Source organism: Microbacterium sp. BR1, from assembly GCF_002812725.1.
GTDB lineage: Bacteria > Actinomycetota > Actinomycetes > Actinomycetales > Microbacteriaceae > Microbacterium.
The window spans coordinates 1-56,471 of record NZ_NMUN01000008.1; the positions used below are offsets into that span (position 1 = coordinate 1).

60 protein-coding genes and 1 pseudogene (1 of these 61 running past the window's edge) are annotated in these 56,471 nt (G+C 69.1%); 28 read left to right on the forward strand and 33 right to left on the reverse strand.

The genetic code is table 11. The features are described from left to right. Positions 1-161 precede the first annotated feature (161 nt). From CGU35_RS12720 to CGU35_RS12735, 4 genes are all read left to right on the forward strand, one after another. Complete coding sequence (locus CGU35_RS12720; RefSeq protein WP_100811965.1) at positions 162-2,069, forward strand: hypothetical protein; 1,908 nt, start codon at positions 162-164, stop codon at positions 2,067-2,069. A gap of 27 nt (positions 2,070-2,096) precedes the next feature. Next, positions 2,097-2,483: a hypothetical protein gene (locus CGU35_RS12725; RefSeq protein ID WP_100811966.1), complete on the forward strand. Its 387-nt coding sequence runs from the start codon at positions 2,097-2,099 to the stop codon at positions 2,481-2,483. Between the two features lie 2 nt (positions 2,484-2,485). Continuing rightward, positions 2,486-3,292, forward strand: a complete 807-nt coding sequence (locus CGU35_RS12730; RefSeq protein ID WP_100811967.1) for a hypothetical protein — start codon at positions 2,486-2,488, stop codon at positions 3,290-3,292. A 122-nt stretch (positions 3,293-3,414) separates the two neighbouring features. Next, entirely contained in the window at positions 3,415-3,954 is a 540-nt protein-coding gene (locus CGU35_RS12735; RefSeq protein ID WP_100811968.1) for a hypothetical protein, read from the forward strand. Between the two features lie 520 nt (positions 3,955-4,474). On the opposite strand, the gene CGU35_RS18825 is transcribed toward CGU35_RS12735, so the two are convergent. After that, a complete protein-coding gene (locus tag CGU35_RS18825; protein ID WP_442923055.1) occupies positions 4,475-4,993 on the reverse strand; it encodes a DUF6941 family protein in 519 nt (172 codons plus the stop codon). After that, positions 4,906-5,193, reverse strand: a complete 288-nt coding sequence (locus CGU35_RS12745) for a hypothetical protein (protein ID WP_146047981.1) — start codon at positions 5,191-5,193, stop codon at positions 4,906-4,908. Before CGU35_RS12745 ends, CGU35_RS18825 begins: the two co-directional genes overlap by 88 nt. Before the next feature lie 488 nt (positions 5,194-5,681). Here CGU35_RS12745 and CGU35_RS12750 point away from each other — a divergent pair, with 488 nt between their 5' ends. The 5 genes from CGU35_RS12750 (at position 5,682) to CGU35_RS12770 (ending at position 8,153) form a co-directional block, all read left to right on the forward strand. Next, positions 5,682-5,990, forward strand: coding sequence for a hypothetical protein (locus CGU35_RS12750; protein WP_232711300.1), 309 nt, complete (start codon positions 5,682-5,684; stop codon positions 5,988-5,990). Between the two features lie 5 nt (positions 5,991-5,995). Further along, entirely contained in the window at positions 5,996-6,343 is a 348-nt protein-coding gene (locus tag CGU35_RS12755; RefSeq protein WP_100811971.1) for a hypothetical protein, read from the forward strand. 39 nt (positions 6,344-6,382) lie between these two features. Further along, entirely contained in the window at positions 6,383-6,925 is a 543-nt protein-coding gene (locus tag CGU35_RS18400; protein WP_198519588.1) for a helix-turn-helix domain-containing protein, read from the forward strand. A 159-nt stretch (positions 6,926-7,084) separates the two neighbouring features. Beyond that, a complete protein-coding gene (locus tag CGU35_RS12765; protein WP_100811972.1) occupies positions 7,085-7,654 on the forward strand; it encodes a mismatch-specific DNA-glycosylase in 570 nt (189 codons plus the stop codon). Positions 7,655-7,769: 115 nt separating this feature from the next. After that, the gene (locus tag CGU35_RS12770; protein WP_100811973.1) at positions 7,770-8,153 is read left to right on the forward strand and encodes a hypothetical protein; all 384 of its coding nucleotides are present in this window, start codon (positions 7,770-7,772) and stop codon (positions 8,151-8,153) included. A gap of 27 nt (positions 8,154-8,180) precedes the next feature. Here the strand turns inward: CGU35_RS12770 and CGU35_RS12775 are convergent, their stop codons facing one another. The 6 genes from CGU35_RS12775 to CGU35_RS12800 all read right to left on the reverse strand — a co-directional run bounded on the left by CGU35_RS12775 (position 8,181) and on the right by CGU35_RS12800 (position 14,206). After that, positions 8,181-9,179: an alpha/beta hydrolase gene (locus tag CGU35_RS12775; RefSeq protein ID WP_100811974.1), complete on the reverse strand. Its 999-nt coding sequence runs from the start codon at positions 9,177-9,179 to the stop codon at positions 8,181-8,183. A 4-nt stretch (positions 9,180-9,183) separates the two neighbouring features. Further along, positions 9,184-10,386 carry a multidrug effflux MFS transporter gene (locus CGU35_RS12780; protein WP_100811975.1) on the reverse strand — a complete coding sequence of 401 codons (1,203 nt, stop codon included), beginning with the start codon at positions 10,384-10,386 and terminating at the stop codon, positions 9,184-9,186. After that, the gene (locus CGU35_RS12785) at positions 10,383-11,756 is read right to left on the reverse strand and encodes an FAD-dependent oxidoreductase (RefSeq protein WP_100811976.1); all 1,374 of its coding nucleotides are present in this window, start codon (positions 11,754-11,756) and stop codon (positions 10,383-10,385) included. The genes CGU35_RS12780 and CGU35_RS12785 overlap by 4 nt, the downstream gene beginning before the upstream one ends. Before the next feature lie 49 nt (positions 11,757-11,805). Beyond that, positions 11,806-12,867, reverse strand: a complete 1,062-nt coding sequence (locus CGU35_RS12790; protein WP_100811977.1) for a polyprenyl synthetase family protein — start codon at positions 12,865-12,867, stop codon at positions 11,806-11,808. A gap of 9 nt (positions 12,868-12,876) precedes the next feature. Then, a complete protein-coding gene (locus CGU35_RS12795; protein ID WP_100812164.1) occupies positions 12,877-13,539 on the reverse strand; it encodes a class I SAM-dependent methyltransferase in 663 nt (220 codons plus the stop codon). 73 nt (positions 13,540-13,612) lie between these two features. Further along, positions 13,613-14,206, reverse strand: a complete 594-nt coding sequence (locus CGU35_RS12800; RefSeq protein WP_232711301.1) for a DUF402 domain-containing protein — start codon at positions 14,204-14,206, stop codon at positions 13,613-13,615. 22 nt (positions 14,207-14,228) lie between these two features. On the opposite strand from CGU35_RS12800, the gene CGU35_RS12805 reads away from it, so the two are divergent. Then, entirely contained in the window at positions 14,229-15,497 is a 1,269-nt protein-coding gene (locus CGU35_RS12805; protein WP_232711302.1) for an isochorismate synthase, read from the forward strand. Here the strand turns inward: CGU35_RS12805 and menD are convergent, their stop codons facing one another. Beyond that, on the reverse strand, positions 15,498-17,255 hold the full coding sequence (gene menD / locus CGU35_RS12810; protein WP_100812166.1) for a 2-succinyl-5-enolpyruvyl-6-hydroxy-3-cyclohexene-1-carboxylic-acid synthase: 1,758 nt from the start codon (positions 17,253-17,255) through the stop codon (positions 15,498-15,500). 49 nt (positions 17,256-17,304) lie between these two features. Beyond that, positions 17,305-17,730, reverse strand: a complete 426-nt coding sequence (locus tag CGU35_RS12815) for a PLD nuclease N-terminal domain-containing protein (RefSeq protein WP_100811979.1) — start codon at positions 17,728-17,730, stop codon at positions 17,305-17,307. 34 nt (positions 17,731-17,764) lie between these two features. On the opposite strand from CGU35_RS12815, the gene CGU35_RS12820 reads away from it, so the two are divergent. Further along, positions 17,765-18,061 (forward strand): DUF4229 domain-containing protein, encoded by a 297-nt coding sequence (locus tag CGU35_RS12820; RefSeq protein ID WP_100811980.1) that lies wholly within the window; start codon positions 17,765-17,767, stop codon positions 18,059-18,061. Here CGU35_RS12820 and CGU35_RS12825 read toward each other — a convergent pair. From CGU35_RS12825 to CGU35_RS12855, 7 genes are read right to left on the reverse strand one after another with little or no spacing between them, the layout of a single operon-like run. Further along, complete coding sequence (locus CGU35_RS12825) at positions 18,017-18,982, reverse strand: 1,4-dihydroxy-2-naphthoate polyprenyltransferase (protein WP_100811981.1); 966 nt, start codon at positions 18,980-18,982, stop codon at positions 18,017-18,019. The two genes, CGU35_RS12820 and CGU35_RS12825, sit on opposite strands and share 45 nt — an antisense overlap. Before the next feature lie 23 nt (positions 18,983-19,005). After that, entirely contained in the window at positions 19,006-19,917 is a 912-nt protein-coding gene (gene coaA / locus CGU35_RS12830) for a type I pantothenate kinase (protein ID WP_100812167.1), read from the reverse strand. Between the two features lie 35 nt (positions 19,918-19,952). Next, positions 19,953-21,209: a bifunctional phosphopantothenoylcysteine decarboxylase/phosphopantothenate--cysteine ligase CoaBC gene (gene coaBC, locus CGU35_RS12835; RefSeq protein ID WP_100811982.1), complete on the reverse strand. Its 1,257-nt coding sequence runs from the start codon at positions 21,207-21,209 to the stop codon at positions 19,953-19,955. Continuing rightward, positions 21,206-22,336 carry a P1 family peptidase gene (locus CGU35_RS12840; protein WP_232711303.1) on the reverse strand — a complete coding sequence of 377 codons (1,131 nt, stop codon included), beginning with the start codon at positions 22,334-22,336 and terminating at the stop codon, positions 21,206-21,208. The genes coaBC and CGU35_RS12840 overlap by 4 nt, the downstream gene beginning before the upstream one ends. Before the next feature lie 38 nt (positions 22,337-22,374). Then, complete coding sequence (locus CGU35_RS12845) at positions 22,375-23,013, reverse strand: LysE family translocator (RefSeq protein ID WP_100811983.1); 639 nt, start codon at positions 23,011-23,013, stop codon at positions 22,375-22,377. 9 nt (positions 23,014-23,022) lie between these two features. Further along, complete coding sequence (locus CGU35_RS12850; protein WP_374935747.1) at positions 23,023-24,102, reverse strand: AMP-binding protein; 1,080 nt, start codon at positions 24,100-24,102, stop codon at positions 23,023-23,025. Between the two features lie 5 nt (positions 24,103-24,107). Next, positions 24,108-25,007, reverse strand: a complete 900-nt coding sequence (locus CGU35_RS12855) for a 1,4-dihydroxy-2-naphthoyl-CoA synthase (RefSeq protein ID WP_181003313.1) — start codon at positions 25,005-25,007, stop codon at positions 24,108-24,110. 39 nt (positions 25,008-25,046) lie between these two features. Here CGU35_RS12855 and CGU35_RS12860 point away from each other — a divergent pair, with 39 nt between their 5' ends. After that, positions 25,047-26,048, forward strand: coding sequence for an o-succinylbenzoate synthase (locus CGU35_RS12860; protein WP_100811984.1), 1,002 nt, complete (start codon positions 25,047-25,049; stop codon positions 26,046-26,048). Here the strand turns inward: CGU35_RS12860 and CGU35_RS12865 are convergent. Beyond that, complete coding sequence (locus CGU35_RS12865; RefSeq protein ID WP_100811985.1) at positions 26,026-26,667, reverse strand: TetR/AcrR family transcriptional regulator; 642 nt, start codon at positions 26,665-26,667, stop codon at positions 26,026-26,028. The two genes, CGU35_RS12860 and CGU35_RS12865, sit on opposite strands and share 23 nt — an antisense overlap. 126 nt (positions 26,668-26,793) lie before the next feature. Here CGU35_RS12865 and CGU35_RS12870 point away from each other — a divergent pair, with 126 nt between their 5' ends. Then, positions 26,794-29,580: an efflux RND transporter permease subunit gene (locus CGU35_RS12870; protein ID WP_100811986.1), complete on the forward strand. Its 2,787-nt coding sequence runs from the start codon at positions 26,794-26,796 to the stop codon at positions 29,578-29,580. Further along, positions 29,577-31,550 carry a YhgE/Pip domain-containing protein gene (locus tag CGU35_RS12875; RefSeq protein ID WP_100811987.1) on the forward strand — a complete coding sequence of 658 codons (1,974 nt, stop codon included), beginning with the start codon at positions 29,577-29,579 and terminating at the stop codon, positions 31,548-31,550. Before CGU35_RS12870 ends, CGU35_RS12875 begins: the two co-directional genes overlap by 4 nt. Before the next feature lie 19 nt (positions 31,551-31,569). Here the strand turns inward: CGU35_RS12875 and ccsB are convergent, their stop codons facing one another. Genes ccsB through CGU35_RS12905 form a run of 6 tightly spaced genes read right to left on the reverse strand, consistent with a single transcriptional unit; the run spans position 31,570 to position 37,033 of the window. Next, positions 31,570-32,631, reverse strand: coding sequence for a c-type cytochrome biogenesis protein CcsB (ccsB, locus tag CGU35_RS12880; RefSeq protein WP_100811988.1), 1,062 nt, complete (start codon positions 32,629-32,631; stop codon positions 31,570-31,572). A 9-nt stretch (positions 32,632-32,640) separates the two neighbouring features. Continuing rightward, on the reverse strand, positions 32,641-34,338 hold the full coding sequence (gene resB / locus CGU35_RS12885; protein ID WP_100811989.1) for a cytochrome c biogenesis protein ResB: 1,698 nt from the start codon (positions 34,336-34,338) through the stop codon (positions 32,641-32,643). Next, positions 34,319-35,074, reverse strand: a complete 756-nt coding sequence (locus tag CGU35_RS12890; RefSeq protein ID WP_100811990.1) for a cytochrome c biogenesis CcdA family protein — start codon at positions 35,072-35,074, stop codon at positions 34,319-34,321. Before CGU35_RS12890 ends, resB begins: the two co-directional genes overlap by 20 nt. A gap of 13 nt (positions 35,075-35,087) precedes the next feature. Continuing rightward, the gene (locus tag CGU35_RS12895; RefSeq protein WP_100811991.1) at positions 35,088-35,690 is read right to left on the reverse strand and encodes a TlpA family protein disulfide reductase; all 603 of its coding nucleotides are present in this window, start codon (positions 35,688-35,690) and stop codon (positions 35,088-35,090) included. Continuing rightward, entirely contained in the window at positions 35,687-36,316 is a 630-nt protein-coding gene (locus CGU35_RS12900) for a histidine phosphatase family protein (RefSeq protein WP_100811992.1), read from the reverse strand. Before CGU35_RS12900 ends, CGU35_RS12895 begins: the two co-directional genes overlap by 4 nt. A gap of 9 nt (positions 36,317-36,325) precedes the next feature. Beyond that, positions 36,326-37,033: a DedA family protein gene (locus tag CGU35_RS12905; RefSeq protein ID WP_100811993.1), complete on the reverse strand. Its 708-nt coding sequence runs from the start codon at positions 37,031-37,033 to the stop codon at positions 36,326-36,328. A 223-nt stretch (positions 37,034-37,256) separates the two neighbouring features. On the opposite strand from CGU35_RS12905, the gene CGU35_RS12910 reads away from it, so the two are divergent. The 8 genes and pseudogenes from CGU35_RS12910 to CGU35_RS12945 all read left to right on the forward strand — a co-directional run bounded on the left by CGU35_RS12910 (position 37,257) and on the right by CGU35_RS12945 (position 45,025). After that, positions 37,257-38,669, forward strand: coding sequence for an HNH endonuclease signature motif containing protein (locus tag CGU35_RS12910; RefSeq protein ID WP_100811994.1), 1,413 nt, complete (start codon positions 37,257-37,259; stop codon positions 38,667-38,669). Between the two features lie 7 nt (positions 38,670-38,676). Beyond that, positions 38,677-38,918, forward strand: a pseudogene (locus tag CGU35_RS18830) (M23 family peptidase); the annotation flags it as partial. Positions 38,919-39,030: 112 nt separating this feature from the next. Next, entirely contained in the window at positions 39,031-40,374 is a 1,344-nt protein-coding gene (aspS, locus tag CGU35_RS12920) for an aspartate--tRNA(Asn) ligase (protein ID WP_100811995.1), read from the forward strand. 16 nt (positions 40,375-40,390) lie between these two features. Beyond that, positions 40,391-40,888 (forward strand): GNAT family N-acetyltransferase, encoded by a 498-nt coding sequence (locus tag CGU35_RS12925; RefSeq protein ID WP_198519589.1) that lies wholly within the window; start codon positions 40,391-40,393, stop codon positions 40,886-40,888. A gap of 144 nt (positions 40,889-41,032) precedes the next feature. Next, positions 41,033-42,181: an ABC transporter substrate-binding protein gene (locus CGU35_RS12930; RefSeq protein ID WP_100811996.1), complete on the forward strand. Its 1,149-nt coding sequence runs from the start codon at positions 41,033-41,035 to the stop codon at positions 42,179-42,181. Next, positions 42,178-43,116: an ABC transporter permease gene (locus tag CGU35_RS12935; protein WP_442923058.1), complete on the forward strand. Its 939-nt coding sequence runs from the start codon at positions 42,178-42,180 to the stop codon at positions 43,114-43,116. The genes CGU35_RS12930 and CGU35_RS12935 overlap by 4 nt, the downstream gene beginning before the upstream one ends. An 8-nt stretch (positions 43,117-43,124) precedes the next feature. Then, entirely contained in the window at positions 43,125-43,925 is an 801-nt protein-coding gene (locus CGU35_RS12940; protein WP_100812174.1) for an ABC transporter permease subunit, read from the forward strand. Further along, on the forward strand, positions 43,919-45,025 hold the full coding sequence (locus tag CGU35_RS12945) for an ABC transporter ATP-binding protein (protein ID WP_100812173.1): 1,107 nt from the start codon (positions 43,919-43,921) through the stop codon (positions 45,023-45,025). Before CGU35_RS12940 ends, CGU35_RS12945 begins: the two co-directional genes overlap by 7 nt. Before the next feature lie 13 nt (positions 45,026-45,038). On the opposite strand, the gene CGU35_RS12950 is transcribed toward CGU35_RS12945, so the two are convergent. From CGU35_RS12950 to CGU35_RS12970, 5 genes are all read right to left on the reverse strand, one after another. Continuing rightward, positions 45,039-45,347, reverse strand: a complete 309-nt coding sequence (locus CGU35_RS12950) for a glutaredoxin family protein (protein ID WP_100811997.1) — start codon at positions 45,345-45,347, stop codon at positions 45,039-45,041. Between the two features lie 89 nt (positions 45,348-45,436). After that, positions 45,437-45,730, reverse strand: coding sequence for a rhodanese-like domain-containing protein (locus CGU35_RS12955; protein ID WP_100811998.1), 294 nt, complete (start codon positions 45,728-45,730; stop codon positions 45,437-45,439). A gap of 115 nt (positions 45,731-45,845) precedes the next feature. Beyond that, positions 45,846-45,944 (reverse strand): 30S ribosomal protein bS22, encoded by a 99-nt coding sequence (locus tag CGU35_RS12960; RefSeq protein ID WP_003792170.1) that lies wholly within the window; start codon positions 45,942-45,944, stop codon positions 45,846-45,848. A gap of 98 nt (positions 45,945-46,042) precedes the next feature. After that, the gene (locus CGU35_RS12965) at positions 46,043-46,252 is read right to left on the reverse strand and encodes a helix-turn-helix domain-containing protein (protein ID WP_100811999.1); all 210 of its coding nucleotides are present in this window, start codon (positions 46,250-46,252) and stop codon (positions 46,043-46,045) included. A 130-nt stretch (positions 46,253-46,382) separates the two neighbouring features. After that, the gene (locus tag CGU35_RS12970; protein WP_100812000.1) at positions 46,383-46,793 is read right to left on the reverse strand and encodes an ArsR/SmtB family transcription factor; all 411 of its coding nucleotides are present in this window, start codon (positions 46,791-46,793) and stop codon (positions 46,383-46,385) included. An 85-nt stretch (positions 46,794-46,878) separates the two neighbouring features. Between CGU35_RS12970 and CGU35_RS12975 the strand changes: the two genes are divergently transcribed. Further along, positions 46,879-48,300 carry a TrkH family potassium uptake protein gene (locus CGU35_RS12975; RefSeq protein WP_232711305.1) on the forward strand — a complete coding sequence of 474 codons (1,422 nt, stop codon included), beginning with the start codon at positions 46,879-46,881 and terminating at the stop codon, positions 48,298-48,300. Further along, entirely contained in the window at positions 48,293-48,964 is a 672-nt protein-coding gene (locus tag CGU35_RS12980; RefSeq protein WP_100812001.1) for a potassium channel family protein, read from the forward strand. The genes CGU35_RS12975 and CGU35_RS12980 overlap by 8 nt, the downstream gene beginning before the upstream one ends. A gap of 8 nt (positions 48,965-48,972) precedes the next feature. Here CGU35_RS12980 and proC read toward each other — a convergent pair whose 3' ends face one another. Next, complete coding sequence (gene proC, locus CGU35_RS12985) at positions 48,973-49,830, reverse strand: pyrroline-5-carboxylate reductase (RefSeq protein WP_100812002.1); 858 nt, start codon at positions 49,828-49,830, stop codon at positions 48,973-48,975. A gap of 80 nt (positions 49,831-49,910) precedes the next feature. Between proC and CGU35_RS12990 the strand changes: the two genes are divergently transcribed. Next, positions 49,911-51,023: an alpha/beta hydrolase gene (locus CGU35_RS12990; RefSeq protein WP_100812003.1), complete on the forward strand. Its 1,113-nt coding sequence runs from the start codon at positions 49,911-49,913 to the stop codon at positions 51,021-51,023. Between the two features lie 13 nt (positions 51,024-51,036). Next, complete coding sequence (locus CGU35_RS12995) at positions 51,037-52,017, forward strand: cation diffusion facilitator family transporter (RefSeq protein WP_100812004.1); 981 nt, start codon at positions 51,037-51,039, stop codon at positions 52,015-52,017. Here CGU35_RS12995 and CGU35_RS13000 read toward each other — a convergent pair. Then, positions 51,921-52,367, reverse strand: a complete 447-nt coding sequence (locus CGU35_RS13000; protein WP_100812176.1) for a nucleoside deaminase — start codon at positions 52,365-52,367, stop codon at positions 51,921-51,923. The two genes, CGU35_RS12995 and CGU35_RS13000, sit on opposite strands and share 97 nt — an antisense overlap. Before the next feature lie 92 nt (positions 52,368-52,459). On the opposite strand from CGU35_RS13000, the gene upp reads away from it, so the two are divergent. Then, entirely contained in the window at positions 52,460-53,092 is a 633-nt protein-coding gene (gene upp / locus CGU35_RS13005) for a uracil phosphoribosyltransferase (RefSeq protein WP_100812005.1), read from the forward strand. Between the two features lie 11 nt (positions 53,093-53,103). On the opposite strand, the gene CGU35_RS13010 is transcribed toward upp, so the two are convergent. Further along, positions 53,104-53,481 (reverse strand): hypothetical protein, encoded by a 378-nt coding sequence (locus CGU35_RS13010; protein WP_100812006.1) that lies wholly within the window; start codon positions 53,479-53,481, stop codon positions 53,104-53,106. A gap of 81 nt (positions 53,482-53,562) precedes the next feature. On the opposite strand from CGU35_RS13010, the gene CGU35_RS13015 reads away from it, so the two are divergent. Further along, a complete protein-coding gene (locus CGU35_RS13015; protein ID WP_100812007.1) occupies positions 53,563-54,075 on the forward strand; it encodes a gluconokinase in 513 nt (170 codons plus the stop codon). Here CGU35_RS13015 and CGU35_RS13020 read toward each other — a convergent pair. Then, on the reverse strand, positions 54,023-56,471 hold the 3' portion of the coding sequence (locus CGU35_RS13020; protein ID WP_100812008.1) for a TM0106 family RecB-like putative nuclease. 1,067 nt of this gene lie beyond the right edge of the window; only the last 2,449 of its 3,516 coding nucleotides appear in the window; its start codon lies beyond the right edge, outside the window — the gene reads right to left on this strand; the stop codon is at positions 54,023-54,025. The two genes, CGU35_RS13015 and CGU35_RS13020, sit on opposite strands and share 53 nt — an antisense overlap.

Below are 56,471 nucleotides of genomic sequence, written 5' to 3' on the forward strand. Positions count from 1 at the left end.
ACGGCAAACGGCAAAACAATGCTTTTTTTCAAAATGGCTGGCAATTCGCCGAGCAGCTGCGCACTCGCCTCGGCAAACCTCAGCGAACAGGAAACGGCTCGCGGCCCTTGGTCGGATCTTCGGCAACGAGTCGCTCAACGCGGCCACCCTGTTGTACGAAGGTGGCGCTGAGCAAAGTCAATAAGTGGACTGAGGCAGTCGACGACACAGGTTACGCCGCTCAGCAGGCCGCGATCCGTCAGGACAACCTGGCCGGTGATGTCGAGAAGCTCGGTGGTGCGTTCGATACCGCGTTCATCAAGACCGGGTCCGGCGCGAACGAAGTGCTCCGCACAATGGTGCAGGCAGCGACCGCGCTCGTCGACATATACGGGGAACTCCCCGAGCCGGTGCAGACGACCGCGCTCGTCATCGGGGTCGCGACGACCGCCGTACTCCTCTTCGGTGGTGCCGCCGTCGGTCTTCGCGCGAAGTATCTCGAGTTGAAGACTGCACTCGACACGACAAATGGCAGCTTCAACCGAACCGCGATCCTCGGGGGCGCAGCGGGTCTCGCACTGACCGGTGTCATCACCGTCATCGCATTGCTCGCACAGCAGCAAGCCGAAGCGCGCGCGAAGGCCCAGGCGTACGCTGACACGCTCGAAGACGGCAACAACAAGATCACCGAGTCAACCCGAGACCTCGCCAAGGCTAACCTCGCAACCGACCGGACGCTCCTCTGGGCGAACTTCGGTTCCGCCTTCGACAACGCGCAGAAGCTCGGCATCAGCCTCGACCTGGTCACGGACGCCGCGACCGGCAACGTCTCCGCGATGAAGGAGCTCAGGTCTGTGCTCGACGTCGCCACGGGCGGCGGGCAGGACGCGCAACGGATGGCCGATGAGCTCGGCATCAGCCTCATCGATCTGTCCCAGTCAGCCGGCACACTCGACGAGGCAGTCCGCGGCGAAGCATCGTCGCTCGACGCCGCGATCGAGATCCAGGAGCAGCTGTCGGAGGTCACCGACGAGGGCACAGAGGTCACGAAGACCGCCACCGAGGCTTACGTCGCCGCGGCCTCAAGCGCCGATGATCTCACTTCCTCCCTGGAAGAGCTGATCGAGATAGTGAACGAAGCGAACGGGGTGGGGCAGGACGCGATCACCGCGAACATCGACTACAAAGACGCGCTCTCCGACGTGAATGAGGTGATCCGGAAAGCCAAGGAAGGTCTCGACGAGAACACCGACGGCGTCGCCGACTACACGCTCACCCTCGATGAAAACACGCAGGCCGGTCGAGACAACATGGACATGCTGGTTGAACAGGCGTCCAAGGCCCAGGATGCCGCTGATGCCCAACTGGCGGTCGATCACAACACGGACGCTTACTTTGAGCGGCTGCGGACCGGTCGTCAGACTCTGATCGACAACGCCCAGGCGTTCGGTTACAGCACTGAGCAAGCCGAAGCGCTCGCGGATCAAATCTTCCGGATCCCTTCCGACGTTGAGGTGAAGGCGATCGTCGAAACGTCTGAAGCCGCATCGCGGATCGACCGGTTGCGGTCGGCCATCGATTCCCTCAAAGACAAGACGGTCAAGATCAACCTCACGACCCCGAACGGTGTGGCGCTGTCGGATCGACAAGTCGCCCAACAGTTCGGGTTCGGTTCCGCGAACGGCAACCTCATCGCGGCGTATGCGAACGGCGGGATCGAGCATTACGCGGGCGGCGGCATTCGGGAGAACCATGTCGCACAGATGGCTCGTGGTGGTGCGGTGCGGGTGTGGAACGAACCGGAGACGGGTGGGGAGGCGTACATCCCCCTCGCCCCGTCGAAGCGGGCCCGGTCGGTGCCGATCCTCGCCGAGACAGCCGCAGCGATGGGATACACGATCGTTCCCGCCACCGCCTCACGGTTCGCAGACGGCCGTGTGCGCGGTTCACGCGCAGCAGTAACCACGGCCGGCCGTTCCGGCCCGCTGTTTCAGATCATCGTCAACCCGACGCCGGGCATGAACGAGGACCAGCTCGCACGCAAGGCCGCGAAGGCCGCTGTCGAAGAAATCGAACGCCGAACCGCATAGCGCCCCGACCAACCCAAGGAGAACAGCATGACCGACTACACCGACCGGGCCGATGCCCTCAAAACAGCACTGCAAGACGTCGTCCGAGATCTTGAAGCAGACCTCGGCAAGCTCGCACGACACCGCGGGCGCACAAACGCCACGACGTCCGGACCCAGCTTCCGCGACCCAGGCCCCAACCGGCACACGTACAACCAACAGCGGTCCGAACACCCGGGACGAGTCCAGGCAACCGTCGACTCGTACCGGCCCGCGTTCAGCACCGCACGTGACCTCATCGGCAACGCCCTGCAGGAGGCATCCACTGGCCCCGAACGCACCATCCGCACACAACTGATCGACACGACCACGGCAGCCGCCGCGATCACCACCCACGACGACGCACGCACGCTCGTCGCGACCTTCGAGGAGTAACCATGCCCATCGACCCGTACCTCGTGAACCGTGCCGCGCAGACCTTCCCCCTGCACGTCCCCGACACGCTCACACAGTCCCGCCCCGGCTTGCGAGCCAAGTCCGTCGCTCACGCGGCGTTCAAGGCCGCACAGCAACACCTCACCAACATCAGCACCGCCGCCCGCTACGAACACCCCGAGGTCGCACCCGATGTGACCCCGGAGCTCCGTGCGGGTGTCACGGCGAACCTCCGCTCCCGGGTGGTGGATGCGTTCGAGAGCCCGCTCGGACTCATCCGCCAGGCGGAACGCGCACTCGAGGAAGCCAACAAGGCCGCGGAACCCCACCGCCTCAAGCTGAACCCCGAATCGACGTCGCAGTTGATCCGCACCGACCAGGCGTGGAACAACCACATCAAGCCGATGCTCGACGCCGGCAAGGGTTGGGACGAGATCATTCCCACCCTCGACGCGGATGGGGTCCTCGCCGCACAGCGCTTCGCACCAGCCCACGAATCGAACGCTCGCGACCGGTTCCACCAGCACGAAGTCCCCGCGGTCGTCGATGGGATTCGGGCGATGGCGGAACGACGAGCGGTGGACATCGCCCCGCCCGAGGCGCGCGAGATCCTCCGTGAAGCTCAGGACGTCGCCGCCGTAGTCGAATACACCCGCAACATGGCCCGGTGGACCGCCGAAGCTGACTACCGCAACGCCACGTCGTACACCATCGGCATCACACGCTCCGCGTTCCAGGTCGGCGCGCAGAACCCCGTCGACACGTCCCTCGACGCTCAGGAAGCGTACGCAACGTCTCTCGCCAGCTGACGAGAACGGGACCGGAGCCCCTGCCCACCCTCACCCGGTGGTGCTCCGATCCGGGGCCGTCCCCGACCAACGGTGGGACGGCCCCACCTCAACAGCACCACCAAACAGGAAAGCTGGAAATCATGGGCTCACGAGTCCCAGGAACACAGTCATTCGGCCGGCAGAACGAAGAACGCGACCAGCTTCGGCGCGGCGTCCAAGACGCCCTCCGCGTCGACGGGGCGCAGTACGCGCAGCTGTACGCACGGTTTCAAGAACTCGTCGCCCAATCTGTGCTGCCCGCCGAGGTCTTCGAGGTCGACCACGCGCCCGCGATCACGGCAACGATCGGGGCAGAGTTCGCGACGGTGACCACGCCGGTCCCAGACGGATACACCCGGGCGCTCGTGTCGATCACTGCGACCGTCCGGGTTCGCAACAGCGGGTCCGCGGGCTCATGGGCAGATCTGAACTTGTCCCCACGGATCCAGGGCGTGGTGCAGATCACGAACTGGGGTTCCATCGACGGAACGAGAACTGGCACCGTTTCCGCTTCTTGCACCGAGGTTCTCGAGGGCCTTGCTCCCGGGGACGATGTCTCGGTCAGCGCGTCAGCGTCGTTCCCCGTGGCCTACACGCTCGGACAGGTCAGTGTGGCCGGATCGATCCTCTTCTTGCGCTGATCACCCGCGCTCAGCGCACCCTGCCGGAATGGGGTGAGGAAGTCTGAGCTGACCTTGAGGGTCGCCTGAGCCAGCCCTGAGGCACGCTCCGTAGTGTCATCTGTGTCGCAACGAACGGGGCCGAGAACACAGGCACAACGCAGCGCGACAGGCACGGGAACGAGGCGTGGGGACGCCAAGGACTCGAGTAGCAAGACCACGAACGGGGCGAGAAACCTGGGGTATCTCACCGTTCGCGAATCGGTGCAGACGCCAGCCGTCCGACCGCGTGGATCGCGATAACGCCTGGGGAGGCGGCGACCACGGGCAACGGACGGCGGCGGGCCCGGTCAAAGCTCGGCGATTCGCGTGCGCGACCTGTGGACAGACCTTGCCAACCGGTCGGGTCCACGGCGTACTGTTCACGCATGGATGAGTTGAGGACTCAACCGCACTGCCCAGACGGCTCGACCGTGATGGTTGACGACGGGCCCACGGTGCGATGCCGTGGATGCGGGTGGATAGGTGTCGAGCGCGCGGTCTAGTTGGGGCCGGGGATTTGAGCTTCGAGCACTTCGAACTTGACTTCGTCTATCTGCGTAGCGCCTGCTGTGAGCACGAACTTGTACCGCCCGGACGGCAAGGGCATCCCCTCGAACCGGACCGCGAAGGTGAAATCGAGTTCAGTTCCAGGGGCCAGCCCAGGCGGTCTTCCCACCTCAAAATCACCGCGCATCTCGACAGGATCGGACGACTCGCCAAGCCGAACGTTCTGACCGTCCTCATTGAACAGTTCGACGAGGAGTCGACGCCGTCGGTTGGCGTCGTCCCAGGGCACGAGAATTTGGCCAGCGACATGAATACTCACCGGCGCACCGGGGGGTACTCCAATTCGGCTCCACCCTCCGCCTTGCACATAGAGCTTCCCGTTGATGGCCTCCGCGAAGTCGCAGAGGATGAGAAATCCGTGCACTAGACCGAGACGGTTCCGGCGCGCCACCCGGTCGTCACGCCCGACGAAGACCAACCAGACAACCACTGAAGGCTCTGTTCTCGCCATGTCGTCACGTCCACAGACACGTCGATCAGATCGTCTTCGACAGACACTACTGTGCCTTCGGCCTGGTGTCCCTCGAGATCATCCAGCTGCACTCGGCCGCCGAGCATGACTGCCCCGGCGGGAGCGTCCAGCAGGTCGGCGAACGTCACGGTGAGCGCGTCCTGCTCGTCCATTGATTGAAAATCTGCAGCAAATCGCATTTTTTTCTCCTTGAGCGTCAGCCTAGAGCGGCCGGAACCTCTGCGATAGATCCTCCCACGTCTCGTCCGTGAGGTCGCCGGGAAGGATTAATGAATAATGCGGGTGCGGTCCAGTTGCTGTCAATGAGTACTTTGCGTCTGTCAGATCACTTACGTGGCACCACAAGAACTCACTGAATAAGCGTCGGAGAACGGAGGACGCGGCGATGATCTCCCTACACGACATGCCAGCGCCGGCAGCCACAGAGAGCGCCGGAACACCGTGAGTTGTCACGCACCGCGCAAAGTTCTGATTCGTCGCGTGACGGTCCAATGGGCCGCCACGCACGACGAAGTCGTGCTCGCCCAGTGGCGGAGCGTCTCGGTACTTGAATGGGCGCACCACCTGCATATGGTAGCTCCGCCGACGCGTGGTGATGTGTCCCCGTCTGCGGTTAGCATCGTCATCTGGCGGGCCGGCGCCTGACACGGAGAAGGGGTTCCGGCAGGTGGGCACGAACAAGCGGTACGCCGCGCAGATCGACAAACGCATGGACGACCGCATTGTGCAGACGGTCACCACCGAGCAGCCGCTGCAGTCGCTGACAGAGAAGGAACTGCGCCTCGACGTCTACCCACTGACGACGTCGCCGCATCCGCTCGAGGTGCTTGTGTGGGTGCGGTTCGGGCCTCACGCTGTCCAGGTACGAGCTCGCGCGGTGCGGTGGACGCAGAAGGCCGTCGGCATCGAGTTCACCATCGGCGACCAGCAGCATCGGACATGGGTGTGGGCGAACGCCGTCGACCGGGCAGAATGAGCGGCATGCTCCAGACCGTCGCAGAATTGACCACCGCTGTCGCGACGATCGTTGCAGTCGGCGTGTCGCTATGGGTCGCGGTTCGCGCGGAGCGCCGAGCAGACCGCGCCGACAAGAAGATCCTCGCGGCGGAAAATGTGCGGCGTCGAGCGCAACGGGTAGAGCTGACCGCCGAACGCAACAGCCTCGACGGGCGAATCCCCACCCTCGAGCACTGGCTACAGGTCGAAGGCAGCTACAAGGCGGGCAGCCCCCGCGAGGCACAGCTGCAGGCCGAGCTCCGAAATGCCCGCGATCGCATCACTCTGATAGATGCGATCCTCTCGGAACTCGACGCGGAGGAGGTCGGCTAACGTTCGGCTTGTCCCCGCACTAGCCGAAAGGGTTTCCAGATGCCGCGATCTACCGCAGTGCACCGGGGCGACATTTGGGCGTACGCGACGACACTGACGGGACCGCTCGTTCCCGCGCGAATAGTCGTGCCGCCGTCCTACTACGGGGACGCCATCCGGATACGGCGTCTCGATGACCCGAACCTCGACGAGATGTGGGTGGATCGAAAACGTCTCCCCTGCGAGTGGGAGGACGTCGAGACTTTCCTCGCAACACACCCTCAGATCCGACGGGCTGAACAGCCGACAGACCTGGACGAATCCGAACAACGGTTCCGCGATGCCGCGGACGAGTTGTTCGGAGCTGGCCGCCTTGCCCTCCAGGTGATCATCCGGGACGCCGTCGCGCGCGCGCTGCAGCAGCCTCCGAAGCTCGCGTACACCTACGCAGAAGCAGCCGTCGCGGTCGGCGTGAGCCCGGCCACGCTACGAAACGAAGTCGCGGCCTCCCGCTTGATCCCGTCCTTCGTTGGAAGCAAACCGATCTTCACCGCCGAGGAGCTGACGAGATGGCTCCGCTCTCTTCCCGCCGAACCGCGCTAGTCCGCAGAAAGTCCGCAGAATCTTCCACGCGGCGCAACAATTGCCAACACCGGCCACCACCGAAAGGCGCATGAAATCAACGAATTCAGTCCCCGCCAGCACCCCGCAACGCGCAGGGTGCGATTCGTCAACTACCGCTGAGCGAACCCGGCCACACGGGTGGGGTTCTCACGCGCCGAACTCGAGTCGTTCCGTGATCGCGAGATCCCGGAATTCGTTCCGCCGCATCCACGCCTGCTGTTCGTCGGCATCAATCCGGGCCTGTGGACCGCAGCCACGGGGACTCCCTTCGCACGCCCCGGAAACCGGTTCTATCCGGCACTCGTCGCCGCGGGCATCATCCCGAGACTGCCGCGCATCCCCGACGAAGGGATGCCGGCAGAGGATCGTGCCATGTTCTTCGACGCGGGCATCGGCATCACGAGCATCGTCCACCGCGCCACCGCCCGCGGCGACGAACTGACCGCGCAGGAGCTGCGGGATGGCGCGCTTCGCCTGGAGACGGATGTCGCACGCTGGCGTCCTGTCGCGGTGGCGATCCTCGGTCTCACGGCATACCGGCAAGGGTTCGCTAGACCGCGAGCGCGAGCGGGACGGCAGGACGAGTCGCTCGCGGGCTCGGAGTTGTGGGTCTTGCCGAACCCCAGCGGTCTCAACGCGCACGAGACGCTCGCCTCGCTCGCCGCCGCCTACGCGGCTCCCGCTCGCGCCGCCGGCGTGCTCGCCTGAGAGACGAAGACCCGCCCCTATAGCAAGGCGGCCGCGTGCGCACAACGGGCTACGTCTGTGCTCGGCCGTCGGCGAGACTCATTCCCTCCCAGCCCCCCGGATTGCGAGGACCGAGATGACAGAGCGTGACAACCGCGGCCAGCCGCATGGTCCTGAGCGACTGCCCGACGAACAGCCGCCACCCGACCCGACCGATCTGACGAATCAGACGGCACTCCAGCACGGCGCGCCCAGCCGATGGCTCGTCCCCTCGGCGGTACTCGCGGGTGTAGTGGTCGTGCTCTCGCTCGTGGCGCTTCAGCTCCAGCTGGTGATCCCGATCGTCTCGATCGTCTTCGTCACCGTGATGTGGGTGTTGATGTTCGTCGCGTCGCGACGCACCCCGGACATCCGTCGAAAGAACCGTCTGCTCGCGTGGCTGATGGGGGGAATGGCGGTCGGTGCCGCCATATTGTTCGCGACCCTCTACGCGGTCGAGGCGTCGGGCATAGCGGGCTGATTCACGGGCGACCGCCCGGCAGCGACCTCACCTGCCGACGAACCCGCGCACCCAGCGACCCAGGCGGGCGTAAGCCTCTTCCCGGGCTTCGTGGCGCGAGAGGAAGACGTCGTGGATGGCGCCGTCGATGCGTTCGACGGTGACGGATGATCCGAGGCCCAGGGCCGCTCGAGCGATCTCGTCGACGTTCAGCACACTGTCGACCCGCGTGAGCTCGTCCGACCAGTGGGTCGGCACGGCCGACCGTGCGGACAGCAGAACGCACACCGGCACGTCGATCGCCAGGCCCGCGGCGATGCGCGCGTGCCCCCTGAGCACCGCGTTGAACCATCCGGCGTAGACCGCCATCGTCTGATCCGGTCGCCACTCCGGATTGATGACGACGGGATCGTCGGGGTCCGCGACCGCGCGCTGGGCCCGCGTGTAGAAGCCCAGGTCGACCTGGGGCGCGACATCGAGAGGATGCAGCCGCGCGCGCAGACTCACGACCGGCGCGAGTGCTGCGCGCGTGAGGCCGCTCAGCTGGAACTCCAGCCACGGGCTGTTCAGGATGACAGCGGATGCGACACCCGGATGCCGCGACGCCCACAGGCTCAGCGTCAGGCCGCCCGTCGAGTGACCGAGCAGCACGAGCCGTCGCTCGCCCCGATCCATGACGGTGAGCGCGGCGGCGATGTCTTCGTCGTAGTCGTCGAAATCCGTGATGTAGCCGGGCGTTTGACCCTTCCGCAGACTGCGGCCGTACTTGCGCAGGTCGAGCGCGAAGAAGCGCGCCCCGCGGTCCGCGAAGAAGCGAGCGAGGCGGGTTTGGAAGAAGTAGTCCGACCAGCCGTGCACGTACAGCACGTCGACGTCCGCCAGGGACCGATGATCCCCGAACAGACGCTCACCGAGCGACTCGACCGGCAGGTGGCGGACGAGCGTCGCGACGACGTCGCCCTCGTCGTCGGAACCGAGCGGCAGCGTGCGCTGCTCGAAGCCCGGCCCGAGCACGTCGGGCCGCCAGCCCGCGTCCGCCGCCGTCACGCGATCAGGTTAGCGCGCCGGAGTCGGGACGCCCCGCGCGCGCAGCCGCGAACACACCGATCCCGACGCAGGCCGTGATGATCAGCGCCATCGGCAACGCCGTATGCTCACCCCAGAGACCGACGAGCGGCGATACGGCGGCGCCCGCGACGAACTGGGACGCCCCGATCAGAGCGGACGCTCCGCCGCGCGCGCTCTCGGTGCGCGCGAGTGCGAGCGCGGTCCCGTTCGACATCGTCAGTCCCGTACCCGCGCAGAGCACGAAAGCGCCCGCCACGAACGACCAGACGGCGAGCGAACCGGTGAGGGTGAGCACGACGAGCGCGATGCCGGCCGTGAGCGCCAGCCCTTGGCCGATCGCGAGCATGCGCCTCGGGTGCACGCGCGGCGCCAACCAGGCGTTGACCAGGTTGGCGAGGATGAGGGCCGCGCCCGCGATCGCGAACATCAGCGAGTACCCCACGGGGTCCATGCCGAGCGCGACCTGCGCGACGAAAGGAGACGCCGAGACGTAGGCCAGCATCGCGGCGAACCCGAGCGCGAAGGCCACGAGGTAGCCCCGATAGGCACGGTCGCGCAGGAGCCTTCCGAACGTGCGGACGACGGATGCCGCGCCCCCCGTCGCTCGCCGCTCCGGCGGGAGGGACTCCGGCACGAACACCGCGGCCAGCACGAACATCACGACGGCGAGCACGGCGACGGCCCCCAGCGCCCCGCGCCACCCCCACGCGGCCGCCAGCAGCCCGCCGATCGGCGGCGCGATGATGGGGCCGAGCCCGACGACCGTCATCATCAGGCTCAGGGGCCGGACGGCCTGCCCGCGCTCGCTCAGGTCGACCACGATGGCGCGGGAGATGACCATGCCGGCCGATCCCGCGAAGCCCTGCACGATCCGCAATCCGATGAACACCGCGATGTGCGGCGCGAGCGCGATGCCGACGGATGCCACGGCGAAGACCGCGAGCGCGGCGAGCATCACTCGACGCCGGCCGAACCGGTCCGACGCCGGGCCCAGGACGAGCTGCCCCGCCGCGATGCCGATCAGGAATCCGGTCAGCGTCAGCTGGACCGTCGCGGCGGGCGCATTCAGGTCGCTCGAGATGTCGGTGAACGACGGCAGGTACAGATCGACCGCGAACGGCCCGACCGCGGCGAGATAACCGAGGACGGCGAGCAGACCGGGCGTCAGCCGCCTGGGCAGGCTCACTCCCCGCGCGAGATCGCGACCATCTCGTCGCGCGGCACGACCTTGATGCGCGCACGCTCGTGGGGAGCGCCCAGCGCCACCTCGTGCTCGTCCAGTCGGTGCCAGCCCTCGAGATCCGTCCAGCGCACACCGCGCTCCGCGAGAAGCGCGGGAATCGCGCCTTCCGAGGGATCCTCGGGCTGCCACCACGACGCCTGGTCGTTGATGAGGTGCCGGACGGTCTCCATCGCGTCGGACTTGGTGTGCCCGATCAGTCCGACGGGCCCGCGCTTGATCCACCCCGTGGCGTAAACACCCGAGACGCGCTCGTTCGAGTCCTGGTGGATCGCCTGGCCCTCGTGGTTGGGGATCACGCCGTGCCGGGCGTCGAAGGGCACCCCGGGCAACGGCGATCCGAAGTATCCGACGGCGCGGTAGATCGCCTGGATCGGGACCTCGCGGAACTCCCCGGTACCCACGATGCCGCCCTCGGCGTCGGGACGGGTGCGCTCGTACACGAACGCTGTCGCCCGGCCCGAGGCATCCTTCTTGACCTCCACCGGTCGCGCCCAGAAGTGCAGGTGCAGGCGACGGGATGCCTCACCACCGGCATTGTTCACCGACGGGCGCTTGCGCCACGACTGCAGCACGCGGTCGATGACCATGACCTGCTTGTTGCTCGCGATCGCGGTCTTCGAGGCCTCGTCGTAGTCGAAGTCCTCGTCGTAGACGACCATGTCGACGTCGCGCAGCTCGCCCAGCTCGCGCAGCTCCAGCGGGGTGAACTTCACCTGCGCAGGCCCCCTGCGACCGAAGATGTGCACGTCCGTGACGGGGGATGCCTTCAGCCCCCGGTAGACGTTGTCGGGGACCTCGGTGGGCAGCAGATCTTCGGCGTGCTTCGCGAGCATTCGTGCGATGTCGAGCGCGACGTTGCCGTTGCCGATCACCGCGACCGACTCGGCCTCGAGGGGCCAGGTGCGCGGCACGTCGGGGTGACCGTCGAACCAGCTGACGAAATCGGCTGCGCCGTAGGAGCCCTCTGCGTCGATGCCCGGGATGTCGAGATCGGTGTCGCGGATCGCGCCGGTCGCGAAGATCACGGCGTGATAGTGGTGCTTGAGGTCGTCGAGCGTGATGTCCTCGCCGTAGCGGACGTTGCCGAACAGGCGGATGTCGCCCCGGTCGAGCACCTCGCGGAGCGCCGTGATGATGCCCTTGATGCGCGGGTGATCGGGCGCGACTCCGTATCGCACGAGCCCGTAGGGCGCGGGAAGCTGCTCGAAGAGATCGATCGAGACATCGAACTTGCGCTCGGTCTTGAGCAGGATGTCCGCGGCATAGATGCCCGCGGGCCCCGCTCCGACGATGGCCAGCCTGAGCTTGGTCATGGGGTCCTTCCGGTGGTGCGTTGCGAAGTGGGGGGAGCGCTGCGCGCGCTCAGCTGCTGCGGTCGACGACGGCTTCCGAGAAGCGCGTGAGCGCGTCGCGGACAGGACCGGCGGGGAGCGGATCGAGCGCCTCGACCGCTTCGCGTGCCCAGACGTGGGCCAGGCGCAGCGTGCGAGCGGTGGCGTCGTGGTCGCGCAGATCGGCGAGGGCGGCGTCGAGGATGGCGGGATCGGCGCCGTCGGCGATCCGGGCCACACCGCCGTCGATGCGGACCTTCAGGGCGACCGAGTCCGCATCCGTCTCCTGACCGAGCAGGAGGAACGGCATCGTCGGCACACCCGCGCGCAGGTCGGTGCCGGGAACCTTGCCGGTCTCGTCGGGGTCCGCACTCAGATCGAGCACGTCGTCGAGCAGCTGGAATGCGACGCCGGTCTTCTCGCCGAACGTGCGCAGCGGCATCCCGTACTCTTCGGGCGCACCGGCGAAGACGACGCCCGTCTCGGCGGCGGCGGCGATCAGCGAGCCGGTCTTGTCGGCGAGCACCTGCAGATAGAACGCAACGGGATCGTCGCCCTCTTGCGGTCCGACCGTCTCGTGCATCTGACCGAGCACGAGACGTTCGAACGTGTCGGCCTGCAGCCGGATGGCCCGCTCGCCCTGTCGCGCCATGATCTGGCTCGCGCGCGAGAACAGCAGGTCACCCGTCAGGATCGCGACGTTGTTGCCCCACACGGTCTGCGCGCTCGGCACCCCGCGGCGCACGTCCGCACCATCCATCACGTCGTCGTGGTACAGCGAACCGAGGTGCGTCATCTCGAGGGCGGTGGCACCTTCGATCACGGCCGGGGTGATGCCCTCACCCAGGTGGGCGGAGAGCAGCGCGAGCATCGGACGGATCCGTTTGCCACCGGCCTCGTACAGGTACCGGCTCGTCGCATCGGCGAGCGCGTCGGTCATCTTCAGTTCTTCGGCGAGGCTCGCCTCGACCCGATCGAGACCCGCCTCGACCTGCGCGAGAAGTTTGCGCGAGCGCGGGCCTGCGAAAACGCGCTCGGTCATGCCGAGTCGGCTCGTCAGTCGCGAGCCGCGCGCAGAGGAGCCCGGAGTCACCCCTTCAGCCTACCGGCGGGTTTTCCGCCCGCGGTGCAGAGCGACGATCCCGAACGAGAGGTTCCGGTAGGCGACATCCTGCCATCCCGCCGCGCGGATCCACCCGGCGAGGGTCTGCTGGTCCGGCCAATCGCGGATGGACTCGTTCAGATAGTCGTACGCGTCGGCGTTCGACGACAGCGCCCGTGCGACGAGCGGGAGCACCCGCGAGTTGTAGAACCCGTACAGTCCGGCGAAGGCGCGGGAGGGCGGATGCGAGAACTCGCAGATCACCACGCGGCCGCCCGGCTTCGTGACCCGCAGCAGTTCGGCGAGCGCCTTGCGGGGCTCGACGACGTTGCGCAGGCCGAACGACATCGTGACGGCGTCGAACTCGTCATCGGCGAAGGGCAGGTCGGTCGCGTTCGCCTCCACGAACGAGAGCCCCGCCACCGTGCCGTGTCGGCGGCGACCCTCGGCGATCATGCCGGGTGAGAAGTCCGCGGCGACGACCTCTGCGCCGCTGCGCGCGAGGGCGACCGACGAGGCCCCGGTTCCGGCGGCGAGGTCGAGGATCCGCTCGCCCGGGCGAGGCGCGATGGCTCGGCGCGTCGCGATGCGCCAGAGCTGGTCGTTGCCGAGGCTCAGCGCGGTGTTGGTGCGGTCGTAACGACCCGCGACCTGGTCGAACATGCTGCTGACGCGGGCCGGATCCTTGCCGAGATCGGCACGGTTGTGAGCGGCGGAGGTGGGCTCGCTGCGGTCGTCAGTCGGCGGGTGCGGGGTCACCCGTCGAGTCTACGAGGCGCGCCAGCCACCGGGCCGCCGTCACGGGATCGTACGGGGGCCGGTGCGCGGTGACCGCGGCGAAGAGTTCGGCCGTGACAGCTTCGAGCTTCTCGACCAGATCGAGCGGGTAGCCGTAGCGAACCCGATGCTCTTCCCACTCGTCCTCGTCGTCGATGTAGACGCCGCGCTCTTCCTGGTCGACGACGTCGAGGTCCATGTCGATCCCGGTCGGCACACCGTCGGACCAGCGTGCGTCCCAGGCGATATCGATATACACGCGCGTCGGATGCGGGCGCGCGTTCATCGTCAGAACGTGGTCGCCCGACGGGGGCAGCAGCATCACGTTGTCCTCGACCACGACGACCGAGCGACCCGGTCGGTCGCTGCGCCACCCGCCGCGCTGACCGAACCAGTCGCCCCACTCGTCCGCACCGAGATAGACGCACTCGTGCACCCAGTGGGTCGATCCGTCCCACTTGCGCCAGCGGAACTCGAGCTTCGTCCCTATCGGGGGAGTCCCGACGGCGGGACGATCGGATGCCGCGGCCGGCACATTCGGATCTGGGCTCACGCAGCGAGTCTAGGCTGGAGAGGTGACCGAGTCCGCCCCATCCCGCGTGCGCCGACTCGTCGTCACCACCCGCGAGATCGATCCGATCGAGGACCTTCTCGCGTATGCCGACCCGGCGCATCCGCTCGCGTGGCTGCGGCGCGGCGAGGGCATGGTGGGTTTCGGCTCCGCGGCGATCATCGAGGTGGGTGGGCATCGAGCCAGCCCCTCGCAGGGTTCGCAGGCCGCCGCGCTGGCCGATGGGTGGCGGGCGACCGCCGCCGCGGCGATGATCACCGACGAGGTCGGCCTGCCCGGAACGGGGCTCATCGCGTTCGGCGCGCTGAGCTTCGACCCCGCCTCGGCGACGGCCAGCACCCTGGTCGTGCCGCAGTTCGTCTTCGGCCGGAGGGCCGGGCGGTCGTGGATCACAACGGTCGTTTCGGACGACGCCGAAGCGCCGAATGCTCCCGATCCGAGTGAGTGGGGACCGGCCTGGTCCGCAACCGTCGGGCCCGGCGAACTCGATGCGCCCGGCTACCAGGCCGCGGTCCGCGCCGGCCTCGAGGCTATCGCCGCGGGCGAGGTCAGCAAGGTCGTCCTTGCACGAGATCTCATCGGCTCGGTACCCGCGGGTGCGGATCTGCGGCGACTCGTGCGTGCGCTCGCGACGGGGTATCCGGATGTCTGGACGTATGCCGTCGACGGCATCATCGGCGCGAGCCCCGAGACCCTCGTCACGGTCTCGGGCGGAACCATCACGGCGCGGGTACTCGCCGGTACGGCACCACGCGGTGCCGACGCGGACGGCGACACCGAGGCATCCGTCGCCCTGTCCGCCAGTGGCAAGGATCAGGACGAGCACCGCTTCGCCGTCGAGAGCGTGCTGCGGACTCTTCGCCCCCACACGAGCGTGCTCACCGCGAGCGAGCAGCCCTTCGCGCTCAAGCTGCCGAACGTCTGGCATCTGGCAACGGACGTCGAGGGCATCGTCGCGGACGGCGTCTCGGCCCTCGACCTCGTCGGGGTGCTGCACCCGACGGCCGCCGTCGCGGGCACACCGACCGCCGCGGCGCTCGAGGTCATCCGGCGCATCGAGCCCTTCGACCGTGGCCGGTACGCGGGACCCGTCGGCTGGATCGACGCATCCGGCGACGGCGAGTGGGCGATCGCGCTGCGCAGCGCTCAGTTCGGCGAGGGTGGTCGTATCTCGGCCCACGCGGGTGCGGGCATCGTGCTCGGCAGCGACCCCGAGGCCGAACTGCTCGAGACGCGCATGAAGTTCCGCCCGATCGTCGACGCCCTGGCCTGATCAGCGGTCGAGCGGCACCTCGATCAGCTGACGACCGCCGACGGGCGAGACGAGCAACTGGTCGAGCGCCGACCGCGCCGTCGGGCGGTGGTACTCCCAGCCGTAAGCGAGAGCCAGGTGCTCGAGGCGCACGTTCTGCGGGGTGAAGAGCACCCGGTCCATGTCGTCGGGCGACGCCACCTGCGCGACCTCGAGCCCGTCGAAGATCGTGCCGCCGCCGTCGTTGCCGACGACGACCTGCAGGCGCGGCTCGTGCTCGTTCGGGGGCAGCAGGAGCGCACCGACATCGTGGAGGAATGCCAGGTCACCGAGCAGCACCCGGGTCACGCCCGAGTGGCCACCCGCCTGGCTGGCGAGGGCGATGCCCGTCGCGGTCGCGATCGTCCCGTCGATTCCCGCGACACCGCGATTGGAGTGCACGGGCACCTTCTTGCCCCCCAGCACACCGTCGGCGACGCGCACGAGTCGGGATGACCCGAACACCAGGCGATCGTGGGGCCAGGTCGCGCGCCACAGGGCGTCGACCAGGGCCGTGCGGTCGAGCGGAGCCCGTACGGCGGCGAGCTCTGCATCGACAGCCTTACGCCGCGTCGCGGGATCCGCGGCCGAGAGGCCCTCGAGATCGGGCGCTGGCGTACCGAGGTCGGTCTCGTGCGCCTGCGAAGCACGCAACCAGGCACCCAGCCATTCGCGGTCGGTCTCGCCCGGGTCCACGCGCACGGACTCGACCGCCTCGGTGCGGCCGTTGAGATTCAACCGTTCACCCGGTCCACGGATCGCGATCACCTCGAGGGCGGGATCCGAGAGCAACGCGGCGACCTCACGGCTGAGCGTCGGCCGCCCGAACACGACGACACGCTGGACGGCCCCGCCCAGGGACTCGTCACGAAGCAGCGCCCGATAGCCGTGCACCAGGTTGCGCCCGAAACGCGCACCGCTGACGATCTCGGCGATCAGGGGCCAGCCGCCCTCGTGTGCGATCCGCTCGGCCTCGGGGCCCGCGTCGGCACCGGCGACGATGACCGTTCGGGGGCCGCGGGCCAGGGCGAACGGCACCGTCTGGTCGGCTTCGTGGACGTCGGCCAGCCCGATGCCGCCACCACCCTGATACAGGGCGCCGGACGCGGGCTCGGTGGCGTTCTCGACAGGCCCCGCGGGCGCCGCTTCCGGGGGAAGACGTTCGGTCGCGAACCAGGCCGGAACGGGGCCGGCGAGCGGTTCTCGAACCGGCAGGTTGAGGTGCGCGGGCCCGGCGGGCATGAACGCCGCCCCGGATGCAGCGGCGAAGGCATCCGCGGCGATCGCCCGGAATGTTGCGGTCTGGGCCGACTCGCCCGCGTCGTCGACCTCTTCCGGCACCGGCGCATCCAGCGCGAAGCGAGTCGATGGGCCGAACAAGCCCGGCTGGCGCGTCGTCTGATTCGCGCCGACACCGCGAAGCTCCGGCGGACGATCCGCCGTGAGCAGGAGCAGCGGAACCCCCGCATGATGCGCCTCGAGCGCCGCGGGCAGCAAATTCGCGACGGCGGTACCCGACGTGCAGATCACGGGCACGGGTCGTCGCGATTCCCGAGCGAGCCCCAGCGCCGTGAAGCCGGCGACGCGCTCATCGATCCGCACGTGCAGCGATACCCGGCCCGACCGTTCCAGGGCGGTCGCGGCGAGAGCGAGGGCCTGCGACCGCGATCCCGGGCTGAGCACGATGTCGCGCACGCCGAGATGCACGAGCTCGTCGAGCAGCGCGGCGGCCGCATCCATCGCGGGGCTCGGTGACAGCCGCGGCGTCGCGCCGCCGACGGTAGACACCTCAGCCGATCGAGCCGCGACGTGGGCCGTCGGAGTCCGGGTCTGCGGTGTCCTGGTCTGCGGCGCCCTGGTCTGGATTCTTCGGTTCGACGGGTTTCGGCCCGTCCGCCTCGGAATCCAGCATCGCGAGCTCTTCTTCGAGACGGCGAATGCGTTCGTCCTGATCCGAGAACGAGCCCGACCCGATCCTTCCCAGGAACTCCACGTCATCGTCGGGCGCCGACGCCAGCTTCAGGCGCGAGGGACGCGACCGGCCGACGACGAACCACAGTGCGCCCCCCAGAACGGGAAGCAGGACGACGATCGCGATCCAGGTGGTCTTCGACACCCCGCGGTGGCGGCTCGGAGGCTGCACGGCGACGTCAACGATGCTCACGACGTAGAACGCCAATGCCAGCACCGCCACGATCAGGAGCACGCGGGGCATAAGGACCATCCTAGGCGCGACCTAGGATGAGGGGGTGAAGGTTCCACCAGTCCTCGTCTACAGCGTCCTGCGCCTGTTGGCGTTCCTGGTCCCCCTCGGCCTCATGCTCCTGCTGCCGATCTTCCGTCAGAACTGGCTCCTCGCCGTGGTCTTCGCGGCTCTGATCGGGCTCAGCTTGTCGCTGCTGTTCCTGCGTCAGCCCCGCGCCGCCGTCGCCCAGGGTCTCGCCACGCGTCGCACCAACGCGCGCACGCAGATACGCGACGAGGACGCCGAAGACGACCTGTCAGCCGACGAACGCCCACGCGAGGAGCGCGGCGTAGCCGAGTGACGTCACCGACGTCAGTGCCAGCGCCGTCACGAGTTCACGGGGCGCGCGGTAGGTCCAGACGATCAGGATCGCGGGAAGGCCCGCCAGCAGCGCCAGCAGTGTGAGCCAGGCGATCGGGTAGACGAGCGCCAGGAAGCCCGCGATGCCGAACGGCACGAGCAGGAACAGGGTGAACAGCACCTGGGTCGCGCGCTTGCCGATCAGAACCGTGAGCGTGCGCTTGCCCGCGCTGCGGTCCTGGTCGATGTCGCGCAGGTTGTTCGCCAGCAGCACGGCGCAGGCGAGCAGTCCGATCGCCACGGCCCCGAACCAGGCCTCCTGCGGCACCGCGAGTGCCTGCACCCAGGTCGTGCCGACGGTGGCGACGAGCCCGAAGAAGACGAACACGAAGATCTCGCCCAGGCCGAAGTAGCCGTAGGGTCGGCGACCTCCCGTGTAGAACCACGCCGCGACGATGCACGCGGCGCCCACCGCGATGAGCCACCACTGCTCGGTCCGGATGACGATGGCGAGTCCCGCGATGGCGGCGAGCGCGAAGAAGGTCAGGGCGACGGTGAGAACGGTGCGGGGCTTCGCGCGGCGGGCACCCGTCAGCCGCCCGGGGCCGACGCGGTGGTTGTCGGTGCCGCGGATGCCGTCGCTGTAATCGTTGGCGTAGTTGACCCCGACCTGCAGGCAGACGGACACGGCCAGGCAGGCGAGTGCGATGACCCAGTGGAAGACGCCGGTCGCGAGCACCGCGGCACCCGTGCCCACCACGACGGGCGCGACCGCAAGCGGTAGAGTCCGCGGGCGCGCGGCGCCGATCCAGTCACGGGCCGTCGCGGGCTCCACCCTCACGGCATTCGGCCGACCGCTGCGGCGGGGATCGCCACCGCCGCGGTTCTTCGGGGAGCTGCGCTTACGAGGAGTACGGGCCACGAGGGAACATCCTAGGTCCGCGCTCAGAGCTTCCGCAGGAGGACGCGGTCCACCGTGTGATCGGCGGCCTTCTGCAGGATCAGCTTCGCGCGATGCTTCGTGGGCAGCACATTCTCGAGCAGGTTGGGCAGATTGATGTCGTTCCAGAACCCGCGCGCGACGCGCGCCGCCTCTTCGTCGTCGAGGTCCGCGTAGGTGTTGAAGTACGAGGCGGGCGTGCTGAACGCCCCGCGCTTGAGCGCCATGAATCGCCCGAGATACCACTCGGCGATGTCGTCGACCTCGGCGTCGACATAGATCGAGAAGTCGAACAACTCGCTGATCGAGACGTCTTCGGGGCGCGGGGCGGGCTGGAGCACGTTGAGCCCCTCGACGATCAGGACATCGGGCCTGTCGACCGTGACATGGGCGTCGGGGATCACGTCATAGCGCAGGTGAGAGTAGATCGGCGCAGACACCCGCGCCGCGCCGCTCTTGACGCTCGTCAAGAAGTCGACCAGCGTGCGGCGGTCGTACGACTCGGGAAACCCCTTGCGGCGCATGAGTCCGCGACGCTGCAGTTCCGCGTTCGGGTAGAGGAACCCGTCCGTCGTCACGAGTTCGACGCGGGGGGTGGCGGGCCAATGCGTGAGCAGTTCCCGCAGCAGGCGCGCGATCGTGGACTTTCCGACGGCCACCGATCCTGCTATCCCGATCACGAACGGGGTCGTGGTGTCGGATTCACCCATGAACGCGCTGGTCGATGCCCCGAGGTCTTTCGCCGACTCGACATACAGGCTGAGCAGCCGACTGAGCGGAACGTACACCTCGCGGATCTCGTCCATGTCGAGGTGGTCGCCGAGCCCCCGGATCTGCGCGATCTCGGTCTGCGTGAGCGGCTGCTCCTCGCCCGACGCGAGCCGGGCCCAATCTGCTCGGCCGAACTCGCGGTACATCGTCGAGGGCAGCGCGGCGTGCTCGACGAGGTCGGTCACGGCGTCCCGTCCCCGCGCAGCAGCCGGACGACGCGGTCCAGGACGGCGTCAGCCACGGCGCGTTTGGTGCCCGAGACGTCGGCGACGATGTCGCCCGATGACGCGAGCACGACGGCAACGTTGTCGTCGGCTCCGAAGCCCCGGCCTGCGCCGACGGCGTTCGCGACGAGCAGGTCGGCGGGTTTGCGGGCCACCTTCTCGCGGGCGAGCTCCACGAGTTGTTCGCGGTCGTCCACCGTCTCGGCGGCGAACCCCACGAGGATCCGCCCCGGGACGGGTCGCGACACGAGGGCGGCGAGCACGTCGACGGTGCGCACGAGATGCAGGTCCATCCGCTCGCCGTTGACGGCCTTCTTGATCTTGCGCTCGGCGAACTCCGCGGGGGTGAAGTCGGCGACGGCCGCGGCCATCACGACGACGGCGGCGCTCACGGCCTCACGCGCCACGGCGTCGGCGAGCTCGGCCGCCGTGCCCGCCTCGATCGTGTGGATCTGCGCCTCGGCGAGCGCGGCGGCCGGCTGCGGGTCGAGGTGCGCGGCGATCACGGTGACGACCGCGCCGCGGGCGGCGGCCGCGAGTGCGAACGCGACGCCCTGCTTGCCGCTCGAACGATTCCCGAGGTATCTGACCGGGTCGATGGGCTCTCGGGTGCCACCGGCGGTGACCAGGACGCGGAGTCCGGCCAGGTCCTGCGCCGGGGCATCCTCTCGCGCACGCGCGTCCGCCGCGGCCAGGGTCGCCGCGACGATGTCGGCGGGTTCGCTCATCCGCCCGGGTCCGACATCCGCGCCCGTGAGGCGGCCCGAGTCCGGCCCCACGATGGTCACCCCGCGCGCCCGCAGAGTCTGGACGTTGCGGACCGTCGCGGGATGCTGCCACATCTCGGTGTGCATCGCGGGGGCCACGACGAGCGGCGCACGACTCGCGAGCACGGTCGTGCCGAGCAGATCGTCGGCCAGCCCGGTCGCGAGCTTGGCCAGGCTGTTGGCGGTGGCGGGGGCGACGACGATGACATCGGCCTGCTGCCCCAGGGCGACGTGTCGCACAGCCGAGACATCGTCGAAGACGGAGGTGCTGACGGGGTGGCGGCTGATCGCCTCCCACGTCGGCGCACCGACGAAGCGCAGTGCCGCATCCGTCGGGATCACGTGCACGCTGTGGCCCGCCAGCACGAGATCGCGAACCACCTGAACCGCCTTGTAGGCCGCGATTCCTCCCGTGACGCCGACCACCACCTCGAGCACGCGGGTCATGCGTACATCGCACGGTACGTGGGCACATGGCCCAGCGGCGTCGTGACCGGCTCGGCGGCCAGCACGGCGTGCGCGATCGCGCGGGCCATGACGTCGGCACCCGCCGCCAGCACCTGGTTCACCCGATCGCTGGCGTGCAACGACTCGAGGGGACCCTCGGGCGGCGGCCAGGGGCCCCTGCCGGTGGAGAGCGCGAAGGCGACGTCGCCGTCGGAGAGCGTGTGGATGGGACGGATCGCCCGAGCCATCCCGTCATGGGCGCACCCCGCCAGACGCAGGAGCTGCCCGCGGGAGAGCGGAATGTCGGTCGCCACGACGGCGAGCGTCGTATTGAGCGGCCTCATCGGAAGGCGGCCTCCGGCGAGCGCCGACAGCGCCTCGAACGACCGACGGCGCGCGGAGTCGTCCGGCGGGACGAGCCCGAATTCCGGGACTCCCGCGTCGTCGGAGAGCTCGAACTGCTCACCCCAGGGCAGTCCCGTCCGCTGGTTGACGGTGCTGCCGGCGGAGTTGACGACGACCAGCGCGCCCACGACCCCGCCGCCGGGCAGGACGACGCTCGCCGTGCCGACGCCGCCGCGGATCTCGCCGGCGACGGCCCCGGTCCCCGCCCCGACGGAGCCCTGTGCGACCGGCGCACCGTCATCGCTCGCGAAGGCGGACTCGAACGCCTCGCGGCCGAGAGCGGCGTCCGGCCTGGCGAGGAAGTCTCCCCCGCGCCCGAGGTCGAAGAGCGAGGCGGCCGGCACCACCGGGACGACGTGGGTCGGCTCATTTCCGACGACGAACCCGAGTCCGCGCTCGGCGAGCCCCGCCATGACGCCGCCCGCCGCGTCCAGTCCGTAGGCGCTGCCGCCCCCGAGGTAGACGGCGTGGATGCGCTCCACGACGCCGGTGGGATCGAGCGCGGCGATCTCGCGCGTCGCGGTCCCGCCGCCACGCGCATCGACCGCCGCCGTCACACCCGCGGCGCCGCCGAAGACGACGGTGGAACCCGTGAGCCACCCGTCGCCGACACGGCTCGCATGCCCCACCCGGATGCCGTCCACGTCGGTGATGGCGTTTCGGGGGCCGATGCGCAAGCGTCCGGTGCCGCCCAGGCGCCAGTCGAGGTCCGCGAGATCCACGCCTCCACCCTAGCCCCGGGCGGCGACGCACCCACCGATCAGTGCTTCGAGCCGGTCAGCGCGAGCACCCCGCCGAGCCCGATCATCATCCCGCCACCCGCCGCCGAAAGACGCTCCACGCGGCGCGGGCTGCGGGCGAACCAATCGCGGGCGGAGCCCGCGGCGAGCGCCCACACCGAGTCGCTCGCCCACGCGAGGATCGCGAAGACGATCCCGAGCTCGAGCATCTGCAACGGGATCGTGCCGGCGCCGTAGTCGACGAACTGCGGCAGGACGGCGACGAAGAACGCGATCGTCTTGGGGTTCGTGGCGCCGACGACGAACCCCTCGGCCACGAGGCGCCGGGTCGACGAGGCAGCGGCCCCCGCCGCGACCGCGGCCGCGGCGTCCTTGCGGTGACGGATCGCCTGGATGCCCAGCCAGACCAGGTATGCGGCGCCCGCGAACTTCACGATCGTGAACAGCACCACGGACTGGGCGACGATCACGCCGAGGCCGAGCGCCACCAGCACCACGAGGACGAGCATGCCGAGGGTCGTGCCGACGACCGAGAGGACGCCGCCCCGGCGACCGAGCGCGAGGGACCGACCGATGATGAAGAGCACCGAGGGCCCGGGCATGACGATCAGCACGAGCGACGCGATGAAGAACGCCACGAGCTGGGGCCACGGAACCATGCCGCGATCCTATTCCCGCAGGGCGAGCCGGAGCGCCCCGCGGTCGGGCTTGCCCGACGGCAGCTGCGGCACCGGCCGCCGCACGAGGCGCGCCGGGCGGGCGGCGGGGCCGATCGCGCCGGCGACGGCAGCGCGAGCGGCGTCGAGCAGGCGCGCGTCGTCCGTCGTTGCGGGCGGCTCGACGACGATGACGGATGCCTCGCCCCATCGCTCGTCCGCCACACCGATCACGACGGAGAGCTCGAGCCCGGGCACACCGCGCACGACGGTTTCGACGCGGTCGAGCGAGACGTTCACGCCACCCGAGACGATGACGTTGTCTCGACGCCCGGTGACCCGCACGACGCCGTCCTCGACCGTCCCGGCATCGCCCGTGCGATACCGGCGGATGCCGTCGGTACCGACCGGGAAGACCGAGGCCGTGAGCGCGTCGTCGCCGAGGTATCCGTCGGCCAGGGTCGGGCCCGCGATCAGCAGCTCACCGTCGACGGAGCGCGCCTCGACGCCATCGAGCGGCACGCCGTCGTACACGCAGCCGCCGCTCGTCTCGGTCGAGCCGTACGTGCGGACGACGCGGGCCCCGAGCGCCTCGGCCCGCTCGCGCAGGGGCACGGGGAGCGCCTGCCCCCCGATCAGGATCGCCTCGAACGAGCGCAGGGCATCCCTGGGGCCGTGCTCGCTCTCGGCAGCCGCGACGAGCGTTGCGAGCTGTGCGGGGACGAGCGAGGTGTACCGCGCGGCCGAAACGGGCATCTCGCGCGCGGCTGCGACGAAGGCATCCGGGGTGAAGGGTCCGGCCAGGTATACCGGGCGTGCCCCCGCGAGGTGGGCGCGGATGAGTACCTGCAACCCGGCGACGTAGGTCGCGGGCAGCGCGAGCAGCCAGGCGCCCTCGCCGATGCGCGCGGCCGTTGCCGTGGCCGAAGCCCGCAGCGCGCCCGCGCTCAGCACGACGGTCTTGGGCACACCCGTGGATCCCGACGTCGTGATCAGGATCGGGTCGCCGGAGCTCAGCGCCGCGGGCAGCGCTTCGGCGACGGCGCGCGGATCGCTTCCGTCACACGATGAACCCGGTAACTGCACGCTCACGGGGCCTAGAACTGCCAGGGGTACGGAGCCCAGTCGGGCTCGCGACGCTCGAGGAACGCATCGCGCCCCTCGACGGCCTCGTCCGTTCCGTAGGCGAGCCGCGTCGCCTCGCCCGCGAAGAGCTGCTGCCCGACCAGGCCGTCATCGACAGCGTTCATCGCGAACTTCAGCATGCGGATCGACGTCGGCGACTTGCCGAGGATCGTCCGGGCCATCGCGAGAGCCTCGCGCTCCAGGTCGGCATGCGGCACGACCCTGTTGACCGTGCCCATCTCGCGCCCCCGCTCGGCGGAGTACTCCTCGGCGAGGAAGAAGACCTCGCGGGCGACCTTCTGCCCGACCTGCTTGGCGAAGTAGGCGCTGCCGTAGCCCGCGTCGAACGATCCGACATCCGCGTCGGTCTGCTTGAACTTTCCGTGCTCGGCGCTCGCGATCGTCAGGTCGCAGATGACGTGCAGACTGTGTCCGCCGCCGGCCGCCCACCCGGGCACGACCGCGATGACGACCTTCGGCATGAACCGGATGAGTCGCTGCACCTCGAGGATGTGCAGGCGTCCCACGCGGGCCGGATCGGTGACGGATGTCTCGTCTTCCGAGTACTTGTACCCATCGCGGCCACGGATGCGCTGGTCGCCACCCGAACAGAACGCCCAGCCGCCGTCCTTCGGGCTCGGTCCGTTGCCCGTCAGCAGCACGACGCCGATCTTCGGGTCCTGGCGTGCCGCGTCGAGCGCACGGTAGAGCTCATCGACCGTGCGCGGTCGGAACGCGTTGCGCACCTCGGGCCGGTTGAACGCGACCCGCGCGATGCGTCCGTCGACCGAGACGTGCGCCGTGATGTCCGTGTAGGCGTCCGCGCCGGGCGCGAGGCGCCACTCAGCCGGATCGAAGATCTCCGAGACCATGAGACTCAGCCTAGGCACCCACAGGAGCAAGATGGGGTCATGACGGATGCATCGCCCCTCCCCTCGTTCGACGACCTCCGCGAACGCGCCGTCGTCGTCGCACTCCCCCTGCGCGTCCGCTTCCGTGGCCTGGACGTGCGCGAGGCGATGCTGATCGAGGGAACCGCCGGCTGGGCGGAGTTCTCGCCCTTCGCCGAGTACGACGACGACGAGGCCGCGACCTGGCTCGAGGCGGCGCTCGACTACGGCTGGAACGAGCCGCCCGCCCCGCGTCGGGCCGAGATCTTGGTCAACGCGACGATCCCGGCCGTGCCCGCGGCATCCGTTCCCGAAGTCCTCGCCCGCTTTCCGGGAATCCGCACCGCCAAGATCAAGGTCTCGGAACCCGGGCAGCGGCTCGCCGACGACGTCGAGCGGGTGCGCGCCGTGCGGCACGAGCTCGGTGCCGAGGGGCGCATCCGCGTGGACGCGAACGGCGGCTGGAACGTCGACGAGGCCGAACACGCCGTGCACTCCCTCGCCGAGTTCGATCTCGAATACATCGAGCAACCGTGCGCCTCGATCGACGAGCTCGTGCAACTGCGCGAGCGCATCCGCTATCTCGACATCCCGATCGCGGCGGACGAGAGTGTGCGCAAGGCCGAGGATCCGGTCGCGGTCGCGCGCGCCGGAGCTGCCGACCTCCTGGTCATCAAGGCCCAGCCGCTCGGCGGCATCCGTCGCGCCCTCGACATCGTCGAGCGAGCGGGGCTACCGGTCGTCGTGTCGAGCGCGCTCGACACCGCGATCGGACTGTCCATGGGCGTCGCCCTCGCTGCGGCCCTCCCCGACCTCGATTACGACTGTGGACTGGGCACGTCCGCACTCTTCGAGACGGATGTCGCGACCCTCCCGATGCGCGATGGCGCGATCGCCGTGGGGCGCATCCGTCCCGACGCCGACGCGCTCGAGCGGCTGGCGGCGGCACCCGAGCGGCGCGACTGGTGGCTCGAGCGTCTCGAACGGTGCCTCGCGACGCTCAGGACTCGTCGGGAGCGATGATGAGTTGCGCCACCTTGGCCAGCTCGGCACTCGTGTGTCGGCACAACCGCTCGTAGTCGAGACCGGTCATGACGGAACGCACCGAGGCACTCTCCCACGCCATGAGCATGAGCCGTGCCGCCTCGTCCGCCGGTACCCGCAGCACGAGTCGACGCGCACGCACGATGTCGGCCACGATCTGCGCGACGCTCGCGACCATCTCGGCCTCCTGGGCCAGGTAGGCGTCGGCGAGCGCGCGATTGCGGAGCGCGTGGATGCGGATCTCACTCATGAGCAGCACACCGAGCCGATCGTCGTTCGAGACGTCGAGCACACCCTGGATGATCGAGAAGGCGTCCGTGGAGACCGCAGACGGGGCGTGCGCGCTCTCGAGCTCGCCCACCCGCGCACGTACCGCGGCGACGCGCTCGCGCGCGACGCGTCCCGCGAGCTCGAGGAAGAGCTCCTCCTTGGACTCGAAGTTGGAGTAGAAGGCGCCACGGGTGTAGCCCGCGCGTTCGCAGACGGCCTCGACGGATGCCGCGTCCAGGCCCACTTCGGCGAACACCTGCGCCGCCGCGTCGAGCAGCCGCTGCCGGGTCGCTTCTCTTCGGCGCGTGGTCGCCACCGCATCACCCATGCGCGCTCCCTTCGAGAATCCTCACACCCGCCCCACAGCCTTGCATCCGCGAGAGCAATTACGATACACCTATGTATCGGATACATCGGCGTATCGATATGACCGTTCGAACGCCCTGGAGGCCGTGTGTCCACTCTGCTCTATTCGCTGGGACGCTGGTCGTACCGTCACGGCTGGCGGGTGCTGATCACGTGGCTTCTGCTGCTCGGCATCGGCGGCGCCGGGGCCATCCTGCTCGGCCAGGGCACCGATAACACCTTCTCGATCCCCGGGACCGAGGCGCAAGAGGGCCTCGCGCAACTGAGCCGCACGTTCCCCCAGGCGAGCGGCACGAGCGCGCAGTTCATCGTCGTGGCGGCGGACGGCGACCGCGTCGACCAGGCCCCGTATCTCGACGACATCAAGGCCTCCATCACCCAGCTCGAAGACGTCGACGGCGTGCTCGCCGTCACCGATCCTTTCAACGAGGCCGTTTCGGGACTCGTCACCGAGAACGCGTCGGCGGCGATCGTGCGGCTGCAGTTCAACGGTCAGGCGACGGATGTCTCGGCCCAAACGCGCGAAGAACTCACCAACGTCGTCGCCGATCTGCGCGACGAACTTCCCGCGGGCTCCGAGGCCGAACTGGGCGGGGACCTGTTCTCGACCTCCGTGCCGGGGGTGACGATCACCGAGGCCGTCGGCATCCTGATCGCCCTGCTCGTGCTGATCGTGACGTTCCGGTCATTCCTGGTCGCCGGACTTCCCCTCGTCACCGCCCTGATCGGCGTGGCCCTGTCGATGGCGTTGATCCTGTTCGCCACGGTCTTCACGACCATCTCGTCGACGACCCCTCTCCTCGCCCTGATGCTCGGGCTCGCCGTGGGTATCGACTACGCGCTCTTCATCGTCGCGCGACATCAAGACCAGGTGCGGTCGGGGATCGATCCCGAAGAATCGGTGGCGCGCGCGACGGGCACGGCCGGTTCTGCCGTCGTCTTCGCCGGCATCACGGTGCTCATCGCCCTGATCGGCCTGTCGTTCGCGAACATTCCGTTCCTCACGACGATGGGGATCGCGGCCGCCGTCGCCGTGGCCATCGCGGTGCTCGTCGCCCTGACGCTGACCCCCGCCCTGCTGGGCTTCGTCCGGGGTCGTGTGCGCGGACGGATGCCCCGGGTCCGCGCACCGCGCGCACGCCGGTCGGGCCCGGCCCGCGTGCCCCGTGGATTCGCGCAGCGTTGGGTCGGCGGCGTGACGCGGCATCCGATCATCACGACCGTAGCGCTGATCGTGGGCCTCGGCATCACCGCGATCCCCGCGACGCAGCTCGCGCTCGCGCTCCCGAACGCCGGGATGCTGCCGGAGTCGTCCGAGGCACGCAAGAGCTACGACCTGATCGCCGAGGAGTTCGGGCCGGGGTTCAACGGCCCGCTGATCATGACGGGCACGATCGTCACCTCGACCGACCCCGTCGCCCTGATGAAGGACCTCGCCGCCGAGATCGAGAAGATCCCCGGGGTCGACACGATCGCGCTCGCGACCCCCAACCAAACGGCCGATACGGGCATCATCCAGATCATCCCGACCACGGCACCGGATGACCCGGCAACCGCACAGCTCGTACGCGACCTGCGCGCACAGCACGACCACCTGCTGGAGACGTACGGTGTCGACCTCAAGGTCACCGGGTTCACCGCCGTCGCGATCGACATCTCGGATCGACTCGGTTCGGCGCTGCTCCCCTTCGCGCTCTTCGTCGTCGGGCTCTCGTTCATCCTGCTGATGCTCGTGTTCCGCTCGATCGCCGTGCCGCTCACGGCGGCGCTCGGGTACCTGCTCTCGGTCGCCGCCGCCTTCGGCATCGTCGCGGCCGTGTTCGAGTGGGGCTGGTTCGCCGATCTGCTGCACATCACCCGCACGGGACCCGTGATCAGCTTCATGCCCATCGTGCTGATGGGCGTGCTGTTCGGGCTCGCGATGGACTACCAGGTGTTCCTCGTGACCCGCATGCGCGAAGACTTCGTGCACGCCTCGCGCGAGCGGCGTGGACGCGCCGACCGGGCGACCGCGATCGCCGCCGTCCGCTCGGGATTCACCGCGTCCGCACGAGTCGTGACCGCGGCCGGCCTGATCATGTTCGCCGTCTTCGCCGCGTTCGTGCCCGAGGGTGACACCTCGATCAAGCCGATCGCGCTCGGGCTCGCCGCGGGTATCGCGATCGACGCGTTCCTCGTGCGCATGACGCTGATCCCCGCCGTCATGACACTGCTGGGCGACAAGGCCTGGTGGATTCCGCGCTGGCTCGACCGTGCTCTGCCGCACATCGACATCGAGGGCGACGCCGTGCGTCGCGAGATCGCCTACGCGGACTGGCCCGAGCCCGAGACGACCGCCGTCGCCGTCGCCGAGGACCTCTCGCTCGTCGAGGAGGACCGCGTCCTGTTCGCGGGTGTCGACCTGCGCCTCGAGCCCGGCCAGACCCTCGTGGTGTCGTCGACCGAGCCGATCGCCGCGCGCAGCGTGCTGCTCACGATCGCCGGACGCCTCGCGCCGAGCGACGGGCTCCTCAAGGTGTGCGGGCACCTCCTGCCCGGACGGAGTGCCTGGGTGCGCTCGCACGTGGGCGTCGCGCTCCTCACCGACAGGGATGACCCGCTGGCCGAACTGCGGCGAGCCCTGGCCGGATCGCCGCGCCTCGTCGTGATCGACGGACTCGATGCCGTGATCGGCGATGCCGAACGAGACCAGGCATCCGCCCTCCTGCGTGACGCCGCCGACCGCTCCCCCGACGGACGTCTGACGCTGGTGGTTTCCGCACGGCGCGAACCGGCCGCGCTCGCACTCCTCGCCGAGGCGCGACGCCCCGACGTGACCGGACTGACCCTGACGACGAACGAGGCTCGCACGAGCTCGAACGAGGTGAACGCATGACCCTGCCCATCGAGCGCGCGCGCTCGCGACGCCCCGTGACCTGGCTGACCGTGCTGGGGGTGCTGCTGCTGCCGGCCGTGCTGGGAGGCATCCTCGTCACCGCGCTCTACAACCCGACCGAGCGGCTGAACGAGATGAGCGCCGCCATCGTGAACGACGACGAACCCGTCACCGTCAACGGCCAGTACACGCCCCTCGGACGCCAGCTGTCGGCCGGACTCGTCGAGGGTTCCGATGACCTCGACTCGAACCTCAGCTGGGTGCTCTCGAACGACGAGGATGCGGCGAAGGGCCTCGCCGACGGGACGTACGACGCGGTCGTGACGATCCCGTCCGGGTTCTCGGCCGCGGCGACCTCGTCCGGTCAGGCGCTCGCCGACCCCGCGGCCACCACGCCAGAGAAGGCCGTGATCGAGGTGGCGACGTCATCCGAGTCGCTGCTGGTCGACGACGCGATCACCGCGCAGGTCACGCAGACGGCCGCGACCGTCATGGGCGAGCAGATCTCGACGCTGACGCTCGAGAACGTCTTCCTGAGCTTCACCACGCTGTCCGACCAGATCGGACAGGCGGCGAGCGGCGCCCGGCAGCTCGCCGACGGCGCCACCCAGGCGGCCCAGGGCGGCGCGGCTCTGCCCGGCGGCGCGACCGAGCTCGCCTCGGGCGCCAGCTCGGCATCCACGGGTGCTGCGCAACTCGCGGGTGGCCTCGACACGATCACCGGCGGCATCCGCAGCTCGTCGGGCGGGGCCGCCGGCATCGGCTCGGGGGTGACGCAGATCGCCGACAACCTCGCGGGGACGCAGCTGTCGCAGGCCGCGAACGGGGCCTCGCAGCTCGCCACCGCGGTCGATGGACAGAGCGCCGCGACGACGGCCGCCCTCAGCCAGCTCGTCGCGGACTGCGGGACGTCTGGCGCCTCGGGGGCGTTCTGCACATCGCTGCAGCAGGCTCTCGTGAGCTCGGGCACGACCGACGCGTATGTCGACCAACTCGTGCCCGCAGCCGCCGGCACCGCGGCAGGGGTCGGTCAGATCACCGGCCCGACGTCGCCCGTCGTCCAGGGACTGCGCCAGTCCGCCGCGGGTGCGACGAGCCTGTCGTCCGGACTCAACCAGCTCGCCGACGGCACGACTTCGAGCGCGAACGGTGCGCGCGGGCTCCAGAACGGAACCGCCCAGCTCGCGACCGGGGCCGAACAGCTCGGCGTGGGGGCCCAGTCCCTCGTCGACGGCGTCGGCTCCCTCGCGACCGGAGCGTCATCGCTCGCGGACGGTCTCGACCAGGCGACCGCGGCCCTGCCGACCTACACCGACAGCGAGGCGAAGAGCCTCGCGACCGTCCTGAGCAACCCCGTCGGCACAGAAGGCCTGGGGACGTCGCTGTTCGGCGCATCCGCGATCCCGCTGCTGTCGATGGCGGTGCTGTGGTTCGGCGGTCTCGCGACGTTCGTCGCCCTGCGCGCCGCGACCGGCCGCGCCCTCGCCGCACGCGAGTCCTCGCTGCGTCTGACGCTGCGGGCGTTCCTGCCCGCGGCCCTGCTCGGCGCCGCCCAGGGCCTGCTCGTCGCGATCGTGGTGCAGTTCGCCGCCTCGTACGACGGGGGTCAGTGGTGGACGTTCGCCGCGGTCTCCGTCATCGCGGGCATCGCCTTCGCCGCCGTCAACCAGGCGCTCGTCGCGGTTCTCGGGGGCGCGGGCCGCTGGGTCGCGGCGCTCGTCGGCGTGCTGGCGCTCGCGACCGGCATCGTCTCGACCGTGCCCGGCCCGCTGGCCTCCATCGCAGGGCTGCTCCCGACCGCCCCGGCGTACCACGCGATGGTCGGTGCCCTCACGAGCGCAGGAGGTGTGGCCGCCGGATGCGTCGGCCTCGCCGCGTGGGCCGTGCTGTCGCTGATCGCGAGCATGGTCGTCGTGGCACGCCGTCGATCCACGTCGGCACGAGCCCTGCTGGCGGCGCAGCCGGCCTGACGAGTGCGCGCGCGGCGACCTACGACAGACCGCTGTACGCGTGCAGTCCCTTGAAGAACATGTTCACGATCGTGAAGTTGAACATGACGGCCGCGAAGCCGATGATCGCGAGCCACGCCGAGCGCGTGCCGCGCCAGCCGCGCGTCGCGCGGGCGTGGATGTATCCGGCGTACAGGACCCAGATCACGAAGGTCCAGACTTCCTTCGTGTCGAAGCCCCAGTACCGGCCCCAGGCATCCTGCGCCCAGATCGACCCGGCGATGAGGGTGAACGTCCAGAAGATGAAGCCGACGATCGCGAAGCGGTAGGCGAGGCTCTCGAGGGCATCGGCGGTCGGCAGGGTCCGCAAGAAGCGCGGCGAACGAGCGGATGTCTCGACGGTGCCGTCCGCGACGACCTGGGCCGCCTCGACCGCTCGCCGCTCGCGACGAGCCTGCATGAGCTGCACGACCGACAGCGCGAACGCGAGCGCGAAGAAGGCGGTCCCGAGAGACGCGACGAAGACGTGGATGACGAGCCACACGCTCTTCAGCGGGTCCATCAACGGCACGACCTCGGTGTACAGGCCACCGAGCAGCACACCCGCGAGCAGGATGACGATCAGGCCCGTGATGAAGGTGCCGAGGAATCGCAGGTCGTAGCGGATCAGCACGAGCAGGTACACGGCCACGATCAGCAGGGTTCCCGTCATCGAGAACTCGTACATGTTCGACCACGGCACCCGCTCGGCCGCGATGCCGCGCGTGATGGTGGCACCCAGGTGGAAGAGGAACGCCAGCACGGTCAGGGCCGTGCCGACCCGGGCCCACATCTGGCGGGGCTTCCGCGGGGGCGCCGTCACCGATCCGGTCGGGGCCGAGCCCGCCGGCCGGGCCGGCGCACCGGAACCGAGGCGCGTGCCCGCACCGACCAGCTCGGGCTTCGTCGCGTATTCCGCCACCCCCTGTGCATCGACCGCTGCCGCCGAGCGGCGGGCCAGGTCGAGGGCATAGGCGATGAACGCGAGAGCGTAGATCGCGATGGCCGTCCAGATCAGGAGCACCGAGACGGCGTCCAGTGAGAGCGTTTCGTCGGCGGGCATGGCCTCAGTTTACGTCGGGGGCTGAACACCGAATGCCGCGATGTGCCGATCCGCGACCTGCGTGACGGCACCCCGCAGCGCGGGATCTTCGCCGCGGGCGAGGCCCGCGTACTCGAGGTCGATGAGCGGACCGTCGGCGCTCTCGCGTACGGCCGCTTTCACCCATACGCGTCGACGCGGCACGAACAGCGCCGTGAGCAGACCGAGCAGCGCCAGCACGGCGAACACCAGGACCCACACCGCCGACGGATCGCGGTGCACCTGCAGCGACGCGAAGCGCTTGACCGGGGCATCCGACGCGCTCGTCGCGGACTCGTCCTCGAACGTGACCGTGCCGAGTCCGTTCGGCAGATCGGCCGTCTCGCCCGGACGCAGTTCGATCGAGTCGGTGCCCGTCGATCCGCCCGTGAGTTGGGTCATGTCGCCGACATCGAGCGTGTAGACCGAGCGCGGTGTGCCGTCGTTGATGCCGAGGTCGCCCTGGAAGACGTTGAGGGTGAGCACCGGGTTGATCAGGTCGGGGAAAGTCGACGTGTAGGCCCCCGAGGTGAGCTCGTCCTGCGTCGGGTAGAAGAATCCGATCATGCCGAGCTGCTCGGGGAAGCCATCCGCGACCTTCACCACGCCGAGCGACGTCATGTTCGTGTCCTGGGGCAGGAACGGCTGCGAGTCGCGGTAACGCACGACACCCTCGGCGTCTCGCACGGTGATCGTCGGGGCGTAGCCGTTGCCCAGCAGGTACAGCTTGTCGCCCGCCAGATCGACCGGGTGGTTGACGCGGATGGCGTCCTCGCTCGTCTGGCCGCCGGGCTCGCGCGTCGTGATGACCGCGGCGAAATTGCCAGCCTGACCGACGGCGTTGGTGCCGAAGCCCTGATACGACACCTGGAACTCGTCGAGCGTGACCGCGTAGGGGGCGAGTCCGGTGCCGTCGACGAACCGGCCGGGGTTGAACGACGAGTAGTCGGTCAACGTGTTCACGAACGTCGTCCCCTCGACGACCACGCGCTGCGCCGTGTAGGCGAAGCCGCCGCCGAAACCGACCGCGATCAGCACCCCGACGAGGGCGATGTGGAAGACCAGGTTTCCGGTCTCGCGCAGATATCCACGCTCCGCCGAGACCGACCAGGTGCCCCGGGAATCGTCTCGCTCGACGCGATAGCCGCCGCGCCGCAGCTGGCTGGCGGCGAGCGCGATCGCGTCGGATGCCTGGGCCGAGGCATCCGCTCCGTCCGCGACCTCGACCGTGCGGGTCTCGTAGTCCGCGAGGCGCGAGAGTCGCGCGGGTGTGCGCGGCGGGCGCGACATGAGGGCCTTCGCGTGATGCTTGGCGCGCGGAATGACGCAGCCGATCAGCGACAGGAAGAGCAGCAGGTAGATGGCCGAGAACCAGGGCGACGTGTAGACGTCGAAGAGGCTGAGCCCATCGAGGATGGGCGCGAGATCGGGCTGGTCGGTGTAGTACTGCGTCACACCGTTCGGGTCTGCGCTGCGCTGCGGCACGAGCGACCCGGGGATCGCCGCGACGGCGAGCAGCAGCAGCAGCACCAGCGCCGTGCGCATGCTCGTGACCTGGCGCCACGCCCACCGCAACCATTCGATCGGACCGAGGCGCGGGGCCGAGACATCCGCCGCTCCGTCAGCGTGATCGCTCGGGCGGAGGGGGTCGGATGCCGTCGCTTCCGTTTCAGAGAGGGAGTTCGACACCGCTGATCACCGCCCCGAGTCTCGACATGATCTGACCCCACAGGCCGGTCACCATGAGTACGCCGAGCGCGATGAGCATGATGCCCCCGATGATGTTGACGGCCCGGATGTGCCGGCGCAGGAAGTCGACCGACCGCGTCGCCCATCCCAGGCCGAGCGCGATCAGGATGAACGGGATGCCGAGCCCGGCCGAGTACGCCAGGCCGAGCAGGGCGGCGCGGCCCGGGTCGCCGAGGTTCCACGAGACCGACACGATGGCCGTGAGTGTCGGGCCGATGCACGGGGTCCAGCCGATGCCCATCGCGAGGCCGAGCAGCGGCGCTCCGATCAGCCCGGCGTTTCCGCGCAGCTGCGGACGGAGCGTGCGCTGTGCGACGCCGAACATGCCGATGAACACGAGGCCGAGCAGGATGATGACGACACCCATGATGCGGGTGATGAGGTCGCCGTACTGGATGAAGAATCGGCCGGCCGCGCCGCCGAGGATGGTGACGGTCATGAAGACGACCGTGAACCCCGCGATGAAGAGCAGCACACCGCCGATCAAGCGGCCTCTGCCCGCCCGTGCGCCGCTCGAACCCGCACCGCGCGGTGCGACGGACCCCCCGATGAAGCCCAGGTATCCGGGCACGAGGGGCAGGACGCAGGGCGAGAGGAACGAGACCAGCCCGGCCACCAGGGCGACGGGGATCGCGAGCCACAGGGCGCCATCGACGATCGTGGCCCCGGGATTCACGGGGTCTCCGCATTCATGACGACTCCGCGAGCAGATCCCGCACGAGCGTCGACAGGATCGATTCGCTCTCCAGCTGACCGATGATGCGGGCCGCGACGCGACCCTCGCGGTCGAGAACGAGCGTCGTCGGGGTCGCCTGGATCGGGGTCGCATCGGCGAACGCGAGGCCGACGTTCTTGTCGTTGATGTCGATCACGCTCGGATACGTGACGCCATAGTTGTCGGCGAACGCCAGGGCCGTATCGGCCTGGTCATAGGTGTTGACGCCGAGGAACGAGACATCCTGGCCCTGGTACTCCTGCCAGACGTTCTCGAGCAGCGGCGCCTCGACGCGGCACGGGCCGCACGCGGCGTACCAGAAGTTGACGACCAGCACCTCGCCCGCAGAATCCTTGTTCGAGACCGGATCGCCCAGCTCGGTCACGCCCGCGAACTCGACCGGCTCGCCACGCTCGGCGGCGGGGATCTCGACGACGTCGTAGTCTCCGGCGATGTAGCCCTTGCCGCTGCCCTCGCGATACTCGTCGGCGAGGGTGTCACCGCCGCCCGTGCACGCCGCCAGCGTCACCGCGAGCGCGAGCGCCGCAGCCCCGCCCAGTATCCGTCGCACGTTCATACCGCTCCCACATCCACGGCACCGGCGGTGTTGGCCGGTTCGGCGTAGTCCACCTCGCGCCAGACATCGCCGACTCGTTCGAAGCTCGTCACGCTCGACAGCGCGCAGCGCCGACGTCGCGGGTCGTGCCGCAGGGGCAGCCCCGCGACCGAGAGGTGCGTGACCCAGATCGGCAGTTGGTGCGACACGATCACGACGTCGCCCCCTTCCACGGCATCCCACGTCTCGTCCATGGCTGAACGCATCCGCTCGACGACTTCGACGTAGGGCTCGCCCCAGCTGGGAATCTCGGGCCGGCGCAGGTACCGCCAGTTGGCGGGGTTGGCGAGCGCCTGCTTCATGCGGCGCCCCTCGAAGACGTTGGTGGGCTCGATCACCCGCTCATCGACGAGCGGGTCGAAGCCGAACAGCTCGGTGAACGGAATCGACGACTCCCGCGCACGCTGCAATGGTGAGCAGATGAGGGATGCCAGGGGTCGGTCGAGATCCTTGACGTAGCGCGCCGCATCAGCGGCCATCCGGCGACCGTCGGCGCTCAGCCCGAACCCCGGAAGACGCCCATAGAGCACGCGCGTGGGGTTGTGCACCTCGCCGTGACGCACGAGGTGGAGGCGGTCGGCGGGCACCCGTTCAGTCTACGTGGGGCTGTTCTGTACGGACTCTGTGCGGATCTTATGAGCGGCACGGAGGGACCGGATCCGGACGTACAGGAACCAGGCGACGCCGATGCCGACGGCGGCGATCACCACATATTGCAGGATGCCGGTGTACTCCTCGACGATCGGCCACGCCTCGCCGAGATAGAAGCCGGCGAGAACGAAGATCGTGTTCCAGATCAGGCTGCCCGCAGCGGTGAGCAGGCCGAACTTCCAGAGCGGCATGCGCGTGACCCCCGCGGGGATCGAGATCAGGCTCCGGAAGATCGGGATCATCCGTCCGAAGAAAACCGCCTTGCCGCCGTGTCGACGGAACCATTCGACGGTGCGGTCGATGTCTTCCGGGTGCAGCAAGGGCACCTTCGCGGCGATCCATCGCAGGCGCGGCAGGCCCAGCACGGCTCCGATGCCGTAGAGCAGGAATGCACCGACGATCGATCCGAGGGTCGTCCAGATCAGCGCCTCGGCGAGGGTGAACGTGCCGCGGCTGGCGGTCAGCCCCGCCATCGGGAGGATGACCTCGCTCGGCAGCGGCGGAAAGACGTTCTCGAGGGCGATGGCGATGCCGGCGCCGATCGGACCGATGACCTCCATGAGCGACACCGACCAGTCGACGAGGGCGGTGAGCCACGAGCCGTCCGAGACGTGGGCTGCGGGGGTCGTTGCTGCGGCGGTGATTGCGGTCATCGGGTGCCTTCGCGCTCGGTGATCGTGCTCGGTCGGGGGTGGGTCATATCCAGGTTATGGGCCGCGGATGTCTGGATTCTGTGAGCGAGACTCCGGTCGTCGAGCGAGTCGAAGGCGAGTCGAAACGACGACCCCAAATCACTCCTCGAACATGAGAACTATTTCATTTCTGATCAGCCTAAAACACCCTCTCAATGTCGGTGGCCCTCGGCAGGATTGAGGTATGAAAAGCCTCGTCGACACGCTGTGCGAACTGGTCGCGCAGGTCGGCGAGGTCGTTGATGCGGTGCACCGCGAGGGGCTCGTGGCCGCGGCAACCGATGCCGATCAGGCCGTCGCGCTCGAGCTGCTCGGGCGGCTCGGACGCCGTGTCGATGCCGTGGCGATCGAAGTCGTATCTGAGGTCACGACGCGCTCCGAATCGGTGGTGCGCGAAGAGCGGTTGACTGCGCGACTCGGGTGCCGGAGCGTGAGCGAGTTCGTGCAACGCACGACGCGGCTGGGCCCGCAGACCGTTGGTCGCCTGGAGCGCGCGGCGCGGGCCACGCGTCGGGGGCGCTCGGTGTTCTCGGGTGAGCTCGAACCCGCCGCTCTTCCCGCGATGCGCGAGGCGCTGTTGGATGGCGAGGTCGGGCTCGATGGAGTCTTGGCCGTGGCCGAACCGCTCTCGTCGCTGGTGTCAGGGGTGTCGCGCGAGGCGCTGCTGGTGGCCGATCAGGTGCTCGCCGCCGGGGCCCGCGGCGAGGGGCCCGATGGCGCCCCTCCCCTGTGCGCCGACCTGCTCAAGGTGCAGGCGCGGGTATGGGCGGTCGTGCTCGACCAGGACGGCGCCGAGCCGCGCGAACGCCAGGCGCTGCTGAAGCGTGCGCTGACACTGGGGCCGGCACGCGACGGGCTCGTCCCGATCCAGGGTCGACTGCTGCCCGAGGTCGCCGCGCAGTTGCAGCGCATCTTCGACGCCTCGCTGTCGCCGAAGGTCGCGGGCGATGGCGTGCGGTTCGTCGAAGCGGATGCCTCGGATGCTCCCGCGCCTCACGATGATCGGCGGCGACCCCAGCAGCAACACGACGCGTTCGCCGGTGCGCTCGCGGCCGCGGCCGTGAGCGGCGAGCTGCCGACGATCGGCGGCGCGGCCCCCACCCTGGTGGTCTCGGTCCGGTCGGAAGACCTCGAGTCCGGCCACGGCTGGGCACACACCGAGGGCACCGTCGAGCCCCTCTCGCTCACCGCGGCCCGGCACGTCGGGTGCGCGGGCGTGGTGCAGCGCGTAACCCTCGGCGACAACGGTCGCATCCTGCGCCTTGGCACGGAAGAGCGTGTGTTCAACCGCTACCAGCGCCGCGCGATCGCGTTGCGGGACGGCGGATGCATCATCCCCGGCTGCGGAGTGCCCGCCGGGTGGTGCGAAATCCATCACGTGACGGGTCATGCGCTCGGCGGTCCCACTCATACAGACAACGGTGTGCTGCTCTGTTGGTATCACCACAGATTCATCGACCGAAACGGCTGGTCGATCCGCATGAACCGGGGCGTACCCGAAGTCCGCGCACCTTCCTGGATCGATGCCCGGATGCTGTGGCGCCCGGTCACCCGCTCCCCCACAAGGTTGCGCGATCGGATCGTCCGGCAGACATGATGATGCAGTGACCGAGCCCATCGACCTGACGTTCCCCTTTGCGGGTCGTTGGATCGTGCAGAACAGTCCTGCCACGAGGGTGCCCAGTCACGGCACGCCCTTGTTCGCCAGTTCTTACGCGACCGACTTCGTGCCAGTCGACGACACCGGACCGAGCCCGACCACGCGGCCCATCGCGGCCTGCCCTCTCTCGGCTATGCCCTGACGCAGCGGCGTCGGGTCAACGCGGGATGGATCGGACTCGCCGGTAAGACGTCCGCCGCGCCCGCGCCGTGCCGCTGACCTTTCATGGCGCCCTCCCACGTAACGGCCAGGTCGTGACCGCGGGCCACCATGTCACACCCCCGTAGACTGGACCCTCGTGAGTCAACGCGTACTGGTCAACCAGCTTCAGGGTCTGCCCGACGGCACCGTTTCGGTCTCGGGATGGGTCGAGACCGTCCGCGACCAGAAGAAGGTGCAGTTCGTCATCCTGCGTGACGAGACCGGCGCCGTGCAGCTCGTGAACCCGGCGACGCGCGAGCTCGCCGAAGACGCCGCACCCGAGGCATCCGCTGCCCTCGCCCTCACCGAGACGATCTCGGGACTCGCGACGGGCACCTTCCTGACCGCCACGGGCGAACTCAAGCACGACGAGCGCGTCAAGCTCGGCGGCGTCGAGATCAAGCTCGCGACCCTCGACATCGCCGCGGCCGCCAACCCCGAGACCCCGATCGCGGCCGACTCGAGCGTCGACAAGCGCATGGACTGGCGCTTCCTCGACCTGCGCCAGCGGCGCAACAACCTCATCTTCCGCGTGCAGACCACCCTCGAGCACGCGATGCGCACCTACTGGATCGAACGCGACTACATCGAGATCCACTCCCCCAAGCTCATGGCGAGCCCGTCCGAGTCGAACGCCGAGCTGTTCTCGCTCGACTACTTCGAAGACAAGACGGCCTACCTCGCCCAGAGCCCCCAGTTCTTCAAACAGATGGCGCAGTCCGCCGGCTTCGGCAAGATCTTCGAGATCGCCCCGGCCTTCCGCGCCGACCCGTCGTTCACGAGCCGCCACGCGACCGAGTTCACGTCGATCGACGCCGAGATCAGCTGGATCGACTCGCACGAAGACGTCGCACGGATGCAGGAAGAGCTGCTGCAGTTCGCCTTCCAGGCCGTGAAAGACAAGCACGGCGCCGAGATCGAAGAGCTCTTCGGCGTCGAGGTGCAGGTTCCGGCCATCCCGTTCCCCCGCGTCCCGCTCGCCGAGGCGCTCGAGATCGTCAAGGCCCGCGGCTACGAGGTTCCGCGCACCGACGGCGACCTCGACCCCGAGGGCGAGCGCCAGATCGCCGCGTGGGCGCAGGACACCTTCGGGCACCAGTTCGTGTTCGTCACCGACTACCACCCGCAGATCCGCGCTTTCTACCACATGCGCGACGAAGAGACCGGGCTGACCAAGTCGTACGACCTGCTGTTCAACGGCGTCGAGATCACGACGGGTGCACAGCGCGAGCACCGCGTCGACATCCTGATCGAACAGGCGAAGGAGAAGGGTCTCGACCCCGAGCACCTCGACTTCTACCTCGACTTCTTCCGCTACGGCGCCCCGCCGCACGGCGGCTTCGGCATGGGCCTCGCCCGCGTCCTGATGCTGCTGCTCGGCGAATCGTCGATCCGCGAGGTCACGTACCTCTTCCGGGGCCCGACGCGCCTCGCGCCGTAGGAGCGCGGGAGGGTTCGTGACCCGACCACCGAGCCGCGTCCGGATCCGGGCGGCCGATCTGACGACGCAAGACGCGTTCACCGTCGGTCGACTCGTGCGCGCCTACCTGGTGCAGACGGAGCAGGAGAAGGCCGAGCGCGGACTCGCCGAGATGCCCGGCACCCTCGGCCTCCCCGATACCTATCTCCCCGAGGTCACCGAAACTGCTCGGGCCTATGACGGATACCTTGCGCTGCTGGCGGAGATCGACGGGACCGCAAGCGGAGTGGCCGTCGTGCGGCCTGACGCCCCGACTGCCGAGATCAAGCGCCTGTGGGCCGACCCCGAGATGCGCGGCCTCGGCATCGGCGCTGCGCTCCTGGATGCGGCGATCGCCGCGTGCCCGGAGTCCGTTCGCCTGTCGGTCTGGGACTGGCGCCGACCGGCGATCGGCCTGTATGAGTCGCGTGGATTCGAGCGGGTGGAACCGTGGGACCCGCGCCCACGACTGATCTGCCTGCAGCGCGCGCGTTAGCCACCGTCCCCCCGCCATCCAATCCTCACCTGCCGTTCACCTGGAACCGCTCCCTATGTAACCGGCGGTTCCTAGCGTTCCTCCCGTCCCCCCGATTCGGCGCCCTACCCGAGCGCCCGGGAACACCGAGAGGAATACACACGCATGTCATCAATCTCCCCGCGGCGTATGCGCCGCGTGCTCGTCGCAGGAACCGCGGCTCTCAGCGCCGCCCTGCTGCTGTCGTCCTGCGCCGGCGGATCCGGCTCCGGCACCGACTCGTCCGCCGGTGGCGTCGACGCGGCCACGGCGACGAGCCTGGCCGACTTCGGCACGATGGAGGAGCTCGAGGCGGCCGCCATCGCCGAGGGCCAGCTCAACGTCATCGCACTTCCCCGCGACTGGGCGAACTACGGTGAGATCCTCGACCTGTTCGCCGAGAAGTACCCCGAGATCACGATCAACGAGCAGTCGCCGGATGTCTCGAGTGCCGAAGAGATCCAGGCTGCCGAGACCAACAAGGGCCTCGACACCGCGCCCGATGTGTTCGACATCGGCCTGACCGTCGCCCTCCAGAACACGGATGCCTTCGCCCCGTACAAGGTCGAGACGTGGGACGACATCCCCGACGCCCTCAAGGAGTCGACGGGCCTGTTCGTCGGCGACTACGGCGGATACATGTCGGTCGGCTACGACTCGTCCAAGTTCGACGCGCCCGAGCAGATCAGTGACCTGCTGGGCTCGGACTACAAGGGCTCGGTCGCCATCAACGGTGACCCGACGCAGGCGGGCGCGGCATTCGCCGCCGTGGGCCTCGCGACGGTGCAGAACGACGGCACGCTGGACGACTTCCAGCCGGGCATCGACTTCTTCTCCGAGCTGAACGCAGCGGGCAACATGCTCAAGCTCGACGTCACCACCGCCACGATCGCGAGCGGCGAGACCCCGGTCGTCTTCGACTGGGACTACCTCAACGCCTCGCACAAGGCCGACAACCCCGCCTGGGAGGTCGTCATCTTCCCCGGAACAGGCTACGCGGGCTACTACAACCAGGCCATCAACGTCGACGCACCCAACCCGGCCGCAGCTCGCCTGTGGCAGGAGTTCCTCTACAGCGACGAGGTGCAGAACCTGTGGCTGAAGGGCGGCGCTCGCCCGGTGCGCATGGAGGCCATGATCGAGGCCGGCACGATCGACCAGAAGCTGGCCGACGCGCTGCCCGAGGCACCCGCCGACACGGTCGTCCCGACCGAAGAGCAGAGCACGAAGGCGGGCACCCTGCTCGGCGAGAAGTGGGCCGCGGCGGTCCAGTGACCTCTCTCGAAGCGACCATCGCCCCCGCAACGGGGTTGGCGGACGCCGCCGCCGGGTCGGAGCCTCTCGCTCCGGCCCGGCGGCGGGCCGCCCGCGGCAGCTGGGCCTGGCTCGGCCTGACACCGTTCGCGGTCTACGTCCTGGTCTTTCTCGCCCTGCCGACCGTGCTCGCGATCGGATCGGGGCTCTTCGACTCCGACGGCGCCTTCACCTTCGACAACCTGGCCGCCCTCGGGGACCCGGTGATCCTGCAGACGTTCTGGAACTCGACCTGGCTGTCGCTCCTCACGGCTGTCATCGGCGCGGTGCTCGGCGCCCTCGTCTGCTATGCGATGCTCGGTCTGAACGAGACCAGCGGCGTGCGTACGACGGTGGATGCGGCATCCGGCGTGCTCGCCCAGTTCGGCGGTGTCATGCTCGCCTTCGCCTTCATCGCGACGATCGGCACGCAGGGCGTCATCACCCAATTCGTGCTGGGCGCGACGGGCATCAACCTGGCCGAGGGCGGATGGCTGTATGCCCTGCCCGGGCTGATCCTCCCCTACGTCTACTTTCAGGTGCCGCTCATGGTCATCACGTTCATGCCCGCCCTGTCGGCCCTCAAGCCGCAGTGGGCCGAGGCCAACCTCACGCTCGGCGGCACCCGCCTGAGCTTCTGGACCACGATCGGAATCCCCGTGCTCGCCCCCTCGTTCCTCGCGAGCCTGCTGCTGCTGTTCGCCAACGCGTTCTCGTCGTACGCGACGGCCGCGGCCCTCGCCAGCCAGGGGTCGCAGATCGTGCCCCTCGGCATCCGTACCGCGCTCACGAGCGAGACCGTGCTCGGCCGCGAGAACCTCGCCGGGGCGCTCGCCCTCGGCATGATCGTGATCGTCGGGATCGTGATGTGGGCCTACTCCGTCGTCCAGAGTCGCGCCGCGCGGTGGCAAGCATGAGCGGCACGATGAACGGCCTCGCGCCCTCGCGCCTGACGCGCTGGATCATCGGCATCGTCGTCGGCGTTGCCTCCGTGATCCCGCTCGTGTCGACATTCCTCTACACGCTGCGCGACAACGCCTCGGGCGGACTGTCGCTGACCAACTGGGCGGCTCTCTTCGATCCCGAGAACGCGCGCCTCTACGCACCGATCTGGACGGGCCTCGGCAATTCGCTCGTGCTCGCCGTCGTCACGGTCCTCATCGTGCTGCTGTTGCTCGCCCCGACGATGATCCTCGTGTCGCTCCGCTTTCCGCGACTGCGGCCCGCCTTCGAGTTCGGCGTGCTCCTGCCGATCTCGATCCCCGCGATCGTGCTCGTCGTCGGCCTGACCCCGATCTACCTGCAGATCGGACGCACGCTCGGCACGGGCGCCTGGACTCTCGCCTTCGCGTACGGAATCACCGTGCTGCCGTTCGCCTATCGTTCGATCCAGGCCTCGATCGACGCCGTCGACATGAAGACGCTCTCCGAGGCGGCACGTTCGCTCGGTGCTTCGTGGCCGACCGTCGTGCTGCGCGTCCTCGCCCCGAACCTGCGGCAGGGTTTGCTCGCCGCATCCCTCATCTCGGTCGCCGTCGTGCTCGGCGAATACACCATCGCGTCGCTGCTCAACCGCCAGGTGCTGCAGACCGCGCTGGTCGTCGTGAACCGGATCGATGCCTACGCCGCATCGATCTTCACGCTGCTGGCGCTGCTGTTCGCCTTCCTCCTCTTGCTCCTCATCGGCCGCGCGGGCAGAGCCCGTACGGGAAGGACCTCATCGTGACCGACACCACTCCCCGCCCCCTGCCCCGCACCTCGGACAACCAGCTGCTGGCCGACGCCGGCGAGGGAACCCACGTCGAGTTCCGCGGGGTCGTGAAGGACTACGGCAGCACCCGCGTGCTGCACGGCGTCGACCTCGACATCAAGCCCGGCGAATTCGTCTCGCTGCTGGGGCCCTCCGGCTGCGGCAAGACCACGGCCCTGCGCGTTCTGGCGGGCCTCGAGAACGCGACCGAGGGATCGGTTCTGCTCGGAGACCGGGATGTCTCGCGCGTCCCGACCAACAAGCGCGATATCGGCATGGTGTTCCAGGCGTACTCGCTCTTCCCGCACCTGCGGATGCGCGAGAACGTCGCGTTCGGGCTACGTCGCCGCGGTGTCGCCCGAGCCACCGCAGAAACCCGCGCGATGGACGCGCTCGACCTGGTCGGCCTCGGACACCTCGGCGACCGCTACACGCACCAGCTCTCGGGGGGTCAGCAGCAGCGCGTGGCGCTCGCCCGGGCCCTCGTCACCGAACCCCGCGTGCTCCTGCTCGACGAGCCGCTCTCGGCGCTCGACGCGAAGGTGCGCGTGCAGTTGCGCGACGAGATCCGCCGCATCCAGCTGCGCCTCGGTACGACGACCGTCTTCGTCACCCACGACCAGGAAGAGGCCCTCGCGGTCTCCGACCGGATCGCCGTCATGAACGCGGGACGGATCGAACAGGTCGGAACCCCGGAAGACCTGTATCTGCGCCCCGCGACCCCGTACGTCGCCGCGTTCGTCGGACTCTCGAGCACCGTGCGTGCGGACGTCCGGGGTGGCGTCGTCGAGCTCTGGGGTCAGCGACTGCCGGCGCAGGGGGAGGCCGTGGATGGCGCGGTCGACGTGTTCCTGCGGCCCGAGAACGTGCGCCTCGCCCACGACGGGGACGCGGGCGCGCTGGGCACCGTGCAGGAGAGCACGTTCCTCGGCAGCTTCCGCCGGACACTCGTGCGGACATCCGAGGGTGAGCTCGTGCGTGTCCAGCACTCCGCCGCCGACCGCCTGTCGTATGACGACACGGTTCGCCTGACGGTCGCGCCCGAACCCGTCGTGGTGCGCCCGATAGCGGTCTGATCGGGTCCGATCGCTAGAGCGCGACTTCCTCGGCACTCGCGTGGGCGCCGGCGACTCTCTTGTCGTCGGCGTCCAGCAGTGCCTCACGCAACCGATCGGGAGCGACGCGCCAGTGCGCGTGCAGGCGATCGTCGATGAGCACCACGGGGATCTTCTCCCACCACTGCTCATACAGTGCCGGATCGTCGAGGATCGACTTCTCGACGACCTCCACCCGATCGGCAACGCGTTCGGGAAGATCGGCGAGCACGCGCTCGACGACCCCTTCTGCGACGTCGCAGAGATGGCAGTCGGGCTTGCCGATCACGGTGATTGTGGGCACGAAATCATCCTAGGCACGGATTCTCATGCCCCGGCGCCGCTGTGGATAGCGTCGGATCAGCTTTTGATCAGGTCTTGCTCAGCACACGCTCACCGCTCGGTGGGATAGCCCGCCGCGATCCACTCGCCCGTGCCACCCTCGACATTCGTCGGCTCGTAACCACGGGCCTCGAGCGCCTCGACGACGCGCGCCGACCGCCCGCCGGCCTGGCAGATCACGTCGAACGGCTCGGCGGGCAGCTGGTCGAGCAGATCACCCAACTTCGACATGGGGAGGTTGACGGCGCCCGGGACGTGCCCCGCGGCGAACTCGTCTTCTTCGCGCACATCGATGAGCGGCACGTCGCCGCGCTCGTGCAGCTGCTGAACGGTGATCGACTTCATGGCCGGTTGTCCTTCGCCTCGAGATGAACGGATGACTGCTGCCGGGGGCGCAAACACGAAGCGCCCGTCCAGGGGACAGGCGCTCGGCGTGTGGGGACCGGAGTCCCCGAGCCGCTTACTTCTTGTTGCGGCGCTGGTGGCGAGTCTTGCGAAGCAGCTTGCGGTGCTTCTTCTTCGCCATGCGCTTGCGGCGCTTCTTGATGACAGAACCCACGGAGGACCTCACTATGTCAGGGGTGGGCGCCGTCCGCGATGCGTGCGGAGGGCCCGGGAACAGGCCCCGCGAACAGAGCCTTCGGAACAGCCTACCAGTCAGCCGACGTCGGCGATGGGACGGCCCAGGTCGAGAGGGCGGCTGAGCGCTTCGGTGACCGCCTGCTCCGGGACCCGATAGGAACGACCGAAACGCACCGCGGGGAGTTCTCCCGCGTGCACGAGACGGTAGACCGTCATCTTCGAGACGCGCATGATCTCGGCGACCTCGGCAACGGTCAAGAACCGCATGTCCGGCAATTCGGCCATCTGACCGCCCCACTCTCTCCCCAAACGCGAACGCTCAGCACACTCTAGGGGGGCGGGAGACGTGTGTAAACCCGTGTGACTCGTGAGACGGGTGTGACGAGCGGGTCGGATGCGTCACACGCGCCGCTGATTACGTGCGGCGGCGGAACGCCGACGTCACGGCGTGCTTCGCGGATGCAGCGGCCCGGCCGACGAACTCCGCCGCGTGAGCCGCGGGCTCGGGGAGCCCTCCCGAGCCGATCCGGACGAGGGTCTCGGTGTCGGTCTCGTCCATGAAGAACGGGACGAGCCAGTCGTCGACGGTCTCGAGCGGGGTGCTCTGCAGGCTGTAGTAGCGATGCTGTCCCTCTTCGCGCACGGTGACGAGGTCCGCCTCGCGCAGCACTTTCAAGTGCTTCGACACGGTCGGCTGACTGACGCCGAGCTCATGAACGATCTGCGAGACGCTGGTTCCACCGTCCCCCGAAGAGGAACGAGCGAGCAGGATCTGCAGGATCTCCCGCCGTGTGCCGTCCGCGATCACGTCGAAGATGTCCGCCATCCCCATAGGTTAGCCGCGCGAGGGCCCGAGTACCATGATGGAGGTTCTGCGCGAAGGGGGCGGCTGCATGGCGAGGATGCGGCCCTTGTGGACGAAACAGTCGACCACCCGGGCACTGACGTCCATCGGTCAGGTGCTGCGCGACTTCACCACCTCGTCGCCCGCGCGGTTCGCGATCCTCGTCTTCGCGTCCCTCATCCTGATCTTCACCGCGTTGCTGTCGCTTCCCGCCGCCTCCGCCAGCGGCCGGCAGGCGCCCCTCGTCGACGCGCTCTTCACCGCCGTGTCGACGATCTGCGTGACGGGCCTCACCGTCGTCGACATCGCGACGTACTGGTCACCGATCGGCAAGGGGATCATCTTCCTCGGCGTCAACATCGGCGGAATGGGCGTCCTGACGCTCGCCTCGATCCTCGGCCTGATCATCTCGAAGCGCCTCGGGCTGCGCGCCAAGCTGATCGCCGCGAGCGACACCAACCCGATGCGCGCGCACGGCGGCCCCGTGAACGAGGGCCAGACGGTCCGCCTCGGCGAGGTCGGTCAGCTGCTCATCACCGTCGCGATCTCGACGCTCGTCATCGAGGCCGTCATCGCGGCCCTGCTCTATCCCTCGCTGCTGCTCGCGAAGGTTCCCCCGCTCGATGCTCTGTGGGAGGCGCCCTTCTACGCCGCGATGGCGTTCACGAACACGGGCTTCACCCCCAACCCGGGCGGGCTCACGCCGTTCGCCGACGACTACCTCGTGCTCACCGTGCTGATGATGGGCGTCTTCCTCGGCAGCATCGGCTTTCCCGTCATCTACGCCCTCTCGAAGCACCTCTGGCACGTCAAGAAGTGGTCGCTGCACGTGAAGCTCACGCTCATCACGACCATGTTGCTCTTCGTGGCGGGCGCTCTCGTGTTCCTCGGCCTCGAGTACAACAACGCCAAGACGTTCGGATCGATGGACGCCGGGGACACGGTCTTCCAGGCCTTCTTCCTCTCGGCGATGACGCGATCGGGCGGCTTCTCGGTCGTCGACATCGGCGAGCTCAACGGCTCGTCGCTCGTGGTGGGCTCGATGCTCATGTTCGTCGGCGGCGGCTCGGCGTCCACGGCCGGCGGCATCAAGGTCACGACACTCGCCGTACTCGCCCTCGCGGTCTGGTCCGAGGCGAAGGGGCGCGTCTCGGTCGAGGCGTTCGGCCGACGCATCCCGAGCGACGTCCAGCGGGTTGCGCTGTCGGTCGTCGCGTGGGGGGCGACGATCGTCGCGGTGTCGACCATCACGATCGCCCAGATCACGAAGGCTCCGATCGCCGAGGTGCTCTTCGACGTCATCTCCGGATTCGCGACCGTCGGCCTGTCGACGGGACTGACGGCGGACCTTCCCGATCCGGCGGCCTACGTGATGGCCCTCACCATCTTCATGGGCCGCATTGGTACAGTGACTCTCGCCGCGGCCGTGGCCGCGACATCCCGTTCGCAGCTCTACTCGCTGCCCGTGGAAAGGCCCATCGTTGGTTGAGCAGATCCGCGGCGACGCGCCCGTCCTGGTCATCGGCCTCGGCCGATTCGGAGCCGCCTGCGCGGGCGAACTCGACCGGCTCGACCGCGAGGTACTCGCGATCGACGAGAGCCTCGACCTCGTGCAGAAGTGGTCCGAGCGGGTCACCCACACGGTGCAGGCCGACGCGCGCAACATCGACGCGCTCACGCAGATCGGCGCGGCTGACTTCCAGGTCGCGGTCGTCGCCGTCGGCTCGAGCATCGAGGCATCCGTGCTCATCACCGCGAACCTCGTCGACCTGAAGGTTCCCCAGATCTGGGCGAAGGCGGTCTCGCAGTCGCACGGCAAGATCCTCGCGCGGGTCGGCGCGAACCACGTCATCTACCCCGAGCGCGAGGCGGGCGAGCGCGTCGCGCACCTGGTGAGCGGGCGGATGCTCGACTTCATCCGCTTCGACGACGACTTCGTGCTCGCCAAGATGTATCCGCCCCGGTTCATCCGTGGCGTCGGCCTGAACCAGTCGGGCGTGCGGACGAAGTACAACGTGACCGTCGTGGGCGTGAAGAGCCCCGGTAAGCCGTTCCGCTACGCCGAGGCCAACACGGTCGTGACGAACCACGACCTGATCATCGTGTCGGGCACCAACAGCGACATCGAGCGCTTCGCGTCACTCGACCGCTGACGGGCCATTCAGCTCCCGGCGGCCAGCTCGCGGGCCCGGGCGAGGGCGGCGTCGGCCGCGCGCGAGAACAGGGCGCCGAGCTCGCCCTCCTGCAGAACCGCGATCGCCCGCTCGGTCGTGCCCCCGGGGCTGGTGACGCGCCGACGCAGCTCGGCGGGCAGCTCTCCGGATGCGGCGAGCAGAGCGGATGCGCCGATGAACGTCTGCTCGGCGAGCACACGCGCCTCGGCCTCGGCGAACCCCTGGTCGCGGGCCGCGCGGGTGAACTCCTCGACGAGGAGGAAGACGTAGGCGGGGCCCGATCCCGAGATCGTCGACAGCGGATCGATCCGCTCTTCGGGCACCTCGACGACCACGCCGACCGTCTCGAAAAGGCGCCGGACGGCGTCGACCTGTTCGGCGGTCACCGCGGTCCCCGATGCGATGCCCGTGACGGCCTTGCGCACCACCGCGGGGGTGTTCGGCATCGAGCGGATCACGGCGACCTCCGCTCCGAGCACCCCGGCGAAGGTCTCGAGCGTGACACCGGCGGCCAGGCTGACGACGACGGCATCCGGGCGGAGCGCCGGAGCGATCTCGGTCAGCAGAGCGGGCACCATCGCGGGCTTCACGCCGATCAGCACGATGTCCGCATCCCGTACAGCGCGCACGTTGCCATCGGCATCGTCGGCGAGGGCGATCGAGGTCACCCCGGCCAGGTCCGCGAGCGCGGCGGCCTTCTCGCGCGAGCGGTTCGTGACGGTGATCCCGCCGCGCACGGGCGTGCCCGAGGCGAGCAGGCCCGACAGGATCGCGCCGCCCATCGATCCCGCGCCGAGAATCGCCACGGGAGGGAGCGGACGGACGGATGCTTCGTGGTCGACCATCAGGTCATCCTACGAGTCGCCGGGCTAGGATCGGCTCGGAGTCAGCGCTCTGAGTACAGGGCTCCGAGGAGAGGGACATCATGACGATTCTGGACGGGATGACCGCACGTCAGATCGAGACCCCGCGGCTCACGGTGAACGTGCTCGAGCGTACGAAGGACGACGCGGCGACGGCGCCCGAGCGCACCCTCGTGCTCATCCACGGACAGGTGTCGTCGAGCCTGATCTGGCAGGAGTTGATGCAGGATCTGCCGCGCGACCTGCGCGTCATCGCGGTCGACCTGCGCGGATTCGGCGCGACCGAGAATGCGCCCGTCGATGCCACGCGGGGCGTGCGCGACTTCAGCGACGACCTGCATGCCACGCTGGCGCTGCTCGAGGCGACGCCCGCGCACCTGGTCGGCTGGGCCCTCGGGGCAGCGGTCGCGATGCAGTACGCCCTCGACCATCCGGTGCTCAGCCTGACGCTCGAATCCCCCCTCTCGCCGTTCGGGTTCGGGGGAACGCGGCGCGACGGCACCCGGCTGACCGACGACGACGCCGGAACGGGCGCGGGGGTCGCGAACCCCGATTTCGTCGAGCGGCTGATCGCCCGCGACACGTCGACGGATGCCCCGACCTCACCCCGCAGCGTGTTCCGCGCCGCGTACGTCGCACCGGGCTACACGTCCGCACACGAAGACATCTGGGTCGAGGCGATGCTCTCGACCTCGACCGCCACCGGCAACTACCCGGGCGAGACCGTCGCGTCGGAGAACTGGCCCGGCTTCGCCCCGGGCGCGATCGGGGTCATGAATGCCGTCGCCCCGAAGTACTTCGACGTCTCGGGAATCGTCCACCTGAACCCGAAACCCCCGATCCTGTGGATCCGTGGCGAAGACGACGCCATCGTGTCCGACACGTCGTTCTTCGAAGCGGGGTATCTCGGCGAGGCCGGCGTGATCGCGGACTGGCCGGGTGCCGATATCGCACCCGCGCAGCAGATGGTCTCGCAGACCCGCGACGTGCTCGCCCGGTACGCCGACAACGGCGGCAGCGTGACCGAGATCGCGCTCGCGGGCGTGGGCCACACCCCGCACCTCGAGCGCCCGGCGGACGTGCGTCGCGCCCTGCTGCGCGTGATCGGCTACGTCGATCAGCCCGCCGATCCCGCCCCGCCCACCGAGGCGATCATCCTGAAGTCCGCGGACTGAGCGGCGGCGCGGCGTGAGTGCATCTGGTGGCGGAAAGGCGATCATCGCCGCGTTCCTCGCGAACCTCGGCATCGCCCTCGCGAAGTTCGTCGCGTGGTTCTTCTCGGGATCGGCGTCCATGCTCGCGGAGGGCATCCACTCCCTCGCCGATTCGGGCAATCAGATCCTGCTGCTGCTCGGCGGCCGGAAGGCTCGCAAGAAGGCCGATCAGGAGCATCCGTTCGGCTACGGACGCGAACGCTACGTCTACGCCTTCGTCGTGTCGATCATCCTGTTCTCGGTCGGCGGGCTGTTCTCGATCTACGAGGGCGTCGAGAAGCTGACGCACCCGCACGAGGTGACGAACGTCTGGATCCCGCTCGCGGTGCTGGTCGTCGCGATCGGGCTCGAATCGTTCTCGCTTCGCACCGCGGTGCGCGAGAGCAACCTCGTTCGAGCCAAGGGCGAGTCCTGGGTGGCGTTCATCCGGCACGCCAAGGCCCCCGAACTGCCCGTCGTGCTGCTCGAGGACGTCGCGGCGCTCATCGGCCTCGTGTTCGCACTCCTCGGTGTGGGCCTCACCGCCATCACGGGCAATCCGCTGTTCGACGCGCTCGGCACCCTGATGATCGGCACGCTCCTGATCGTCGTCGCGATCACCCTCGGCATCGAGACCAAGAGTCTCCTGGTCAGCGAGGGCGCGAACGAGGGCGACCACTCGGCCATTCTGCGCGCGATCGAATCCGGCGCCTCGCCCGTCACCCTCATCCACATGAAGACGCTCTACCTCGGCCCCGACGAACTGATGGTCGCCGCGAAGCTCGGCTTCCCCGCCGATCACACGCTCGATGAGGTTGCGGCCACGATCGACGAGATCGAAGAACGCATCCGCGCGGCCGTTCCCGCGGCGCGCGTGGTCTACCTCGAGCCGGACATCCTGCGTGTCTCGAAGAACGCGCCCAGCAGCGCGGCGGATGCCTCGGCCTCCACTCCCCCGACGACCTCCGCGCGGTAGGGCAACCGCCGATCGCGGACGACGTCGTAGACAGACCCCGCGGCTCCCGCCTTGTCGTCCCAGGAACCGAAGACGAGACGCGAAATCCGGGCCTGCAGGAGCGCACCCGCGCACATCACGCACGGCTCCAGGGTGACGACGAGCGTGTGACCCTCGAGGTTCCACGATCCGGCGATCTCGGCCGCGCGCCGGAGCGCCAGCACCTCGGCGTGGGCGGTCGGATCCCCGGTCAGCGCGCGTTCATTCCGGCCCTCGGCGACGATCGCTCCCGAGGCATCCGTCACGACGGCCCCGACGGGGACATCACCCGCGGCGCCCGCCTCGCCGGCGAGTGCGAGTGCGCGCGCCATCGCCGCGCGGTCGGCGGCGGAGACATCGGTCGGCGAGATGCCCCGGGATTCGACGGTCACGCCCCGAGCATACGACTCGGTAGCCTGTGCTTATGCGTGTGCATGTCGCCGATCATCCCCTCATCACCCACAAGCTGACGGTGTTGCGCGACGAGCGCACCCCGTCGCCCGTGTTCCGCCAACTCACCTCCGAGCTGGTGACGCTGCTCGCCTACGAGGCGACGCGCGCCGTGCGGGTCGAAGAGGTCGAGATCCAGACGCCGGTCACGACGACCACGGGTGTCCGCATCGGCAACCCGCGTCCGCTCGTCGTGCCGATCCTGCGCGCGGGCCTCGGCATGCTCGAGGGCATGGTCACGCTGCTGCCCACCGCCGAGGTCGGCTTTCTGGGCATGGTGCGCAACGAAGAGACGCTCGAGCCCTCGACCTATGCCGAGCGTCTGCCCGACGACCTCAGCGACCGCCAGTGCTTCGTGCTCGACCCGATGCTCGCAACGGGCGGATCGCTCGGCGCGGCCATCGAGTTCCTGTTCCAGCGCGGCGCGCAGGACGTCACGGCGATCTGCCTGCTCGGCGCCCCCGAGGGCGTCGCGGCGATCGAGCGCCAGGTCGCCGGACGCGATGTGACCCTCGTGCTGGGTGCGCTCGATGAGCGTCTCAACGAGAAGGGCTACATCGTTCCGGGACTCGGCGACGCCGGCGATCGGCTCTACGGAACCGTCTAGTCCTTCGCGACCTACTCCTTCGCGACCACAGTCACGGTGAATTCGACGGGCTGGATACCACCCTGCTCGTTGGTCAGCGTCACCTCGGTCTCGCCCACGGCCTCGGCCATCAGGCCCGGGTTGAACGTCGCGCCGTCGCGCTCGCCACCCTTCGAGAAGCTCACGATCGACGAGTCGGCGATCTCGGCCGAGTAGCTGTCTTCGGCGAGGTCGCCCGTGGTGATGTCGAGGGCCTGCCCGACGCGAAGCTCGACGCTCGCACCCTGAAGCTCCTCAGCGGACATGATGACGGGGGCTATCACCTCGTTGTCGCCCGAGGACGAGCAGCCCGCGAGGGCGAACGTAGCGAAGACAGCGGCGGCGGCAAGAGCCAGGATGCGGGTTTTCATGCGATCAGTGTGGCGGATCCGCGCCCTCCGGCGCAGCAGGCTTGCGTTTCGGCGTGGCGGGCCCGCGCTAGCGTTGGGGGGATGAACCACCGCATCGTCGTCATGGGGGTCTCGGCCGTCGGCAAGTCGACCGTGGGCGCGGCCCTCGCTGAGCGCCTGGGGATCCCGTTCCTCGATGCCGATGATCTGCACGATGCCGCCGCGGTCGCGTCGATGTCGGCGGGCATCGCGCTGACGGACGCCGACCGGATGCCGTGGCTCGGCCGCGTCGGCGACGCCCTGGCCTCGCAGCCCGGCGGCGCCGTCATCGCCTGCTCCGCGCTGGCGCGGCGCTACCGCGATGCCATCCGGGCCGCCGCGCCCGACGCCGTCTTCGTTCATCTCGACGCGCCCGCGGACGTGCTCGCCATCCGCGCGGGCGCTCGCGAGGGCCACTTCATGCCGACCTCGCTGCTCGCCTCTCAGCTGGCGACGCTCGAGCCCCTCGCGGCCACCGAGGCCGGGTTCGCGGTCGATGCGAGTCTGCCCGTCGACGATCTCGTCACGGCCGCGGCACAGCGACTGGATCCGACACCAGCCGAGCGAAACCGCTGAGCCGCGCCACCCCTTCGGGGGTATGGGGCAGATCGTCGAGCAAACCCGGCGAGTAGACGAGGAAAGCCGCGACCTCGGCGCGCGAGATCGCGACGTTCAGACGGTTGGCGAGCAGCAGGAACTCGAGCCCCCGGGGCGCGTCGCGCCCGGACGAGGCGGCGAGCGACACGATCGACACCGCGGCCTCTTGCCCCTGGAACTTGTCGACCGTTCCGACACGCACGGGCGGGAGCTGCGCCGCCGCGAGGGCCGCGAGGACGGTCGCCGCCTGCGCGTTGTAGGGCGTGACGATGATGATGTCGTCGGCCGTGAGCGGTCGTGGAGGCGCGACCCGCGCCTCCCCTCCGTCGCGGTTCAGGTCCGTCCACGTCGATCCGATCAGCCCGCTCACCAGCTCGACGACCGAGGCCGCCTCTTCGACCGACGCCGTCGCGTTGCCGTGATGGGGGATCGGAACGCAGTGCAACCCCGGCTCGACGCCATCGATCGAGCGCAGGGCGGCGGAAGGGTGGGAGGCGAGACGCCCGGCGTACGACAGGTTCGACACGGGCAGGGCGACGCGCGGATGCATGCGGCGACTCTCGGGCAGGAAGTACCCGAGAGCATCGGGCAACACCGCCGAGCCGTCCATGATCCAGCCGAGCGCCGACGTGTCGACGGGTTCCGGATGCGTTCCCTGGCTCACCTGCGGGAGCTGCTGCGGGTCGCCCAGCAGGAGCAGTCGCTGCGCGGCGACCGACACCGCGATCGTCGAGGCGAGCGAGAACTGCCCGGCCTCGTCGATCACGAGCAGGTCGAGCGATCCGCGCGGGAAACGACCGTCGTGGCTGAAGTCCCAGGCGGTCCCGCCGACCACGAACCCCGACACGGCGTGCTCGTGCGCAAATGCCGCGACGCCGTTCTTGGGCAGCGGCGTGAACCGCACCTCGGCGGTGTCGTCCTTGGGCGCCTTGCCGACCCGCGCGGCCGGCACCCCGGCGTCGATCACCCGATCGAGCATGTGCTCGACGACCGCGTGCGACTGGGCCACGACGCCGATCTTCCAGCTGTGTTCGCGCACCAGACGCTCGATCACGTGTGATCCGACATACGTCTTGCCCGTTCCCGGGGGGCCCTGCACCGCGAGGTAGCTGCGGTCGAGGTCGCGGAGCGTCGCGACGATCGCCGGAACGGGATCGGCCGCGTCGGCTGGTTCCGGCCGACCCGCGCTCAGCCGCGGCGGACGACGCCGCAGCAGGTCGGTCGCCGGATCGGCGGGGAAAGCGGGGCTCGCCGCGATCACGCTGTCGGCCCACTCGTCGATCGCCACCTGCTGCGACAGGGCGCGCGGCGGCGCGGCGGGGGTGATCGCGATCGGCAGTTCGCCCCAGGTGAACCCGCCCCGGGCGCGTTCTTCCACGAGCGCACCGTCCTCGAGTTCTTCGAGGACGCGACCGCGGTGATCGGCATGCAGCCACCGCGGCGACGCCTCGAAGACGAAAGGCGCCGGGAGTTCGTACAGCAGGAACGGTTCGCTCCCCACCGACAGCCGTGTGCCCGGCGCGAGTTCTCCGCGCAGGCGCAGGATGCGTCGATCCACCCGTTGCCCCTCGGCCCGGTGCCAGTCCTCCACGACCTCGCAGCGCGAAGCGTCCAGCACCGCGACATCGCGGCTCTGCTCCCACACCGACACGGGCTCACGCAACCGCAGGAAGTGGGTCGCCCAGAAGCTCTTCGCCTCGCGCGGGTAATAGTCGATCGCGGCCGCGCCGAGGCGCAGGGCCCGGGCATCTGGATCTGTGGATTCCGCATCAGCCCCCTCGGCGAGCGCGGTCAGCGCGACGGCACGCGGCGACGGCTCGTACCCGGCGCCATCGGGCTCGGGGTCGGCGGCCGAGACGATGCCCACCTCGTCCGCGCGGTCGCGTAACCAGTTGCGCAGACGCCGCGTCGAGACGCAGTCGTAACGGTTGTAGTCGGCGATGTCGTCGAGGATCGCTTCGGCGCCCGCGTCGTCGCCGGCGTCCTGGAGCATCCGCGCCTCGACGTACCGGACGATCGACTCGTCGCCGCGCTGGACATCGCTCTGCCGCGTCTCGTCGCCCATGTAGAGCGGCTCGAGCTTCTTGATGGAGTACGAACGCGACCCGACCCGAAGGGCACGCCGAACGATCGGGTACAGATCGACGAAGACACCGTCGCGTAGCAGCCGATCGACCTGCGCCTCGCCCGTGCCGTGCCGTGCGGCCATCGCCAGCAGATGCGTCGGCTCGTACGGGGCGTAGTGGTAGATGTGCATGCCGGGATGTGCCAGGCGGTGCAGGTCGACGAAGTCGAGGAAGCGTGAGAGGGCGACACGCTCCTCGTCGAACGAGTGCGCCCAGAGGCGTGAGAAGTTCTCGCGTTCGTCGACCCAG

Bases quoted from the DNA above. Each gene is read 5' to 3' on its own strand.
- CGU35_RS12725 (WP_100811966.1), top strand. From the start codon at position 2,097: ATGACCGACTACACCGACCGGGCCGATGCCCTCAAAACAGCACTGCAA.
- CGU35_RS12730 (WP_100811967.1), top strand. From the start codon at position 2,486: ATGCCCATCGACCCGTACCTCGTGAACCGTGCCGCGCAGACCTTCCCC.
- CGU35_RS12735 (WP_100811968.1), top strand. From the start codon at position 3,415: ATGGGCTCACGAGTCCCAGGAACACAGTCATTCGGCCGGCAGAACGAA.
- CGU35_RS18825 (WP_442923055.1), bottom strand. From the start codon at position 4,993: ATGGCGAGAACAGAGCCTTCAGTGGTTGTCTGGTTGGTCTTCGTCGGG.
- CGU35_RS12745 (WP_146047981.1), bottom strand. From the start codon at position 5,193: ATGCGATTTGCTGCAGATTTTCAATCAATGGACGAGCAGGACGCGCTC.
- CGU35_RS12755 (WP_100811971.1), top strand. From the start codon at position 5,996: ATGCTCCAGACCGTCGCAGAATTGACCACCGCTGTCGCGACGATCGTT.
- CGU35_RS18400 (WP_198519588.1), top strand. From the start codon at position 6,383: ATGCCGCGATCTACCGCAGTGCACCGGGGCGACATTTGGGCGTACGCG.
- CGU35_RS12770 (WP_100811973.1), top strand. From the start codon at position 7,770: ATGACAGAGCGTGACAACCGCGGCCAGCCGCATGGTCCTGAGCGACTG.
- CGU35_RS12785 (WP_100811976.1), bottom strand. From the start codon at position 11,756: ATGACCAAGCTCAGGCTGGCCATCGTCGGAGCGGGGCCCGCGGGCATC.
- CGU35_RS12795 (WP_100812164.1), bottom strand. From the start codon at position 13,539: ATGTTCGACCAGGTCGCGGGTCGTTACGACCGCACCAACACCGCGCTG.
- menD (WP_100812166.1), bottom strand. From the start codon at position 17,255: ATGGATGCGGCCGCCGCGCTGCTCGACGAGCTCGTGCATCTCGGCGTG.
- CGU35_RS12815 (WP_100811979.1), bottom strand. From the start codon at position 17,730: ATGCCCCGCGTGCTCCTGATCGTGGCGGTGCTGGCATTGGCGTTCTAC.
- coaA (WP_100812167.1), bottom strand. From the start codon at position 19,917: ATGTACCGCGAGTTCGGCCGAGCAGATTGGGCCCGGCTCGCGTCGGGC.
- coaBC (WP_100811982.1), bottom strand. From the start codon at position 21,209: ATGACCCGCGTGCTCGAGGTGGTGGTCGGCGTCACGGGAGGAATCGCG.
- CGU35_RS12845 (WP_100811983.1), bottom strand. From the start codon at position 23,013: ATGGTTCCGTGGCCCCAGCTCGTGGCGTTCTTCATCGCGTCGCTCGTG.
- CGU35_RS12855 (WP_181003313.1), bottom strand. From the start codon at position 25,007: ATGGTCTCGGAGATCTTCGATCCGGCTGAGTGGCGCCTCGCGCCCGGC.
- CGU35_RS12860 (WP_100811984.1), top strand. From the start codon at position 25,047: ATGACGGATGCATCGCCCCTCCCCTCGTTCGACGACCTCCGCGAACGC.
- CGU35_RS12865 (WP_100811985.1), bottom strand. From the start codon at position 26,667: ATGGGTGATGCGGTGGCGACCACGCGCCGAAGAGAAGCGACCCGGCAG.
- CGU35_RS12875 (WP_100811987.1), top strand. From the start codon at position 29,577: ATGACCCTGCCCATCGAGCGCGCGCGCTCGCGACGCCCCGTGACCTGG.
- ccsB (WP_100811988.1), bottom strand. From the start codon at position 32,631: ATGCCCGCCGACGAAACGCTCTCACTGGACGCCGTCTCGGTGCTCCTG.
- CGU35_RS12895 (WP_100811991.1), bottom strand. From the start codon at position 35,690: ATGAACGTGCGACGGATACTGGGCGGGGCTGCGGCGCTCGCGCTCGCG.
- CGU35_RS12905 (WP_100811993.1), bottom strand. From the start codon at position 37,033: ATGACCGCAATCACCGCCGCAGCAACGACCCCCGCAGCCCACGTCTCG.
- CGU35_RS12910 (WP_100811994.1), top strand. From the start codon at position 37,257: ATGAAAAGCCTCGTCGACACGCTGTGCGAACTGGTCGCGCAGGTCGGC.
- CGU35_RS12930 (WP_100811996.1), top strand. From the start codon at position 41,033: ATGTCATCAATCTCCCCGCGGCGTATGCGCCGCGTGCTCGTCGCAGGA.
- CGU35_RS12940 (WP_100812174.1), top strand. From the start codon at position 43,125: ATGAACGGCCTCGCGCCCTCGCGCCTGACGCGCTGGATCATCGGCATC.
- CGU35_RS12955 (WP_100811998.1), bottom strand. From the start codon at position 45,730: ATGAAGTCGATCACCGTTCAGCAGCTGCACGAGCGCGGCGACGTGCCG.
- CGU35_RS12965 (WP_100811999.1), bottom strand. From the start codon at position 46,252: ATGGCCGAATTGCCGGACATGCGGTTCTTGACCGTTGCCGAGGTCGCC.
- CGU35_RS12970 (WP_100812000.1), bottom strand. From the start codon at position 46,793: ATGGCGGACATCTTCGACGTGATCGCGGACGGCACACGGCGGGAGATC.
- proC (WP_100812002.1), bottom strand. From the start codon at position 49,830: ATGGTCGACCACGAAGCATCCGTCCGTCCGCTCCCTCCCGTGGCGATT.
- CGU35_RS12990 (WP_100812003.1), top strand. From the start codon at position 49,911: ATGACGATTCTGGACGGGATGACCGCACGTCAGATCGAGACCCCGCGG.
- CGU35_RS13000 (WP_100812176.1), bottom strand. From the start codon at position 52,367: ATGGCGCGCGCACTCGCACTCGCCGGCGAGGCGGGCGCCGCGGGTGAT.
- upp (WP_100812005.1), top strand. From the start codon at position 52,460: ATGCGTGTGCATGTCGCCGATCATCCCCTCATCACCCACAAGCTGACG.
- CGU35_RS13010 (WP_100812006.1), bottom strand. From the start codon at position 53,481: ATGAAAACCCGCATCCTGGCTCTTGCCGCCGCCGCTGTCTTCGCTACG.
- CGU35_RS13015 (WP_100812007.1), top strand. From the start codon at position 53,563: ATGAACCACCGCATCGTCGTCATGGGGGTCTCGGCCGTCGGCAAGTCG.